Here is a 57,671-nt window from a genome sequence, read left to right on the forward strand (position 1 = left end):
TATACTTTTATATGGGGTATGGCCGGTGAGAACCTCGACTATAGCGATATGGATCATTGTAAGATCACGGAACTACGTTAATGAACTGATAATAGCTGCTATCATGATGCTGAGAAAAATTATCGCAGGAAGCTTGCTGGGCTTGTCTTTCCTGCATGCCGGTTTGCCGGTGCATGCTGCGGAACCCGTTACCGGCCGGCATGCTACGGTTTTCACTGATGCTCATACCGCCGCCGCGGTAAGGGCGCAAATGGAAAAAGTGGCTTCCTGGCAATGGCGCCATATTACTGCCAATGGCTGGAACCACGCGCCCACCGACTGGACCAATGGAGCCATGTACGCAGGTATGATGTCGCTGGCGCAGGTAACATCCAATCCTTTTTTTGTGAACCGCCTGGTACAGGTGGGTAAAGACAATAACTGGAACACAGGACCGGATCGTTTTTTTGCAGATGAATACTGTGTAGGACAGCTCTATTCACAACTAAACAGTGTGTATAAAGATCCGGTAATGACCGATAATTTCCGTAAGCTGGCAGATAGCATTGTGGCAGCGCCGCATACAGAATCACTCGAATGGAAAGATGGTGTTCATCACCGTGAATGGGCATGGTGTGATGCGTTGTTTATGGGACCTCCGGCGCTGGCTTATTTAAGCACTGCCACTGGTGATTCCCGTTACCTGGAAACCGCAGACAAGCTATGGTGGAAAACAACAGACTACCTGTATAATAAGCAGGATAGCCTTTATTACCGCGACGGCAGTTATATCGGCAAAAAAGAAAAGAATGGGACCAACGTATACTGGAGTCGTGGTAACGGCTGGGTAATGGGCGGCCTGGTACGGATGCTGGATAATATGCCGGCCGGTTACGCCGGAAAGGCACGTTTCCAGGACCTGTATAAACAAATGGCTTACCGCATAGCCGCCCTGCAAACTGCAGACGGTACCTGGCATACCAGCTTACTGGACCCGGACAGCTATCCGGCAAAGGAAACAAGCGGCACCGGTTTCTACGTATATGCGTTGATGTGGGGGGTGAACAACGGGCTTTTACCGGAGAAGAAATTTTTACCGGTGATACAGAAAGGATGGGAAGCGCTTACCGGTTGCGTGCAACCAAATGGTAAACTGGGCTTTGTTCAGGAAATAGGCGCTGCACCCGGAAAAGCTACTGCTAACGACACTGAAGTATATGGCGTAGGTGCGTTCCTGTTAGCCGGTTCGGAACTGATTAAATATGACCTCCGGAAAAATACTGCTGCTCACCTGATCATCTCCAATAACACCGGCATCAACAGGATAGAAGAAGTTACAGAAGTTCCTTATTCCGCTTTCAGCGCGAAATTATCCAAACAAACGTTGAAAGGTTTTAAACTAGTAGATGTACTGAGCGGACAGGAAATTCCTTATCAGTTGATTTATGAAGGTGGCAAATCAGCAAAGAAGATATTATTACAGGTAACGCTGCCCGCTGCTGCAAGTTTGTATGCCGCAGTAGTAGAAGGCGCCCCGGCGCCGGTAAAGGCGAAAGCATACGGTCGTTATGTACCTGAGCGCAAAGATGATTACGCCTGGGAAAATGACCGTATGGCGTACCGCATGTATGGCAAGGCGCTTGAACTGGTGCCGAAAGAAATGGCCTATGGTATTGATGTGTGGGCGAAGCGTACAACCGATATGGTGATCGACACCTGGTATAAACTGGATAACTATCACCACGACAATGGACAGGGACTGGACTATTATAGTGTGGGCTTAACACTTGGCGCGGGTGACACAGCGCCATCCGGACAGGATACTATCTATTTCCCGAAAAACTACCGGCAGTCGAAAACCCTCGATAATGGTCCGTTGCGCACCACTTTCTCCCTGACCTACGACACCTGGCAGGCGGGCAACACAGCCGTTACTGTTACAAAAACTATTTCCCTGGATGCGGGTTCCCAACTCAATAAAATGCAGGTACAGTACAGCTTCAAAGGAAATGACATCCCCGTGGTAACCGGTATCGTAAAACGCAAAGAGCCGGGTACCGTATTGCTGGACGAAAAAACCGGCGTAATGGGCTACTGGGAGCCCGCTCATGGCGACGATGGTACGCTGGGTATAGGCTGCGTTTTTGCCCGGGAAGTACCGGGAATGAAAACAGATCGTGTACATTTGCTGAGCCCCGGAACAGCAGGGAGTCAGCAGCCATATGAATACTATTTCGGGGCGGCCTGGAACAAAGGCGGCAGGATCACTTCTGCTGAAGAGTGGTTCAGCTACCTGGAAACATTCGCTCAAAAGATTAAACAACCCTTACAGGTAACGATTCAATAACTTTTCCGGCAGGCCACCAGTGGCCTGCCGGAAAACTCCAACTTATTCATCATGGATTTATTTCAGTTAAAAGGAAAAACTGCGCTGGTTACCGGCTGCAAACGCGGCATAGGAAAGGCGATGGCGGTGGCACTGGCTTCGGCAGGCGCGGATATTATCGGGGTGTCAGCCTCCCTGGAGGGGAGTGGCAGCGAAGTGGAAAAAGAAGTAAAGGCATTGGGCCGTAATTTTAAGGCTTATCAATCCGACTTTTCTAACCGGACCAGCCTCTATGCATTTATTAAGCAACTGGAACAGGACGTTCCGGTAATAGATATCCTGGTGAATAACGCAGGCACTATTCTTCGTAAGCCCGCCGCAGAACACCCGGACGAGTACTGGGACGAAGTGATTAACATCAACCTGAACGCCCAATTTATCCTGACCCGTGAAATCGGGAAAGGAATGATTGCCCGTGGAAGCGGAAAAGTTATCTTTACGGCATCTTTGCTCACCTTCCAGGGCGGTATCAATGTGCCGGGATATGCAGCCAGTAAAGGAGCCGTTGGATCGCTGGTAAAAGCATTTGCCAATGAATGGGCTTCTAAAGGAGTGAATGTGAATGCAATTGCCCCGGGATATATTGCTACGGATAATACCGCGGCCCTCAGGGCGGATCAGCAACGCAGTAGCGCCATACTGGACCGTATTCCGGCCGGCAGATGGGGTGAACCGGAAGATTTTGCCGGACCAACGATATTCCTTGCCTCAAAAGCGGCTGATTACATACATGGTACAATCCTTACAGTGGATGGTGGCTGGATGGGAAGATAACAGAACACTTACAGCTAATAGTCTCTATACATGAGCAAACGTACCGAAAAAACAATTGTGGATATTGCAGAAGAACTGAAACTCTCTGTATCTACTGTTTCACGCGCCCTGAATGATAATCCTAACATCAGCGCACGTACGAAAGATAAGGTGAAGAAGATGGCCCGTAAACTGGGTTATCGTCCTAATGCCTTAGCCGCCGGTTTGCGCAACAACAAAAGCAAAACTATCGGGCTTATTGTTCCGCGTATCTCCATGTTCTTTCCTGCTGCTATCAGTACCATCATCCAAAACAAACTGCAGGAACACGGATATAACCTGATCATCTGCCAATCCAATGATTCCTACGAACAGGAAATAGCACTGGTAAATACGCTGTACTCCGCACGGGTAGATGGATTGGTGGTATCCACTACGTTATACACCACCGACTTTTCTCATTTCGATATATTCAAGGATAACAACATTCCACTGATATTTTTTGACAGGGTACCCAAAGATTACAATGTAAAAGTGATTAAGGGAGATGATTATGTAGGAGGTTATACCGCCACTGCCCACCTGATAGAAAAAGGATGTAAAGATATTGTTCATATTTCCGGACCGCTGAGCTGTAACCTGTATGTAGAAAGAGTATCAGGGTATAAGAACGCCTTGCAGGAGTTTAAGCTGCCGTTTAAAAAAACACGCGTATTTTATCACGAACTCACGCGCGATAACGCCTGGCAAACCTGCGAAAAAATATTCTCGCAGCCACCATTTCCGGATGGCGTATTTGCATCTAACGATACTACTGCTATTACTATTATGGAGTATTGTCGTAAGATCAATGTAAGAGTGCCGGAAGATCTGAAAATAGTAGGGTATTCCAATGATCCCCGAACAGAAATCGTTACTCCGCCTGTTACCAGCGTAGACCAGTATCCGGCCATGATGGGAGAACGGGTGGTAGCCGCCCTCATGGAACTGATCAATACCACCCCTTCCAGCGTACCTCGTTATTCACAGGAAATAATACCTATTCAACTGATAGCCCGCGAGTCCTCTGCTGGTACCGCCAGGAGCAGCGGAAAAAAGAAATGATCATACTATAATCACGTTATTATGAAAAAGAACCTGTTCTTTACGATACTGTTATTGCCTGCATTTTTAATGCAATCGTATGCGCAAGCGGGTAAAGCAGATAAAGCCTTACTGGCAAAGGCAGATGCCACATTGCAATTTGCCGCCAGGCAGTATAAGCTGATGATGAAGCATGTCCCCGACAGCTTGTTACCCCGTACCACCAACACGAAAGACGGCAGCCTGATGACGTCTAACTCCACCTGGTGGACCTCCGGTTTTTATCCCGGCGCCAACTGGTATCTTTTTGAATACACCCAAGATCCGGCCTTTAAAAACGAAGCCCTGAAAAGAATGGCGCTTGTACAAAAAGAACAGTACAATACCCACACCCATGACCTGGGCTTCATGATGTATTGCTCTTTTGGCAATGCCCTGCGCATCACAAAAGATACAGCTTACAAAGCTATCCTGCTTACCAGTGCAAAATCATTATCCACCCGGTTTAATCCAACCGTAGGTTGTATCAAATCATGGGATCATGGCGCCTGGAAGTTCCCGGTGATCATTGATAACATGATGAACCTTGAACTACTGAACTGGGCCACCCGTGAAAGCGGCAACAAACAATTCGCGGAAATTGCACGCATCCACGCCAATACCACTATGAAAAATCATTTCCGCCCGGATTACAGCTCTTATCACGTAGTGGATTATGATCCTGCTACCGGTGCAGTAAATGAACGTAAAACACACCAGGGACTGGCAGATAGCTCTGCCTGGGCACGCGGGCAGGCATGGGGCCTCTATGGTTATACCCTTATGTACCGCGATACAAAGGATAAATCTTACCTGGAGCAGGCGTGTCATATTGCAGACTTTATCCTGAACAACCCGCATATGCCGGCCGACCTGGTACCTTACTGGGACTATGATGCACCGGATATTCCCAACGCACTGCGTGATGTATCTGCTGCATCAGTAGCTGCATCTGCACTGCTGGAACTAAGCCGCTACACAGGCAAAGCAGACGGCAAACGGTACTGGAACGCCGCAGAAAAAATGCTGACAAGCCTTTGCAGCCCGGTATACCTGGCAAAGGAAGGAGAGAACAATGATTTTATATTGATGCATAGCGTAGGCCACCTGCCTAATAAATCGGAAGTGGATGTACCGCTTACCTACGCCGATTATTATTTTGTAGAAGCATTACTGCGGTATAAACAATGGGCGAAATAACGCCGTAAATTTATTTGCATGGACAGACGTTTTTTTATCAAGGCTATTCCTATGGCAGGAGTAGCCAGCACCATAGGCACAGAAAAGGGATTGCTGAAAGCAATGACCGCTGAAAAGCCTGCGCCCGGCGACAGGGAGTATAATGTGGATCTGATGATTCGTATATGCGGCCCCGTTATAGAGCAGCTGAGCAAAGGAAAACTGAAAGCCACCATGCCTACCGAAGTGGCGCCCAGCTATGGAAAGCCGGTGGATAAAGTAACCTATCTCGAAGCATTTGGCAGAACCCTCGCCGGTATTGCACCCTGGCTGGAACTGGGGGAAGATAATACAATGGAAGGCAGCAAACGTATTGACATGCTGGAGATGACCCGTAAAGCCATAGCAATGGCGGTAGATCCTGCCTCTCCGGACTATATGAACTTTACCGGTAAGTTTGATGCGCAACCATTGGTAGATGGCGCTTTCCTTGCACATGGTTTACTACGCGCTCCCAAACACGTTTGGGGCAAGCTTACTCCCAAAACACAGCAACAGGTTATAGATGGCTTGATCAGCTTACGCAGCATTAAAGCATTTACCAATAACTGGGTATTGTTCTCCGCCATCATTGAAGCCATGCTGCTTAAATTCGGCGCCAACTGGGACCGTAAACCAATAGACCTGGCCGTACAAAAAATGATGGAGTGGTACAAGGGCGATAGTATGTATGGTGATGGTGCGCATTTTCATTACGACTATTACAACTCCTTTGTCATTCATCCCATGCTGGTAGACGTACTGAAGGTGATGGCAGAAAAAGAAGAAAGCAGTAAAGCCAGTTATGAACTCGCACTAAAACGGATGCAACGCTATGCTGCTATTCTTGAAAGACAGGTATCTCCTGAAGGAACTTTCCCGGTAGTGGGCCGCTCGATGCCCTACCGCAATGCGGCTTTCCAGGCATTGGCGCAAATTGCATTAGAAGAGAAATTACCGGAAGATATATCCCCTGCACAGGTAAGATGCGCACTAACGGCGGTGAATAAACGAATATTTGAAACGCCCGGCACCTTTGATAAAAAGGGCTGGCTGCAGATTGGTTTCTGCGGGCATCAGCCGGAAATCGCAGATGTTTATACCTCCACGGGCAGCCTGTATTTATGCAGTACCGGCTTCCTGGCATTGGGGTTACCTGCTTCAAATCCGTTCTGGTCGGCGCCTGCGCAACCGTGGACATCAAAGAAAGCATATGCCGGGGTTCCTGTAAAGAAGGATCACGCTATTGATTATTAATGAACAACGGAACCGGTTTCTTTCCATCAGGAGTTAGCCACTTCTCATATACGAGCCGTACCGGTTCATAATCTTTCGACGCGAGGAACTGTTGCATACGATGGTTATTGGCCAGCGTATACCTTACTATTCTGCGTATGCCCATCTCTACGTATATCCGTTCCAGTTCTTCATTCATCATCCTGTAAATACCCTGTCGGCGGAATTCGTTTGCCACATAGCCATCAGATACATACAGGGTGTTGCCGGTATAATCTTCAATCCGGCTTTCATCCGGTTCCTCCAGGTAGGCAAAGATGAAGCCTGCAGGTTGTGCATCAGCATATGCCAGCAAACAGGTACCACCACAGGTTTCCTGCGTTTCCATTACGTGTTGCATGTAGCTGGAAGCAATGCTTTCCCAGCGGGCTGTTTTCAGAAAAAATGTTTTTTCCGAGAGATGCAGCTGCTCCATCATGCTGTTGATAAGATCATAGTGATCTCTTATCTGTATGGATCGGATGGTGATCATTTTCGTATATACGGTAACGTTATCCAGGTTTAACCGGGCTGCCTGTCCAGCTGGTGCCCGGTTGTAATTTTTCTCCTTTCATTAACAATGAGAGGGGTGCAATGTTTACATCATCGCCTATCTCGCTGTCGTACAGGATGATAGATCTTGCGCCAATGCTGCTTCTGCGGCCTATTTTAATGGATCCTATCTTCATTACCCTGTCTTCAAACAGGTGTGTCTGGGGACCACTGTCTTCATTCAGCACGCTGTCGGTGCCTATTTCCACCATGTCAAACTCCGTGATATCAGCGGTATTCAGTAATACGCGGCGGCCTGTTTTTACGCCCAGCAGGCGGAGTATTACCGGCAGCCAGGGCGTTCCTTTCAGGTATTCCAGCAGGAACGGAATAGAAAGCGCTTCGTAAGTAGAAGTAATCGCTTCACTGCGCCATACATTGGACGTCCACATGGGACTTTGCAAAGCCTTGTATTTGCCTACAAGGATCCATTTGAGCAACACCGTGAAGAGGAATGCGGGCAGCCCCAGGAAAAAGAGATAATAAAAAGGGAACTGCAGCAGGATCATCCACCAGGTTTCATCTGTTACGAGGTCGTGGGCATAGGCGATGAACAGGATACTGCAGCAGATCACCACTGTTTCGGGGATCAGGATGCGTATAAACTCCACCGTAGCCCTGGCCAGTTTGCGTTGTGGTGATGGGTGGGTGGTTAGTTCCGGTGGAAAGAAATGACTTTCCTGGCGGCGTGGCAGCGCAATGGCCGGCGAACCAAACCAGTCGCGGGCTGTACTTGCTGCCAGTTGTTCTTTGGAAGGCGGTGTGGATAACACGCCTATCAGCATATTCTCCGGTAATTCATATCCCTGCGGTATCAGGGCGCTGTTGCCTACAAAGCTGGTATGATGGATAATTGTTTTTTCCAGTATCAGTTGTTGCCCGCGTACATCGGACTCGCCGAGTGTTACCGCATCCGCAATAAAGGCGCCGTCGCCGATTTCCAGCAAAGGATGGGTAACGCTGCTGGCGGTAGATACTTCTGTATTGCGGCCTATCTTAGCACCCAGTGCGCGGAATAACGAAGAAATATATACCGTGGCAAAAATAGGATGGATCACAATCAGGGATAACGACATCAGCTGATCAGCGAACCATTTACGGGCATAAAATGCGCTGTAAATAGGGTAGGTGCCCGGCTTGATGTCCCATTGCAGTAAACGGGTGAGCAGTACTGTCTGCCCGGTAAATAAAATAATATAACTCAATGCCAGTGCCGGTGTGATCACCATATAATTAAAGTTATAATCCGGCGCTGCATTATCCATCTGGTTGAGGGTAATGATCGTAGGCAATAACGGCAATAACACTGTGAATGGAAATACCAGCAGGAACAGGGAAAAGATAGCGCTGTATTTTCTGCGGGTAGCTTTTGATACGGGCAGTGGTTGCGGCAGATCACTGATACTTTTGGTTACTTTTAATACTGCCGGACTACCCTGCCATACTTCGCCCGGTTTCACGGTACTGTTGGCGGGCAAAAAGCTGAGATCCTGTAATTCGCTCCAGGCTTCCATTACGGTATCACCTCCAATAACAGCACTACTGCCTATGTACGCATGATCGCCAAGATGTACGGTACGCAGTTTCAGCAGGCCATCTTCCACAAAAGCATTATCAATCACTGCCTGTGAACTGATACTTACATCACTGCCAATGGTAACAAGATCTTCTGCGCCAATGGTTACCGCGCCGAGTTGCGCATCCGGCGCTATTTTCACGCCCAGCATCCGGAGATAAGCGGGGTATAGCGGTGTGCCATTGAGGAACTGTGAAGGCATGAGGCGCTGGATTGTTTTTACCAGCCACCAACGGAAGTAATAAGTACCCCATAAAGGATAATCGCCTGCTTTCATTTTTCCTATCACCAGCCATTTGGTACTGATAATAAGAATAGAAAAGAGAGGCGGCAGCAGGCAAAACATGATGAGCGCGGTGAGGATAGCATATCCCAGGTGGCTGGTATCCTGTTCTACATAATAATATCCCAGGTAGGGAAGGAATATCTGCATGGCAAATAATCCGAAAATCACGAGTACAGCAATGGTTTGTGCTATCCAGCAACTGAGGTGGCGCCACCACGGCACTTTATTAAAAACACGATGCGGCTTTTGAGCCGACTGTGGCTGCGCAGCCCATACATTTACCAGTTCCTGCAGGGGGCGGTGTATATAAATATCTTTGAGAGATGCGTTCGGCACATTGGCTTCCCGGCGCAGTCGTGATACAAAAGCTGCTGCCAGCAATGAGTGTCCTCCGAGGTCTGTAAAAAAGTCCTGCTGAAGATCGATTGTCCTGTCCGGAAATACCTTTGCCAGGATAGCGCTGATCCTGTCGGCAATAGGTGCATCCGGATCAATGGCTTCATGGGTGGTTACCTGTGTAAAGGCGGCAGGCAGGGGCAACGCTTTGCGGTTTATTTTACCGCTGGGCAGGCGGGGCATATCTTCCAGCGCTACGATGGTACCGGGTACCATATAGGGTGGCAATGTTTTGGCGAGTGTTGCGCGGAGGGAGGATTCCTCAAAAGGGGAATCATCTTCGGGTACAATATAACCCACCAGCTGGTCCTGGTCGTTGCTGTCTTTTTTTACAGCTACAGCCGCTGCGGCGATACCGGCAATGGCATGGAGCTGGTTTTCAATTTCTCCCAGTTCAATCCTGTATCCACGTAGTTTGATCTGATCATCCAGGCGGCCCTGGAAGTCGATGCTGCCATCCGGTAAAATGATGGCGGCGTCGCCGGTGCGGTACAGGCGGTTGCCGGGCAACTCCGTCATGGAGGATGGTTTGTCCACAAATTTTTCCCGGGTCAGTTCGGGGCGGTCAATGTATCCGGCGCCTACTCCGGGTCCTGAAATAACAAGTTCCCCGCGTTCGCCTACCGGCAGTATATCCAGTTTTTCATCTACCACGGCCATGTTGTAATTAGGCAGTGGCTGGCCGATGGTGATATAGTCTCCGGGCCTTAGTACGGCGAAAGTAGCGCTGACGGTTGTTTCCGTAGGGCCGTAACTGTTATAGAAATAACGGGGAGGCGCTGCCCACCTGGATAATACCTGTGGTGTACATGCTTCGCCGCCGGCATTGATGAGGCGTAGTGTGGGGATGTTATCATCCATAATGGCGAGCAGGCTGGGAACGGCATGCAGTACGGTAATTTTCTCCCGGCGCAATACATCGCCCAGTTCATCAATGGCCTTCGCGGTAGTAGCGTCGGCCACCCAGAGAGTGGCGCCGGCGAAGTAACTAAGCCAGGTTTCTTCACACCACATGTCAAAGGATACGGAGAAGCCCTGGTACACCTTATCGGCGGCGCGGATATTCAAAACGGTTTGTTCTGCCCTGATAAGGTGGCAGATCTGCCGGTGACTGATCGGAATGCCTTTGGGTTTGCCGGTACTGCCGGAAGTGTATAATACATAGGCAAAGTTTTCGGGTTGTGGTCCTGCGTGAAGCGTGAATACTTCAGTGCTGTCGGGCACCGGTGGTATGGATAATACAGGGGCTTCCAGTTGCAGGGCAACTTCACTGAAGCAGGCGGCAGCCTTTACTTCTGTAAGCACGCCCTCCACTCTTTCTGCGGGCATTTCCCGGTCGAGCGGAACATAAGCTGCACCGGCTTTTATGATGCCCAGTATTGCAGCGTGCAGCTCCAGGCTGCGTGGCCACCAGATGCCTACTACATGGCCGGGGCCTATTCCTTTGGATTGCAGGAATGCGGCGATGGCATCGCTCCAGTGATCCAGCTGTTGATAAGTAAGTGTTTGTTGCTGGAATATTAATGCAGTGTGATGGGCATGTTCCTGCACCGTTTGTGAAAAGATATCTGCCAGCGTTTCATGATGAAGCAGCTCTGGCTGTTGGGGCCCTTTAACTATACTGTAAACATTCATAAGTTCGCGTTCCCGTAGGTACTTTGGTGTTTGGTACAGCAAAGTTAGGGGTAAGAATCGGAGGGCCGCCTTATAATACGCTTAAAAATACACAGACTACTATCCAGGCGCCATCCCGGTATGGGTTGGTGTAAACAGCCTTTCCCAGGCTTCCGCGGGAGTGATTGCAAAAATGCGTCGGATGCCGGTTTCCCAGCCCTGCGGGGTAGTCAGTCCTACAGGTTTCTTTCCGGAGGCCATCTTTTTTTTATGGAAAGGTCAGAAAACACGTAGATATTGGCATATGTAAAGGGTTGATACTAAATGTGGAGATAATTTTTAGTGCGGTCTGCAAACAAACAGGAAATTTATATATGAAAATGTAAAATTATTTTTTATTTTTAAGGTAACCTATTAAGCACTACTGAGCATCTGCGGGAGGATGTGTTTATAGCAAGCAACCAAAATCTGAAAAACAGGAGTATCACAAACGATAAACTAACTTGATTAACATCTAAACCAGACGCTGATCTTTCGTGAGAGAACTAATGCTCATGCCCTGCAGGCATGTTGATGACGTTTATACAATGGTGATATTTTGACTTTTCTGATAAACTTTTTTTTTCCTCGTCTAACCGGCAGGCACTATTTAGTGCTGGTCCTTTTTTTCATAAGCAAAAACGGGGCTGTCCTACACAAGCGGGCAGCCCTTTGTTTTTTGTCTTTGCAGCATGTTTGATAAGATAACAGGATGATTATATTTCCCCTCCGGCGGCATTCCCTTTCTTTGCGGCTTCCCAGCCGATGATGGCGCTTTTACGCGTGCTGCCCCAGTGGTATTGCCCCGTGTCGCCGGTAGCTTTAATTACGCGGTGACAAGGGATCAGGAATGCCACAGGATTCTGCGCTACTGCTGAACCTACCGCACGGGAGGCATTTGGGTTTTGAAGGGTACTTGCCAGCTGGGAGTAGGTGGTTAAGTTACCCATCGGAATTTTCAGGAGCGCTTCCCATACTTTCAGTTGAAAGTCCGTTCCCCGCAAATGCAGTTTTATTTCCGACAGCCGGCTCCAGTCCTGCGTAAAAATATACAGGGTGTTTTGCTGTATGAGATCCACCATCTGGGTAAACTGCGCATGGGGGAATTGTGCAGTCAGCTCCTGCAGGGCAAGTTGCTGATCGTCTGCAAAAGCCATGTGGCAAATACCTTTGGAAGTGGATGCCACTATGATATCGCCAAACGGACTCTCAGCAAAACTGTAATTGATGCGTAATGCCTTTCCGCCGTTTTTATATTCTCCCGGTGTCATACTTTCGATATTGATAAACAGGTCGTGCAGGCGGCCGGTACCCGAAAGACCTGCTTCAAAGGCGGCATCAAACACGGTCACCTTTTCTTCTCTCAGCATCGTTTTGGCGTAATCCAGTGTAAGGTATTGCAGGAACTTTTTAGGAGTTACCCCTGCCCACTCTGCAAATACACGTTGAAAATGAAATGGGCTCATATGTACCGCCGCAGCAATTTCCTGTAAGTCGGGCTGTGTTTTGAAATGCGCTTTAATATAGTCTATTGCCGTGGCAATGGTGTTATAATGATTCATAGCCTCCATGTTTTTAAACAAAGGTAGCCTCGTGAATATCGGTAAAAAACCCGGTTATTGCGGATTAAATCCCGCTGCCTGATATCCCTGTTATTAGTATGTTTTATAAAAACAGATGCAAGGGGAATAAAAAAATTCGGGTGAGAATTAAATATATAAGCCGCTGATAGCTAAATGTTAGCCTGTTGAAAAATCGTTTTTGGAGAAATGAATATTAAGTAATATTTATCACTGCGATGAAAAGTTAAATTTCTTTTTTATTTTTAAGCAACCAGTAATATTTACTGGTGAACCTTATTGTGTGCATTTGCACTGTAACAGCAACCAAGAATCTGAATCTAAACCTTTATTATTATAACTAAAACCTTAAAACCCAGTACTGTATTGTCTTTTAGCTAATGTAATAACCTGGTCATTTTAACGCATTTCAATTCGGTTTCATAAGCCGGAGCAGGATGTCTATTGCCAAAATCTTGATACCACCATTGTAATTTTTTATCAACAATTAAATCTAAACTGACATGAGGAAACTTCTACTCGTGCTGGCAGGTATGCTATTGATAGCCACCTCGCTGCTGGCACAGCATCCCCGCACTGTGAAAGGAAGGATAACAGACGATACCGGTAATGGATTACCTGGTGTTTCTGTGAGCTTACCCGGCGGCAGAACAGGCACTGTTACTGATGCAAAGGGCGAGTTCTCGCTTTCTGTACCTGAAAATGTTAAGTCGCTGAAAGTATCTTTTGTAGGATACGAAACAAAAACGCTGCCTATCACAGGCAATTCTACAGGCAGTGTAATCCTGTTGCCCGATTCAAAATCTATTTCTGAAGTAGTGGTAGTAGGTTATGGTACGCAACGTAAAAAAGATGTAACCGGCAGCATCGCCTCTGTGAAAGGCGGCGCCATCGCGGAATTGCCGGTACAAAGCTTTGAGGCTGGTTTAGGTGGCCGCGCAGCAGGTGTGCAGATCACAGTACCCAACGGAATCGTGAACAACCCGCCGGTATTCCGTATCCGCGGCTCCAATTCTATTTCCATGAGCGCTTATCCGTTGATCGTTATTGATGGCGTACCCGCATTTTCAGGAGATGTGGGCGCAGGTATTTCCAGCTCTCCGCTGAACCCATTATCAAGTATCAACCCTGCCGATATCGCGTCTATAGATATCGCCAAAGATGCTGCTGCTACTGCTATTTACGGTAGCCGTGCTGCCAATGGCGTAGTGTTTGTAACAACCAAAAAAGGTAAGGCCGGCCGCCCCAAAGTAACCTACGATGGCTGGGTGGGTACAACCAAACCTACACGCCTGCCTACTGTATTGAATACAGAACAGTTTCTTGAAATGAAAAATGAAGCGTTGAAAAACGCCGGTAATGCGGATCGATATGTAGCTAACCTCGATGCCAATGGTAAAGTGATTGATACCAAATGGATGGATGTGGTGTACCGCGACAAAACAATATCGCAGAATCATAACGTAAATGTTTCCGGTGGTTCGGAAAGTACCAGCTATTACTTTTCTGCAGGGTATACCAAACAACAGGGTATCCTGAAAAAAAATGACTTCGCCCGTAAAAGTCTCCTGTTCAGTATTGATCAGCAATTGGGAAAAGCATTTTCCATCGGTGCGCGCATGTCTTACTCCAATGAGCAAAGCCTCATCTCCGGATCTTCCGGCTCGCTGGAAGGGGAAGCCTTTAACTCCGGCGGTCTTGCCCGTCTCGCTTTCCTCACTTCTCCATTAGTATCTCCCTTTAACAATGATGGAAGTTATAATACCAGTGGTTCCGGTATGAGCGGTGGAAAAAATACACTGCCTATCGGTATCTACAATCCGCAGGTACTGCTGGATATGGATCATTCCAATACAGAAGCCAGTCACATTCAGGGCAACATTTATCTGCAGTTGAAACCTGCTGAGTGGATCACCTTAAAAACCCAGTATGGTGCAGATTACATCCTGATGAACAACGATATTTATCTCAATTATCTGTCGGGCGATGGCGTGTCTTCTACCGGTGATGTTACCAGTATTTATACACAAAACAAACGTTGGGTATGGACCAATACGGTACAACTGGACCGTTCTTTCGGTAAGCACAACCTGAGCCTGCTGGCAGGTTTTGAACAACAGCGCGATGCACGCGAGCGCTATGGTTTGCGCCGCCAGAAGCAGATGGACAACTATTTCAATAATAGTGAAGGAGGCTGGCTCACGGATCTGTCGCGTTATTTGCTGCGCAAAGAAAATTACCTGTTATCTGCCTTCTCCCGTTTAAATTATAATTACAATGAAAAATATTATTTAAGCGCCAATGTAAGACAGGACCAATATTCCGCTTTTGGTCCCAACTTTAAGAAAGGTACCTTCTATGGTTTTTCTGCAGGATGGGAAATTACGAAAGAAGCATTCTGGACAAACGCCGGTCTTAATAATGTATTCAGCAGCTTCAAGATCAGGGCCAGTCATGGCAAAGTGGGTAACTTCGCAGGTCTGGGCGACTACGACGCATTATCGTTGTACAAGCCTGCTCCCTACGGCGGTAGTTCTTCTATCTATTTTAACCAGGCGGGTAACCCCGATCTGAACTGGGAAACCAGTAAGAAAACAGATGTAGGATTTACCTATGGCATCCTGAATAACAGGATCAGTGGTGAGTTTTCTTATTACTATAATGATATTAACGGCCTAATCCTGTTTGTACCGCAAATGCCATCTGCCGGTATTCCTATTACCAGCACTACGGCTACTATTGCTACCATCCCAACCAACGTGGGCAGCATGTATAACAAAGGAATAGAGTTCAGTGTAAACGCGGTAGCTGTTGATAAGCGTGATTTCTCCTGGAACATCGGTTTCAACATTGCACATAACAAAAATGAAGTGACATCACTTGCCGGCGATATCACCGCGATTCCTTTTGTTACCAGCAGCCTGGAACAAACCAGCATCAACAAAGTGGGCTATCCTACCAGCATGTTGTACGTAGTACGTACTGATGGTGTGGATCCGGCAACAGGCAGAAGGATCTTTATCAATGCCAACGGCGACAAGGTATATTTTAATAATGCAGATGCTGTTAAGTATAAATATGAAGATGGCAAAACTGCTCCTACCGTGGGTGTGAAAGATGCGGTGGCGTATAAAAACACCAATCCGAAAGTACTCGGCGGACTGGAAAATACATTCCGCTACAAAGCCTTTGAGCTGAATGTACTGCTTACCTATCAAACAGGATTTTACGTTTATTACGGTAGTAATGCAGGGTTAAGAGATCAGCGTTACTGGAACAACAGTACAGATGTGTTAAGCAGATGGCAGAACCCCGGCGATCAGACTGATATGCCACGTGTTGTATACGGGGATAACATTTCCAACGGTTCTTCTTTTGCAATTGCCGCAAATGTTTTTAAAGGCGACTTTGTAAAATTAAGTACCGCCGCGCTCACTTACCGTCTTCCTGATAATATTGCAAACGCCATCCGGCTGCAGGGCGCCAAAGTGTATGTAAGAGGACAAAACCTTGCGCTGATTACAAAGTATCCTGGTCCGGACCCGGAAGTTTCTTCTAATGGTAATAATGCTTCCGGTCAGGGTGTTGACCGTAACACGCTTGGTAATGGAAGAACACTGACAGTGGGTCTTAATGTTAACTTTTAAATTGAAAGAAGATGAAAAAGTATGTTTTAAATATATTGGTTGTTACTGTGATAGGATTGGGTGCTTGTCAGAAAGAATTACTGGACCCGGTTCCCTCTACGGATATTCCTGATTTCAAGGCTTTTGAAACCAAAGAGCGGATTGCCAGCCAGGCGAATGGCTTGTATTCTGTAATGAAACATGGCAAGTTCCTCGGAGGAAAATATGCCATTGCCAATGAAGTAAGGGGCGAAGACTTTGTGAATGAAAAGTCAAACAACGTAACATTGAATGCCAGCTGGAGAATGGTGCCCACCGGTGAAGCGCAGGAAGTGAAGGAGATCTGGTCGCAGGGTTACATCACGATTAATAACGTGAATGTTTTTCTTACAGGTATGAATGCTGTTGGCAACCAGGTGGTAGGTGATTCCATTGCGAAGCAGTATGCCGGCGAAGCGAAATTTGTACGGGGTGTGAGTTACTTTTCATTACTGCAGTTATATGCGCGCCCGCATTGGGATGGGGCCGGCAGTAAACCGGGTTTAATTATTCACACCGAAGGACATGCTAAAATTGGTAGTTATGCCCGTGCGCGTAGTACCGTGAATGAAACATATGCGCAGATTATCCGCGACCTGGATTCTGCGGAAACGTTATTAACAAAACCAGCCGCAGGCGCCCTGACCTCTATTACGCGCGCTAACGCCTATAGCGCTATTGCTTACAAAACCCGTGTATACCTGTATATGGAGCAATATGATAAAGTGATAACAGAAGCGGCAAAACTGGTGTCTGCCAGTGCACCGTTTGTATCACCCGCCGGGCATGCATTGGAAGCGGATGTACAAAAGATATTTGCGCCGCCGTATTCTACAAGGGAATCTATATTCTCCTTGCCATTTACCGGTTCTACAGACGATTTTCCGGGCACACAAACACAGCTTGGATATTATTTTACGCCTGCTGCAAAACCATTCACCGGTAATGGTGAGTACTCCATGCATCCTAATGGCGTGATCGCTGATTCTTCCTGGAAGTCTGCCACCGATACACGCAGGAAGTTTATTGTACAATCTCTCGGGAAAAACTACTGGACCAAATTCCCTACTCCAAGTCCCTTCACAGATTATATTCCTGTGATCAGGTATGCAGAAGTATTACTGAACCTGGCAGAAGCGCGGGCGCGGCAAACCAATTCAGTAGATCCAACTGCAGTAGCGCTGTTGTCTGCGGTAAGACACCGTTCCGATGCTACCATCACTTATACCGTGGCTGATTTTGCCAATGTAACAGCCTTGCTGACGGCTATTGCCCAGGAGAAACATATTGAATTGCTGGGAGAAGGTTTCAGAAGTATGGAGATTACCCGTCTTGGTATTCCGTTCCCTGCCAAAAGCAGTACGGTGCCTGTTATTGCGCCAACGGTACCGCAGTATATCTGGCCGATTTCTTCCGATGAACTGATCTATAATAAGCTTTGTGTTGACAATAACTAAGTCCTCATAATTATAAAAGCCCCCGCATCCGTCTGGGTGCGGGGTTCACGAAGGTTGTCTTTCTCTGAATTACGCTGATTAACTTTAGGTGATTTTGGAAGATTAGTGCACTGACAGATTTTAATTCAGCATCAGTATTTTCTCCTGAAAATTGGTTTATTTTTGCTCTTTTAATAGGATTTCCGGAAAATTCAGTGAAATTAAGATGCTTTAACCAGCATTATTCTTTGAATAATTTAAAAAAAGATGTAATAGAGAAGTAATATTTAATAATAATAATTTATTGAATGTCACTCACTCATTTTCAACAGTATATTAGCGTGCTGTTTCACTTGTATGGCAGTAATGTGCATAAACGCCCTGTGTTTTTTCGCCTGTAAAGCCCTGTGATAAAGGATCTTAGCTTCAAGTCCACGTCACCTCCACGTCACCTCCACGTTATCAGCACGTATTAAGTATGTATTAAGTATCAGCTAAGCATGTGCAAAGCATGTGCAAAGCATTCCCAATCAATCCTCCAAAATCTTCCAAAGCTAATCAGTAAAATCAGTGTAATCCAGAGAAAGACAACCTTTGTTAAGAACCTCCGCACTAAAAGATTTACAACTTATTATTCTTTTTTGTAGATTCCTTCCCTGAAGGAAGCATTTACAGACTTATTTAAACCCAAGATCAATGAAAATCAGGAAGAGCTTTGTAGTGGTGGCGGCATTTATGGCTGTCGGCACCCTATGTTCACTCGCATTGCCCCAGGAGCCGGAGAAGGCTACCAATCTGAAAGTATTGCCAAAAGATATCAGTCATGATGACCTGATCAAGGTAATGCGCGGTTTTAATGCTGCGTTGGGCGTAAAATGCAATTTCTGTCATGAGCCGCGGAAAGATGATGCAAAGAAGCTGGATTTTGCCAGCGACGCTAATCCGCATAAAGGCACTGCCAGGGATATGATGAAGATGACCAAACGCATCAACAAGAAATTCTTTAAAGGCAGTGAAGTAATGGCGGTTTCCTGTTATACCTGTCATCACGGGGATGAAGAGCCAAAAACCAAACCTGATGCTGCACCGGAGGCAGCAAAGTAAGTTTTTAGAAGCCGCTGTGAAGCGGCTTCTTCTATTTAGCCCTGATAACGGCAATTTCAAACCTTTTCAACGCTTAAAATACCGCTTTCATATGGCTTTTTTTTAATTTATCAGCATCTTGACCAGAAAATCAGTATCTTTGCTTCCGTCTGTTGAGTTAAAAGCATAAAGCACAGAAATATCTATTCTCTCCAGTCCGGAAATCTTTTCTTTACTGCTCTCCTCAATTGTGATAACGCTAAAGATGAAGAAGCGTTATTTTATATTTATTACATCAGATATATCAACATGTTATTTGAGCAATTAGGGCTTATTGAGCCCATTTTAAAAGCAGTTAAAACCGAAGGGTATACTACACCTACTCCTATACAATTACAATCTATTCCTATTGTATTGGAAGGTAAAGACCTCCTCGGCTGCGCGCAAACAGGCACCGGTAAGACGGCTGCGTTTGCTATCCCCATCTTACAGTTATTACATAACAGTACGCCGGAAAAACAAGGCTTTAAACATATCCGTACACTGATTCTCACGCCCACCAGGGAACTGGCGGTGCAGATCGATGAAAGTTTTGCCGCCTATGGCAAACACACCGGTTTGAAACACGATGTGATTTTTGGTGGTGTTCCGCAACACAGGCAAACTATTGCCCTGCGCAACGGAACAGATATATTGATTGCCACCCCGGGTCGTTTACTCGACCTGATGAATCAGGGTTACATTTACCTGAACCACCTCGAAATATTTGTGCTGGATGAAGCCGACCGCATGCTGGACATGGGCTTTATCAACGATATCAAAAAGGTGATCAGGGAACTGCCACAGCAGCGCCAAACGCTTTTCTTTTCGGCTACCATGCCGCCCAGCATCGCGCAACTGGCTAACTCTTTACTTTACAAACCGGAAAAAGTTACCATTACACCGGTATCTTCTACCGCGGAAAGGATTGAACAATCCGTTTACTTTGTAAAGAAGAAAGATAAACAGTCATTGCTGGAAACCATCCTGAAAGACCAACGTATTGAACGTACCATCGTGTTTACCCAAACCAAGCATGGCGCCGACAGGATCGCAAAAAACCTGAAGAAGCGTAACATCGATGCAGATGCCCTGCATGGGGATAAGTCACAGGCTTCCCGCCAGAATACCCTGAACAACTTTAAAAATGGCCGCCTGCGTGTGCTGGTAGCTACAGATATTGCTGCAAGAGGTATCGATGTGGATTCACTGGAACACGTCATCAACTACGATCTGCCAAATGTTTCTGAAACATACGTACATCGTATAGGCAGAACCGGTAGAGCGGGTGCGGCAGGTTATGCCCTCTCTTTCTGTGATACAGAAGAAAGACCATTCCTCCACAGCATCAATAAACTGATCCGGCAAACCATTCCTTCCGTGTCCCATCCGTTTGAAGAAGCGGCACTGATGGAAGCCAACAGCGCCAACCCGGATATGCCGAAGGCACTTCCAAGAAGACCCAAACCACACAACAGGAGAGGGAAACTGGATAAACGCGACAGAACTTTTTAGTGTTAGAAATTAGTTATAGTGATTGGGATGTTGTACTGCAACATCCCTTTTTATTTTACAAACACCTGCCGCTACCTGTAGGGGGTAACGGTATTTAACGGGGCGCCCGGCCGGAGGCAATCCCCTTTCGGGTAGCTTGCCCGTGAAGCTATTATTCATATTGCCTGCAATCGTATCAGAACATTATCTATCTTTACGATACCTAAAGAAAAACTTTAACCTGGTTTTATCCGTAAATACCAGGAATTAGCTCATTTTAACCGAACCCTTAACCAATCCTGATGGATCAGCAGCACTATATGGAGCAGCAACTGCGCAATATGGGACTCAGCGAAGAAGAAATTGCCTTGTACAAGCAGCAGTTACAGCAACCTGCCACTTCGGCAAACGATTGGCCAGCCCTGTTTAAGGATGTGAAACAGTTTAACCAGTTATTTTCAGGGGATGATGCAGATGTAACGGACGGGGATGAACATCCGCCGGCCTTATCTCTGAATCCGCGCAGCCGGCTGGATATCCTGCAACAATGGGCAGTAGCCTGCGGCGCTGATATTGCTTTTGTAAACCGCCGGTACCTGAATGATGTTACTACCGGCGCTGATGGGCAGGTATGCCGCGAACAGTTGTCGGAATGGTGGGATATCAACAATACCGGAGAATTGCAGGAAACGCTGGCCTGGCTGCAGGAGAGCGGTCACCGGATAGAATATGATATTATCTGGCAGGCGATCAATGCTGTTTCTATGAAAGAAAGCAAAGTCTTTCTGAAGGAACATATTGCCACTAATGAGCTGGAAGAAGCGGTAGTGATGGAACGCTTACGCAATACCCGTGAAGCCCTGGAGCTGTTCAGGCAACGGAAACTCATAAACGAAAACCTGCAGCCGGATATGCTGATCTGGGACTTTGGCCGTATTATTAACCTGAGCCGCTCTGGCTACGATGCCGGTTATATCAGCTATGAGCAGGCGCAGGAATATATACAGGCTTGTGTTCCGCTGATTAAAAGAACTTACACTTCCTGGAAGCACCTCTCCGTTTCCTACCAGTTTGCCCGTTGTGTATGGAACGGGGTGGAAATGGGGAGTTTTGAGATCCTGCGCAATAATATGGAGCACCTGCTGGTAGCACCGGAAAGTCCGTGGGTGCGGGTACCTTTTAACAGCCGGTTGTTTTAGTGTTGCATGATCCTGTTCTGCTCACTGTCTTTCAGATGTACCAGGATATGCTTTGGCAGCAGCGGGCTGTCAAAGGCCAGGTCTATGGATGTTCTGTCGAAGTCCTTTACTTTTGCCACCCGGTGAAATATTTCATACAGCGCTATAGGTTCTTCATTAAAGCTCACGCAGGTGCTTACAAAGTTTAACTCATTGATGGCATACCCGGATCTCTTTATATTATCTTCCATATCTTTCAGCCGGCCGATGAAATGACGTTGACGGATAAACGTAGTACTGTTCATGATGATAAAAATGTAGTTGGCATAAGAGGTTATCTTACCGTAATACATATGATTATCCCTTCCGGTACGCTCCACAAGGTATTCATCACCCGATTTATATATCTCCAGGGAAGATCTCCAGATGCGTTCCGCCGCTTTCCTGCCCGACTTAAAAGGAAGGTTACGGTTATAGCAGTACCAGTATCCCACCAGGTGATCCAGTAACTTATGATTGACTGCCGACAGGGGAATACCGATCTTCAATTCATGAAAGGGGTATACCTCTGACGAGTTATTGATGAAATCAATGTAGCTGCTGAAGCCAAGTGCTACTGCCATTACATTCAGTTTGGAAAAATTCGGGCTGCTCAATGCTGCAATGGCAGTATTGTTTTTAGCTGCTTTCAGTTTCCGGATCACGAGGTGTTCATAGAAATAATTGTCGCCGAACAGGGAAGGAGGTGCGGCTAATTTCCTGAAGCGCTGTTGTTTGCCGATGACTGCGTTGAACTCATCTACAACGTGGCTCCATTCTGTTTTTGAAACATCTTCCCAGCTTACCTTTTTCAGGTATTGATAAGCAATGTAATTCATCAGCCGCTCCAGGTTAAGCAATTCTTCCTTACTCATAATAATACGATTATAATACGGAAATAGGTCTGTCTAAGATACGCACAAGACTTTAGTATTCTGAAATAATTTCATCTTGGTAATAACAAATAAAAAATGAAATTATGATGATGAAAAACAACCAGTTCGTAGCCTTATCACCGGGTACCTTGCTCTGGGAGCAGATCAGCAACTTCCGTTTGGATGAGCCGGATATAAAGTTCCCGTTTTCCAAGAAGCTGGCCCGGGAACACCGCTGGAGCGAAAACTTTACGCGGCAGGCCATACAGGAGTATAAACGTTTTATTTATCTCTGCTGTATTTCTCCAACGGGCGCTTCCCCTTCTGAAATTGTAGATAAGGTTTGGCACCAGCATTTACTTTACACCCAAAATTACTGGGAAGTTTTTTGTGAGAAAACGCTGGGTAAAAAGATCCACCATTATCCTTCCGGCGGCGGACGGGCAGAACAACAGAAGCACGCGGCCTGGCAGGAGGATACGCTGCAGTTATACCGGCAATGTTTTGGAGAAGATCCGCCTGAAACTATCTGGTTAAATAAATCCCCCTCCCTTTCCTTCTCCCTGATAAAGCGCTTTACCTTGTTTCCCCGGCGCTGGTTAACACCCCTTTTCTTCTTATCCTTCTTCTTTACCGGTTGTACGGGCGACAGTGCGCCTTTCTTTGGATATACAATGGTGGCGCTGTTTCTGGGGCTTCTTATTGCAAAAAGCAATAAGAAAAAGACGAAAGTTGACAGGGAAGATGATTCCGGCGGGAGTAATTGTAGTAGCGGCAGCAGCTGTGGAAGTAGCTGTGGCAGCAGTTGCGGAGGTGGATGTGGCGGATGCGGATCCTGATCTTAAAAAAATGATACGATGAAAAATAAAACAACTCCACGGCCCCTCTTTCTTTCTCTCCTTGCCATCGGCGCCTTCTTTTTGCCCTTCTTGTATGTTCACTACATTTCATCGCAGTGGAACCCTTTTGCCATTAACGGGAAGAAATTCCTCGTGTTCTATGGCGGGTGTATTATCATTGGTTATCTCGCTGTATTATTCCGGCAATATGCCGGTTTTTTTCCTTTTATGAGGGGACTGGTGATCGTGTTACTGGCCGCCGGCGTAATCCGGATGTGCCAGGGGCTTTATCATGGGAAGCCGGTGGGCTACCTGATCCTGTTATTGATGAGTTTGTTGGTATTGTGGCAATGGGTGCAGTATTTCTATAATAAAAAGAGATAGACGGCTGCCTATCTCTTTTAGAGCTGTAAGGGGGAAATTCATAGTGTTTCCATAGAATAGAATAGTATTAGCAGGTAGATGTTCATACCCTCAGCTATAATCTTTTTTTGGAGTTCACACAGGACAAAATTCGCTAGTTTTTCTGACCAGATTGGTGTAATATTATTAATAAGTTGAATGTCAATCTTTTAAGTGACAATGGTAACAACAATGGATGAAAGTATCTTTTGTGCAGGTTAATGCACGCTTCATCCTTGTTTTTGTAGAATTTGTAACGGCAAAGAGCTTAAACCAGCGAATATATTCAGGCTTGCATCTCAAAAGTCAGCATTAAATAGCAAGCGATTAAACTTATTAGATGAATTGACTCATAAACGCGATGAAAATGCGGTTGTATCCAACATTGCATACTTTGGGTGCTGGCAGAAGGCATTCATAATGTGTAAGTTATGGACTGAAAAGGGTATTTGTATGATATTGAAAATTTATATGATAAAAGAAAATTCAGATTGGTAAAGTATTTTTATCTTACTTGCTTCCTGCTTAGTGTAAATTTTTTATATTCAGGGATACGATGCTAGCTTTTTTCAGAAGAAAAACCAATGGAGAGCCGCCTGATATCAGCCGGAAACTCATGGAATGGTTTTCATTTTTTTTATCTGATAAGTATTATGGAACGAGAGTCAGGATATGGGCGCATGTGCTCATGTGGGGATGCATGGCAATGTTCTATGCTTTATTATTGAGTGGTACTTTTGCTGTTTCCGCCAGCGCCAGTCTTGTATTTGTTATCCGGAATGTGCTGGGCGCCATGTTCTTTTTTTATTTCGTTTTTTATTTTACAATACCGAAGGTTTTACTAAAGGGATACTTTTTTCTTACGATTGTATGTTTAATAATACCTTTCCTGTTCTGGTCTGTTATTAATTACCTATGCTCGTTGTATGTAGTTATATTTCTGGAGATTACGGATGTTCCGGTGAGGGAATTCCTGGAACGGGTGGTTGATAGCGGATGGGGAGATACTTTTTCACCTAATCATTTGCTGAAGATCTTCTTTCCTGTATTGATGACGGTAGCGCCGCCTATGTCATTGAAACTGATCCTGGACATTATCCGCGCTTCCACCCGTACATTAAGGCTGGAGCGGGATAACCTGAACCTGGAGGTTGATTTTCTCCGCTCCCAGCTGAACCCGCATTTCCTGTTTAATACACTGAATAATATCTATTCATTGTCTATCAGAAATGACGCACTGGCCTCGGACCTGATCATGCACCTCTCGGAAATGATGCGGTATACACTCTATGATTCAAATACAGAAATGGTGCCACTGGACCTGGAAGCGGAGTTTCTGAAAAATTATGTAGAACTGGAAAGTGTGCGTTATGGAAAAAATGCCAGTATCCATTTCGATTGTGATACAGAGAAAATGGAGGGCTACCAGATAGCGCCATTGCTGATGTTTCCTTTTGTAGAAAATGCTTTTAAATATTCACATAGTACTACAGCCAATAAATGCTGGATCCACGCATCAATGGATGTATCGGATAACCGGTTGAAATTTGAAATTTCGAATAGCAAAGGAGAGCTGCCGGAAGGCAAAAAGATAACCGGGGGGATCGGATTAAGCAACACCCGTAAAAGGCTTATTCTATTATATCCTGATCAACACATTTTATTTATTGAAAATAATCCCGAATATTACAAAGTTGTCTTGACACTAACGCTGAACTGAAAAAATATGGATCAAGTAATTACCTGCCTTGTAGTAGACGATGAGCCGTTTGCGAGGGATCTGATGGAAAATTACATTGGAAGGGTGCCGTATCTGCAACCTGTAGCCTTTTGCGAAAATGCCTTTGATGCAATTAATGAATTGCAACGGCAGCCGGTGGACCTGCTGTTTTCCGATATCCAGATGCCCAATATTAACGGCATTGAAATGATCCGTTCTTTGAGCAATCCGCCTGTTGTTATTTTTACCACTGCCTCAAGAGACCATGCCATTGCAGGTTTTGAGCTGGATGCAGTGGATTACCTGGTGAAGCCTATTTCGTTCGACAGGTTCCTCAAAGCCGTAAACAAAGCGCGGGCGCATATCAGTCAGCGTTGGCAGCCCGCAGCCGCGGAAACAATCAAACCCAAAATTCAGCATACCAACCACCTGTTTGTAAAAGATAATAACAAGCTGACAAAAATCCTCTTCGACGACATTTATTACGTGGAAGGGATGAAAGACTATATCAAAATTGTATGCAGGGAAAAAAATATCATTACCTATATGCGCATGAAAGCAATAGAAGATATTTTGCCGCCTGATCAGTTTATGCGTATCCATAAATCGTATATTGTAAGATTACAGGCCATTAAATCTATCATGGGGAATACCGTGGAAGTCGTTAACGGCCAGTCTGTGATTATTTCCAAAGCCTCCCGGCAAGACCTCAAGCGTCTGCTTGGCATTGCTAACTATAATGATGAGGACGAAGAATAGTATCGTGATCAATAACAGGGCTGTTGGTCGAAAAAAAAGGCAATTATGTCTAATAAAATACGATATTTAAGATCATTGGGCGAGATTCGACTGTTGATTTGTCTATCAGGTCACTTTAAATGCATATTTTATGTCGGAAACTAAATTGTCTGTGAATCGCCATCCTGTGTTAATTTTAGAAAAAGAAATTGTTTCAAAAGCTGATATAGGTACAATAGAAAACATAAGGGCATCCAGTTATGATGGAGCAGCAACAATACCTTCGAGTATTCCCACTACTCCTACTACTTTGACAGGTTTATTACGCTAGGTCTTTAACAAATTTGATTATTATTCCTAATTGATTAACCCCTTTGGTCAGAAATGCAATACAGATGTGCCATAGTAGATGACGAGCCTCTGGCATTAGATATACTGGAAAGCTATATCCAAAGAACATCCTATCTGAAACTTGTAAAAAAAGCATCAGAGCTGAACACCGTGGAAAGCCTGATCGCTGAAAGAAAAGTGGACGTCGTTTTTTTGGATGTTAACCTAAGAGGCAATACGAGAGATATTATAGCGAAGTTCCTTAAAAAAGACTGCGTTTTTATTCTTGTTACTGCTTATTCCAGTCGCGAGGTCCAGCATCTTTGCCAGGAAGAACGGCAGGGTTACCTGGGTAAACCTGCCAGTTACAAGAAATTTGTAGATGAAATGGAACGGGTTATTCCAGGTGTCAAAATAGCTGTCACCTGAGATCCTGAAAAAACATTTTATCTTTATTCAAGCATACGGAGCCGGAAAGCGTAGCTTTCCTACTAAAGTAAGTATGCCAGCTGTCTATGCACCTGCTGAGCACCTGCGATTTCTTTTTACTAAGAATGCCACTATTGTCATATGAGGAAGTGTTACAATTACATTGTAATACCCGCAGTGATCAGCTCTCCTTTGTATCAGCCCTCCGGGAAATATATACCCATCCGTTATTGCAGGAGGCCGTTTTCCTGGCCAGTCCCGCGCTTCATGCAGAAATGATGAAGTGGCTGCCATCTACCGATACTTCTCTGAAACTACCGCTGGCGCTTTACCGCTACCTCCTGAGAATGAGTACCCGCTGCACGCCCTACGGCTTATTTGCCGGCTGCAGTACCGGCTACATTCATACCCGCGCTACCCGCTTACCAGCCCCTGCTATACATCAGCACCAACCGGTAGCCCGGCTGGATATGGGGTATTTGTCTGAACTGATAAGCGAACTGACACAATGGCCCGAAATAAGCGGGCAACTGCTTTATTTTCCCAATAGCAGTTTATATCATTCCGGCAACGCCTCCCGCTACTTTGAATACCAGCTGCGCGATAAGAAACGGCATTACTTCCTCAGCGCCTTCCCGCAAAATGAATATATGGAAGCCCTGCTCGCAACCGCCGGCAAAGGCGCCAGCATCGCCCGGCTCATCAGCATACTCACTAACCTGGACATACCGGCGGATGAAGCCCGCACTTTTATTGAAACACTGATCCGGAGCCAGATCCTCGTAGTAGGATTATCCCCTGAAATTACCGGCAGTAATAACCTGGATGCACTGATCCGTGCATTGCTGGCATTACATCCCGCACCGGCCTGTGTTCCTGCTTTGCAACAGGTGCAGCAGCTTTTGCAGCAACCGGCCAAAGGAGTAAACCGCTACCAGGAAGTTAAAGAGATCCTGGCATCACATTTCCCGGCCATTAACGCCAAAGAGCCGGTACAGGTGGATCTCTTTTTTGAATCCGGCCCCCGCCTGTCTGAATCCGTTGCCAATACCCTGGTACAGCGACTGGAGCGCCTGCTGGTATTCAGCACCTCCGGCGATGGCGGCGACCTTCAGCGTTTTAAAGAACAGTTCCTTCAAAAATATGATCAGCGCGAAATACCACTGATGATGGCATTGGATAGCGAATCGGGGATAGGCTATGGCGTAGTGTCCGGTGGAGATGCAAGCTATACGCCCCTGATAGATGACCTTGTGATGCCGGCCGGCAAAAAGAACGACACCATTCACTGGAACGCCCAAACGAAGTTTGTACTGAAGCATTTTCTCGCTTCAAGAGCAGCGGACTCGACGGTCATTTCCCTGGCAGATGCCGACCTGGACGAGCTGGCCGCCGGTACAGATAAACCGGAAATACCCCCGGCGCTATGTCTCATGGGCTCGCTGATGGCCAGCTCGGCTGCCGCGATGGATAGCGGCGACTTTGAGTTTTTGCTGAAAGCATGCCACGGCCCCAATGCTCTTGCCCTGCTGGGCCGGTTTGCCGCCGGGAACAGGGAACTGGAAAATCGCTTACGCGATTTTACCCGCCGGGAGCAGTTACTGGAGAAAGATAAAATACTGGCAGAAATTATTCATTTGCCGGAAGGTCGCACGGGAAATGTATTACTACGACCATCCCTATACGATTATGAAATACCGTTCCTGGGAAAAAGCAGCCTGCCGGAAGAATTTCACTTGCCCGTGAGCGATCTGCTGGTGAGTGTGCGTAACAATAGGGTAGTACTGCGTTCGCAGCGATGGGGAAAAGAAGTGATGCCCCGGCTGACCAGCGCCCATAACTTCAGCCGTGGTTTATCGACCTATAAATTTCTGTGTGATCTGCAACAGCAGCACGCACTGTCTGTAGAATGGAACTGGGGGATTTTACAGGAAGAACCGTTTCTGCCCAGGGTTGTATACCACGAGGTGATCCTGGCACGGGCCAGGTGGTACCTGACCAGCGCCGCTTTTGCATTACTCATGGAAGCCCATTCTGCGGATGAGGCGTTGCTGCTGTTAAAAGAGCAATGTCGGCTGCCCGGGCATGTAGTATTATCGGAAGGGGATAATGACCTGTTAATAGATTTCTCCAGTGCTTTTGGCCGCATGCTATTGATGGATAAACTGAAGAGAGGAAATGTAGTATTACAGGAGTATTTGTTTAATGAAACCACCCGCTTATCGGCAAACGAACAGGGCGCTTTCTGCAATGAAATTATTATACCGCTGCGTAATACAGCGTGGCAGCCCTTTCCTGCATTGCCTGCCATGCAGGTTACAGCCGGTTTGCCACGCAGCTTTGCTCCCGGCAGCGAATGGATGTATATAAAAATATATTGTGGGCCCAAATGGATGGATAAGCTGTTGCTGAAGGTATTGCTGCCCTTCACCGTGAGGTTGCAGTCGTCGCAGGTAACAGACCGCTGGTTCTTCACCCGGTACCAGGACCCGGATCATCATATCCGCATCCGCTTTCACCTGCCTCAATACCAGGAACACAGCGCCGCCGTGATACAGGAGGTGGCCGCATTACTGCTTCCTTATCTTAACAGTGATATTGTACAAAAGATACAGCAGGATACTTATGTGCGGGAACTGGAGCGGTATGGGCCGGCGTTGATGGAACAGAGCGAGGCTTTCTTTTATCACGACAGTGAGGCCGTGTTAAGGCTGCTGCTCACCATAGGTGGTGCAGAAAGCCAGGAGCGCTGGCTGCTGGCGTTAAAAGGAGCAGATGAATTATTAAACGGTTTCGGCTATACGCCGTTGATGAAACTGAAATTGTTGCAGCAACTGCAACAGCAATACTTTGCAGAACATCATGGAGATGCCTCCCTGCTGCGGCAATTGAACAATAAATACCGGGAGCACAGCAGGCTGGTTACAGACGTACTGTCTGATAACGTGAACGATTATACGTTACCTGATGGCGCGCGGGAAATACTTGCTGCACGAACGGCCAGCTGGAAAGATCTCATCCAGGAACTCCGGACGAAACAACCGGCAGCCCTAACGGAATTGCCCCCGCATTACCTGCATATGTTCCTGAACCGGATGTTTACAGCCAATGCCCGTTTGCATGAGCTGGTGATTTATCATTACCTGACGAAGTATTACACTTCCCTGGTAGCCCGGAGCTGATGCCATTCATCCATAAATTACCAATTCCATAAAAAGCCTTATTATTTTTACACGGTAAGTTTAAATATCCCCTCATCAATCATTGTAAATAAAGAAAATATGAAAACAAGAGTAGTTCTCCTGGGATGTTTGTCCATGATGACGCTGTTATCTGTTCAATGCCTGGCCAATAACGGCGACAGCAGCGCTGTTCGCCGTACAGTGGCGGACCCCGGCAATGCAGGGTTGAAACTGCCCGCAGGATTCAAGGCGCAGGCAATAGCAGAAAACCTGGGCGCAGCCCGCCACATAGCGGTCACTCCGCTGGGGGATGTCTATGTAAAAATCCAGACTTCAAAACCGGGAAAAGCAATTGCGGTTATACATGGCAATGACGTAAAAACTTTTGGCACTTACCGTGGTACCGGTATGGTGATCAAAGGGAAATATCTGTATGCCTCCTCTGATGAGGACGTATATCGTTATGCGCTGAACGATAAATTTGAAGTGATCAACCCCGAACAGCCGGAAAAGATTGTAACGGGATTGATTAACCGCCACCAACACGAGGCCAAAGCCGTAACGCTGGACAACGACGGGAATATTTACGTGAACATCGGCGCCTACTCCAATTCCTGCCAGGTGCAGGACCGCGCAAAAGGTTCCAAAGGCATGGAAGGCTGTCCTATCCGCGATTCGGCAGCAGGCATCTGGCAATTCCGCGCAGATAAGCAAAACCAGACCTATGGCGATGGTACCCGCTATGCCACCGGCCTGCGTAATGTGGTAGGGCTCGACTGGAATACAACAGATAACCAGTTATTTGTAATGCAACACGGAAGAGACGGACTGTTTGACATGTTCCCGGAATATTACAACCTGCAGCAGGGCAATGAATTACCTGCTGAGTGTATGTATGCTTTAAAGAAAGGGGATGATGCCGGCTGGCCTTATATTTATTATGATGGGCAACAGCAAAAGAAAATATTGTCGCCCGAATATGGTGGCGACGGAAAGAAAACCGGTGGTGAAAACGCCATTGATCCGGTAGTGGCATTTCCGGCGCACATGGCGCCAAACGGTTTATTGTTCTATACCGGCAGCCAGTTTCCGGCGAAATATAAGAATGGCGCTTTTGTGGCTTTTCATGGTTCCTGGAACCGTCAGAAAGGACAAAAGGGTTATTTCGTAGCATTTGTACCTTTTAAGGATGGTAAACCATCCGGTAAATGGGAGGTTTTTGCAGACGATTTTGCCGGTGTACCGGACATCCAGTCGCCAGGCCAGGCAAAGCACCGCCCCTGCGGACTGGCACAGGGTCCTGATGGTTCCCTGTATGTAACAGATGATGTAAAAGGAACCGTTTATAAGATTACCTACAGTGGTAAATAATGATATTGTATGAAGAGGATTATTTTAACAGGCGCTGCATTCAGTGCAGCACTTTCTTTTTTATCTGCGCAGACAAAAAAGCCAGGCGCCAATCCTGCGATGGCCCGCGGTAAAAAGGTATATGAGCAATATTGTCTTACCTGCCACCAGGTAGATGGCAGTGGCGTACCACATTTAAATCCGCCGCTGATTAAAACCACTTTTGTGCTGGGAGATAAACCCACATTGGTACAGGTGATATTAAAAGGCATGCAGTCGTCTGTTCCGATAGATGACGAGTATTATTCCAATAATATGCCGCCGCATAATTTTCTGAAAGACCAGGAAATAGCGGATGTACTGACTTATGTGAGAAATAATTTCGGTAACAAGGCCAGCGCGGTTACTGCAGCGGAAGTAAAGGCCATCAGGGCAAAAAATTAATCCGTAATGAAAAAAAGAGAGGCCGGATCAAACGTTGATCCGGCCTCTCTTCATTTTGGTACATGTTACCCGTTTATCGTATTTTTAAAATATGAAGGTCCTCTGGAACTATTTGAAACCGCACAAGTGGCTGGTCATTTTATCTTTATTACTGGCTGGCGTCAGCCAGGTGCTGGTAATGATTGATCCGTTGATTTTCGGTAAAATCATCGATGACTACGCCGGTAAGGTAAATAGTATGCCCGAAAAGCAACTGGTGAACGGCGTGTTGTTCTGGCTGGGCGTTGCAGTGGTAATTGCTTTGCTGGCACGGCTGGCAAAATCTTTCCAGGAATATTTTCTTCGCCTGGTAGTACAGAAATTCGGGATGCAGGTATTCAATGATGGACTCAAACAAACCCTCCGGCTGTCGTTTGAAGAATACGAGGAACAGCGGAGCGGAGAAACACTTGCCGTATTACAAAAGGTAAGAACAGATACAGAACGTTTCATCACGGCTTTTATAAACATCCTCTTTACATCCCTGGTGGGTATGGGATTCCTGATCTGGTACGCTATTACCAAACATTGGGCGCTGATACCCGTATTTGTGATAGGGATTATTTTCCTGGGTGGGCTCACCGGTTTGCTCAGCAAGAAAATGAAAACCGTGCAGCGGGCCATTAACCGCGAAACGTTGCAGCTTTCCGGCGCCATTACAGAATCATTGCGGAATATTGAACTGGTAAAAAGCCTGGGCTTAACCTTCCCGGAAATAAGGCGGTTGAAAACCTTTACCAAAGAGATTTTCGACCTGGAAATGGAAAAAACGCGGCAGGTAAGAACCTTATCTTTTTTACAGGGCACTACACTTAATATATTAAAACAGAGCATCCTGTTTATCCTGCTGTGGCTGATATTCCGGAATATACTCACCACCGGTGAGCTGATCACCATGCAGTTTATTACCACGGCTATTTTTGTTCCGTTGCAGGATCTGGGGAATATTATAATCCAGTACCGGGAAGCAGAAGCCTCGTTGCAGCTGTTTCATAAACTCATGCAACGCCCGGTGGAAGAGCGTCCGGAAGAACCGGTGGAAATCGGCGACCTGCAACAGATGCGTTTTGATGATGTGGTGTTCAGGCATAAAACCGCTGCCACCAACGCGATCGACCACATTTCATTTGCCGTGGAAACCGGCGATACCATTGCGTTTGTAGGACCATCCGGTTCCGGCAAATCTACCCTGGTGAAATTGCTGGTGGGGTTGTATAAACCCGTAGAAGGAGAAATATATTTTAATGATGTGCCTTCCGGCGATATCCGGTATAATGCGCTGAGAAGACAGATTGGCTTTGTAACGCAGGACACACAATTGTTTGCAGGTACTATTAAGGAAAACCTGTTGTTTGTAAAATCCGACGCCACTGATGAGGAAGTGATCGAAGCATTGGAGAAAGCTTCCTGTACCGCCCTGCTGGCCCGTTCCGGCAAAGGCATTTATGCCCGGCTGGGAGAGGGCGGCGTAAAATTATCGGGCGGGGAAAAGCAGCGCATCTCTATTGCCCGTGCATTGATCCGCCATCCCCGTTTGCTGATCTTTGATGAAGCTACTTCCGCACTGGATTCTATTACAGAAGAAGCCATTACCGATACCGTAAGAAGTATTTCCGCCCGCCGGGAACAGATCACCGTGCTTATTGCACACCGTTTATCAACCATTATGCATGCCGACCGGATCATTGTACTGGAAAAGGGAAAGATCGCTGAAACCGGCACCCATGAGGAGCTGGTGGAGCATAAGGGATTGTATTATGCTATGTGGCGCCAGCAGATAGGAGAACGGAGAACAGCCGGATTATCTGTGGAAAAGAAGGCGCCGGAAGAGGACGATGAACCGGAATGGGACGCTTTATAATGCTGACTTAAATTCCCGGAATTACAAGATTGTCTGTTAAATCCTATTTAAACTTATATTTTTGTGCTCCAAATTTGATCGTTCCGTGGGCAAAAAATACTACATAATCGACTTTGACAGCACTTTCACGCAGGTGGAAGCATTGGATGAACTGGCGCGCATATCCCTGCAGGACCATCCGGAAAGAGAACAGATTTATAAAAAAATTGAAGATCTGACCAATCTCGCTATGGAAGGAAAGCTTTCTTTCAGGGAAAGTCTTGCTGCCAGGGTACAGTTACTGGATGCCAATAAACACCACCTGAAGCTGTTGGTAAAGCATCTGAAAAAGCTGGTATCCACTTCTTTCTCCCGGAATAAAAACTTTTTTAAACATCATGCAGAAGATGTATTGATCGTTTCGGGGGGATTCAAAGAGTTTATCACACCCGTAGTCCTGCCTTTTCATATCAAAAAAGAAAATATTTATGCCAACACCTTTTTGTTTAATGACGAAGGGAAGATAGTGGGCTATGATGCGGCAAACCCTCTTTCCAATGAAGGTGGTAAAGTAAAATTGCTGCATGAACTGCAGCTCCAGGGCGAAATACATGGTATTGGCGATGGCTATTCGGACTTTCAGCTGAAGGAGTCCGGGATGATCAAGAAGTTTTACGCCTTTACAGAAAACATAGAGCGTAAATCAGTTACAGAGAAAGCAGACCACATCACACCGAGCCTCGATGAGTTCCTGTATGTGAATAACCTGCCTTCCGCAATCTCCTATCCGAAGAACCGCATCCTTTGCCTGGTAGCAGGCGACGTGCCGGAAGCAGCGGTAAAGTACCTGAAGAAAGATGGCTTCACCATTAAACACGCCGGAACAGACGATAAACAGTTATCGGCAGCCGGAATACTGTTGATGGGAGAAGGAGAGAAGATCAGCGCGGAACAACTGAAAAAGGCGACTAAACTGAAAGTGATCGGTTACCTGGGGAATAGTAAAAAACATATCCCGCAGGAACTTTGCACAGAAATGGGAATCGTGATTTTTGATAATATCCGCAAGGCAGAATCCGTGGCAAAAAGAATTGCCAGGTTTATCAATAACGGCGATTCCTTTAAAAGCAGCAACTTCCCTAACATCCAATTGCCGGAAGTAAATAATGCGCACCGCTTTATCCATGTTCACCGCAACGTTCCGGGCGTGATGGCAAAAGTAAACCAGGTGCTGGCGGATCACCGTATTAATATTGTTTCACAGTTCCTGATGACGAATGCCGCTATCGGTTACGTGATCACAGATACCAGCAGCGAATACGATAAAAAGATATTGAAAGAACTGAAGAAGATTAAAGACACCATCAGCTTCCGGGTGTTGTATTGAGGAAGTGGAGTTACTATATGAAAGAGGCTGTATCAAATGACTATTGATACAGCCTCCTTTTGTTTTAACCCTGTTAAAGGGTAATAGTTTTTTATTTAACAGCAGCCTGCTCAGCCAGTTTTTCGCAGTTCCCGTCATATTCCAGTGAAAGCTTCGTCAACTGTGCAGCCCATACAATAAACTTCGCCATTATTTCTGCTGCTACTGTGCCGGTGGCCATCGTAAAAGCTCTTGTAATGATTGCAGTCAGGGCAAACCAACCTGCCGAGACTACAACGAATTTTAAAATGGGCCATAAAATCTTTTCACGATGCATTTCTGTTATAATATCCAGCCCGGAAGTAACGGTGATCGTAGTGCCGACTACAGCGGTGATTTTTGCCAACACCTTTGCATTACTGATAACGAGATTGAAAATTTTACCGGGAATCTGGTTGTAGGGCGAGAAAACCGGGAGCGGAAGAAATATGCCTAAAAATTTAACAGAGATGCTGTAGACAAAAATTATCCACCAGATAGTGCAGTCAGTTACTTCTCCTATTGGACGGTCATAAATAAGTGCGTCGCCACGAAGGTCGTGGTATATGATCTTTGTTCTCCCATTTTCATCTGTTCTTGTATAAACTTTCCGGAGATTTTCATTCTCTGAGAACATTTCTTCTGCCTGTGCATATGCTTTATCAGTCTCCCCTGGGCAACATTCGCTACACCACCGGGAAAATATTCAGCTGTTTGCAGGTTCCCATTTACGTAGAGGCTCATCATTTTTGAATCGCCGTTATAGGAAACGGCAAAATGATAGAAACGTCCTTCCGTGATCTGTTCCTTGGAGTAGATGGCTTGTCCATCTGAATTCCGTTTTGCAACGAGGCGGCTGTTGACTTTATCGTACTGAATATAGTATTGCCAATGCAAGTCTTTTTCAAAGGCTACTATTACGGCCATATCCGCTGTGGAGGTGGGGTTAAACCAGCCCTCAATGGTATATGGGTGATAGCCACCAAAATTATACTCCGGATAGGCGCCGCAATCAATAAAACCATTTTCTGTTACCCCTACCGAAGGGATACTGTAAACATAGTTGGGTGGCGGCGTACTGTAGGAGAGCTCAATGCCATTGCCGGAACGGTCTTCAGTTGGCATTTCCGTGAAGTCTGTCCATAAAACGAGATCAGTTCTTGTTGCCGCGGGGGGAACAATAGCAAATGCATCTTCCGCGATTTCAAAAATGTCCCGGGCCGATTTCCAGATGACTACGCGTGCTATATGCCCATAGAATAAATTTTGGTACCCGGATGGGGACTGGTATTTTCCGGCGCCAATATGAGTCTGAATCGGTATGGCCTGGTAAGGAATTCCCTGTATGGGGCTTCTACCTACTTCTATTCCATCCTGGCACAGCGTGATCAATTGCCTGTCACTGTCAAAAGTAGCTGCCACCTGATGCCATTCCAGTAGGGGTAGCTTTTTTGTGGATGTTACCTGAAACGGCTTTCCGGTATTATTCATCGTCTCGAAATACAAAAAACCGTTGGAAATGCCGAAGTTGAAATAAGCGCCGGCAGTCAATGATGCACTGCAAAGAATGGTCCCTGTTGATGCCGTTGAAAAGATCGTTGCTTCAAGCGTAAACGACCTCATGTTGTTAAGGTGGTCGGATGGGAAATAAGCATACGAGGTTCCATTGAATTGAAGCGTGCTATATCCCCAGCGCATTGTTAATCCAAGATTCATAAGTGTATTTTTTGGTCCTACTCTGTTATGGTTTTTCGGTTTCACCCCCTGCTTATTGTCAAGTCAGGCAGACCTGTTTTTTTCGGTGCTGGCAGTTGCACATTCTTCTCCACAAAAGTCCATTGATCTGCCGGCCTGAATAAGAGTGTAAATAAGTGTTTCTGAAAACAGGTATAAATATCTGTTTGGAAACATATAGCGGGTATTTATATCTGCATGGTGCGCTGTACATTAAGACGTTTTTTCCGTATTGCGTAAACCTTTTTCCCGAATCCGTAACCCCGCCCGGTATATCGCAACTAATTTTGCGGCAGAATTTCTAAACAGAATTAACTGACCTATATGTTTTTATTTATCAACCGGATCACGGTGTACTTATGCTTTCTATGTGCTGTTTGTTTTTCCGTAAATGCGCTGGCTGTTACTGAGCCTTTATCTGCTATCAGGGGGCTGGTAGTTACGTCAGATGGCGCCCCTGCGGCTTATGTGGCTGTTCAGATTAAAGAAAAGAACCGTGGTACACTCACTAATGAGAAAGGCGAGTTTGTATTCAAGAAACTAATGCCCGGAAAATATACCTTGCAGGTAATGCTGATCGGGTATAAAACGATGTCGCAGGAAATAACGGTGGAGCAGGATCAGATTGTGCAGATAAAACTACAACTCGAAGCTTCCGATAAACAATTGAAAGAAGTAATTGTGAGTGGTGCAAGAAACCGGTATAAGAACGACAGTCTTTCCGGATCGCTGCGATTGAGAACGCCTATCCTCGAGGTGCCGCAGAATATCCAGGTAATATCTGCGAACGTAATTGCCGACCAGCAGGCATTTGACCTGGTGGATGGCATCACCCGTAATGTAAGCGGGGCCACACGTGTGGGGCATTGGGATAACCAGTATGCAAATATCAGGATGCGTGGTTCCAAGATCCCTGCTTTCCGCAATGGCATGAACATAGAAGCCAGCTGGGGACCTACCGCAGAAGATGCCGCTATGATTGACCGTGTTGAATTTGTGAAAGGGCCGGCAGGCTTTATGCTGGCAGGTGGTGAGCCGGGTGGCTTTTATAACGTGGTTACCAAAAAACCTACCGGTATTACCAAAGGAGCTGCCAGCATCAGCATGGGTAGTTTCAGCACTTACCGCGCGGCCCTCGACTTTGATGGTAAACTGAGTAAAGATGGTAAACTGCTGTATCGTTTGAATGTGGCCGGTCAACAGAAGGATTACTATACCAAATACAACTTTAACAACCGTTACCTGTTTGCGCCGGTATTAAAATACCTGGTAGATGACCGTACTTCCGTTACACTGGAATATACCTACCAGGGATCAACTTACCTGGCGAACGGGAATTATGTTTTCTCCAAAACTAAATTGCTGGATGAAGGGATCTCCAATGATTTCTTTTATGGCGATCCCTCCCTCACGCCTGGCAAATTGAAGGATCACAGCGTATACCTGTATTTCGATCATAAGATGAATGATAAATGGGAAGCACATGCACAGGTGGCTTATTTCAACTTCAGCATGGTGGCAAACAGTATCTGGGCTTCCAATATAGATAGCGCGGGAAATATGGGCAGAACTTTCAGTGTGGCGGATGAAGCCGGGGAAAACCGTTTTGCGCAGGCTTCCATTTCCGGCGAAGAGTATACAGGTACGGTACGTCACAGGATACTTGCAGGTGTGGATATGGGTAATAAGAAGTTCTGGGGAGATTTCAGATCATTGGCCACTATCGATATGGTGGGCGATAAGAAATTCAATGTATATAACCCCGTATACAGTATTCCTATCGGTACCTTGCCCGCTATAGACCGCAGCCAGAGTGTAAAAACAAGAGCGGGTGGCAGTAACTATGTAAGCTCTGTAAACTATACCTCCGCCTACATACAGGATGAACTGGGATTTTTTAACAACAGGGTACGTTTGTCGCTCGCCGGACGCTTTACTTATGCAGAAACTGTTGGCAAAACCAAAGCGCTGGCCATTAAGGATAATGTATTTACTCCACGGGTGGGCCTGAGTTACTCTATAGATAAATCTACTACTATCTATGGCTTGTTTGATCAGTCGTTTGTACCTGTGCCGGGTGCTGATTCCAACCAGCAGGCGTTTAAACCTATTAAAGGGGTAGATGTGGAAGCCGGTGTGAAGAAAGAATGGTTTGAAGGAAGATGGGTGACTTCTGCAACGGTGTACCGCATCGCCAGGCAAAACTCGCTCGTAAGCCTGAATATGAAAGACAGCCGCGGCGCTGATGTACAGGAGCAGCTGGGAGAAACACTCACCAAAGGCGTGGAAATAGATATCAATGGAGAGATACTACCAGGATTGAATGCTACATTGAACTACGCTTATACAGATTCAAAGATCTCCAAAGAATCGCCAACAGCTACTACAAAAACAGTAGGTAATATAACGCCTAACACAGCTACGCACATTACCAACGCCTGGCTGAACTACCGCATTGGTAAGGGCGTGTTGAACGGATTTGGCGTAACAGGCGGTATTCAGTGGATGGCCGACCGCTACGTAGGAAGCGCCACAAAAGTATTCAGCATTCCTAACTACTTCCGTACAGATGCTGGTTTGAATTATGTTAAAGGAAAGTATAGTGTTGCTGTACTGGTGAATAACCTGCTGGATAATCAACAACTGCTTACTGCTGCTTCCATTCCTGCTACTTCCACCGGGTTTTACAATTATATAGTAGAGGCGCGCCGTAATTTCAGGATGACGATCGGTTACCGCTTTTAATATCTTACAAAAATAAAAAAACAAAAGGTGTACTATCAACGGTACACCCTTTGTTTTTATTCATTTACCAATACAATTTTACCTATGTGTTCACTGCTGCTCATCAGCCGGTGCGCCTCTGCGGCTTCTTTAAACGGAAAGGTGGCGTATACCACCGGCAGGAATTTTTTAGCTGCTATCAGCGGCCATACGTGTTGGCGGATATCGGCCGCCAATGCTTTTTTATAGCTATACTCCCTGCTCCGGAGTGTACTACCGGTAATGGTTATACGTTTTTGCATCACCGTGGAAATATTTAATTCCGCCAGGTTGCCTTCCATTGAGTTGATATACACCAGCCGCCCTTCGGGATTAAGGATGGTAAGATTTTTACCGAGATATTTTCCACCCACCATATCCAGTATCACATCTATTCCTGTTGTGGCGAGTTCTTTCTCAAAATCCTGTTTTTTGTAATTGATATATTGCGTGGCGCCCAGCCCGATACAGGCTTCCCCTTTTTCCTCCGTACCTACCGTTACCCATACTTTACTGTTTAATGCGTGTGCCAGTTGTATGGCGGTAATGCCAATACCGCTGGAACCTCCGTGAATCAACAGGGTTTCGCCCGGCGTTAATTTCCCGCGTTGAAAAACATTGCTCCACACGGTGAAAACAGTTTCGGGCAAACTGGCCGCTTCGGCAAAGCTGAGCCCTCCGGGAACAGGCAGGCATTGCCCTTCTTTTACAGCCACATATTCCGCATATCCGCCTCCCGCCAGTAAGGCGCATACTTTATCGCCGGGCGACCACATGGTAACGCCTTTGCCAATACTAATCACCGTGCCGGCGACCTCCAGCCCGGGAATATCTGCCGGCACGCCCGGAGGCGCCGGGTACCTGCCTTCGCGCTGCGACAGGTCCGCCCGGTTAAGACCGGCTGCGTGTACTTTAATCAGCACTTCTTCCTGTCCGGGCGCCGGCGCCGGATATTCCTGTAGCTGCAATACTTCCGGACCACCTGGTTGGGTAATAACGACGGCTTTCATAGCGAAGATTTTATCAAAAATCGGCGTTTCTTCCGGAATATGTTTACTTTATCCGGAGTTTGAATGCAGATATGAAGAAATTATGCTACTCTTTTTTCCTGCCGGCTATGGTCGCAAATGACCCTGTATAATGTCGCGTTAGTACCTCGGGGAAACGGCAGGATTATATTAATTTTCAGAAAGAATTCAGCGATATGAAAACAGTAAACGACATTGATCAGTACATCGCCGGTTTTCCGGAGGAAACCCGGGCGTTGCTGCAGCAAATAAGGGCGGCTATCAGGAAAATTGTACCTGAAGCAGGAGAGAAAATCGGTTATGGTATTCCAACTTTTACTTTGAACGGCAACCTGGTTCATTTTGCAGGATATAAACATCACATCGGCTTTTACCCTGGCGCCTCCGGTATTAAAGCATTTGAAAAAGAGCTTTCCGTTTATAAGCATTCCAAAGGCGCCGTTCAGTTTCCATTGGACCATCCTCTCCCCATTTCCTTAATCAATAAAATAGTAAAGTTCCGGGTGAAAGAAAGCCTGGCAAAAAATGCCGCCAGGCATACTGCCGCTCCCGGAGATCTTTTTGCATCTCTCTCCGCACCAGCGCGCCGTGCATTAGAGAGTAAAGGTATCACAACCATACAGCGGCTTTCCAAATTCAGCGAAGCAGCTATACTGGCACTTCATGGAATGGGAAAAAGCTCACTACCAAAGTTGCGCAATGCGCTGAAAGAAAAGGGGCTGTCGTTTAAGTCAGCGTAAAGAGACGCTTTTTATGCAGGCTGCAGGAAGCTGCTCAGTTCTTCCACGGTTTGCCTCGCCGTTCTGCCAACGCCGATAAGTGTGGCAGAAGCAAAGCCTGTCCATGATCCATAGCCGGTTAACCAGAGGCCGGTAATACCTGTTGCTTTTGTTCCGTTTGTTTTAATCCTGCCATCCGTTTGTATTATTCCCAGGGGAGCCAGATGCTCCAGCGCGGGCCGGAATCCTGTACAAAAAATAACGGCATCTACGGCTTCCTGCTGTCCTGTATTCCACGCTATTCCATCGGGGTAGAAATGATCAAATGCGGGGAGGAAATGTTGATATACACCTCTTTCCCTGGCTTCTTTTACAGGAGGCACCATTACAATATGCCCCAGTGAAGGAGGCTGGTAATCCCTGCCTTGTTGTTTGGCCTGGTATAGTTGAGTGGCCGCATCAAAGAGATATTTGCCATCAATATCATCCGGTAAAAATTCGGGTGGCTGCCGCGTGATCCAAAGAGTAGATGCTACTCTGGAAACCTCCGCCAGGATTTGCGCGCCGGAGTTGCCTTCTCCTGCAATGGCCACGCGTTTCCCTGAAAAATCTTCCGGTTCCCGGTACTGTGAAGAGTGAAGTATAGTACCCTTAAAAGAGGCGGTTCCGGGAATATCCGGAATAAAGGGATTGGTATAGCTGCCGGTAGCGCTTACAACAGCTTTTGCGTAATAATGGCCGGCGGTGGTGGTTAAAACAAAAGTCCCTTCCTTTTTGACTACTGATGTAACCTTTACGGGTCTTACCACCGGGAACTTATACCGCGACTCATATTCCTGCAAATAGGTGATGGTTTCCGCGCGGCTGGGATAGTGGTGCTGACCTCCCGGCATAAAAACACCCGGAAGGGAGCTCCATTGCGCCGGAGAGAACAAGGAAAGAGATTTCCAGGTGTATTGCCAGCTGCCACCCGGAAGAGGAGCCGCATCCAGCATGATATATTTCAGTGTGGTCCGGCGGAGATAATATGCCACGGATAAAGCGCTTTGTCCGCCGCCAATAATGATTACATCGTATATGGTTTGCTTTTCATCTGTCATAATAAACTGCTTTCGTCGACTTTATATTTCCCGGCAATAGTGGCATCTAAATTAACCTTTTTGGTATAGCATTATGGCCTCTTATTTAAGCCTTCTGATGGGAAATAAATATCAGGCATCGATTAAAAAAGAAAACCCGCTCACGGAGCGGATTTTCTTTCAGACCAGGTGGCCCTGCAACTAATGCTTAACAAACTTATAGGTGTGATTTATCTCTGCTGATCTGACTTTTAAGTAATAGGTGCCCGGTACCAGTTCAGCAATGTTAATAGACATACCTAATACCGTTTTCATACGCTGACCATCGTTATCATACACCTCGAGATGGGCGTTATTATTTAGCCCGCTGATATAGAGCCTGGCGCCAACCGGGTTCGGATACAGCGAAATGCGCTGTTTGGCGCCCTTCAGCTGGTTGGGGATTTCCGCCCCCGCCAGGACATTAATGCGCACATTGTTCAGACCCGGCGACGGTTCGCCGAACAATTCGATCTCTGACAATTGGAGCATTGTTCCGGTGTTATTTGACAGATTCAATCTATAAAATGCATACCCCGTATTATTGTTAATGCTGAAAACTCTTGTTTGATTACGATAGGGGAAGTCTTCATTGGAACGGCTATCAATAGTACTCCAGCTGCTTCCATCTGCCGACCCCTGTAATGTCCAGTTCACAGGATCCCGCTCCGGGGCATCATTTGCTGAGGTGATCGTATAGCTTTTCACTACATAGCCGGATGGCGCCTGGTATTGTATCCAGGCGGAAGGGTTAAATGTCAGGTACTTGGTGTTACGATTGTTATCAGTTAGGTTTGTATATTCTTCACCTGCCGGAGAACCGGTTTGATATTGAGCGCTTAATATTCCGCCCAGATCTGTAATATCTGTTCCCAGGCTATCAACGGTATCAACGGATGGAAGCCCGTTTTTTTCACGCAGCAATTGAAAGAGATGATCCGGACGAACCACAATATGATTTGAGTCAAGTGAGTTCATTACGTTCTTAAAATTTGTTGGCTTTACATCCTGCCAGGGTTGCGCCTGTATAATCATGAATCTCGGTGATGCTCCATCCCATCCGGCGGAAGCAGCGGCAATGGCATCCTTCATGGCTTGTTCCCCGGTGCAATAATTGCAGGAGAGCGGCATTCCCGGCAAAGTTTGATTATAGATGCTAAGGGGGCCGCCCGTATTTTGTGCTGTTAACCCAAGTAATGATGGCGCATAGGTGGCAAAGCTCTCACCCACATTTTGGTTGATGCCACCTGTAATCGTATTCCAGATGGTAACGACGCGGAACCCCGCCCGTTTGTTGTAATCCTCTGTTTTAGCAACAAATTGGTTTAATGTATTTTGATTGGGGAAATTATTAGGATAGGCGTAACCGTATCCCGAGGGCCCTGAAATCAGGTTGTCGTTGTCAGTGGAAGTTTGATGATAGAAGTTTAGCGCTCCCGGCATGGCATCCAGCATCGCCGGAGACAAGGTCCATCCAATAGGAACCGAGCCCCGGTCAGGATTGTTCCAGAGCTTGCGCATCAGGTGCTCAACATATTGTAAGTTATCCCCGTCGCTTAATATAAATGCCACATAAATTTTATTCTTCAGGACTGGCTTTGGAGGGATAGGCTTAACAGTAACGGTTCTGGGCATACCGCTATGAACCGTTAAATTGGTGGCATAGTCACTGGCAACAGTAGCTATCCCATAGCTGGATGCCCTGGTTATACCTGAACCTTCTTCCGGCCACCAACCCATGAAGGTGGCTCCCGCGGGCATGGAGGATAAAAAGCTGTTTAGCAGTTCACTTTCACCCGTTACCCGCGGATCCAGCCATATTACTGCGGCGCCCAGGGCAGTGGCGTATTCCCGCAGGGAACCCTGATGCACTTCCGGGCTTAATCCTATTAATACCCGGTGATCCAGCGTTGGCCAATAGGTGTTATATAAGGTTTGGTATACCTGCAGATTACTGGTGAACTGGCCACGTAAATCGAGCAATACCGGAAGGTTATAAGGGGCGCCTGTTAAACGTGATAATAACGATGGCGAGGCAATGAGCGCTTTTTTATTTTTTGCAAGCATGGTTGCCAGGTTAACCGTGGCTGACTGCGCCGGATCATAAACAATCAGGCCGGATACCTCGCTGCGGTATTGGGTGATAAGCTCCCACCTGTCGGTATGTTCGGTCCAGGTTAAACCTAAAGACTGCATCCAGGTATACGGTCCTTCTGCAAAGGCATCGCCTTCATAGGAAAAGAGACGTGGTTGTGTGCTGTTAACGATCCCTTTCAGGGACGCAAATAAATAAGTTTCGGCAGTGGCATTATCCTGCTGTACGCCCACCCAGTCGACTTTTATATACGCTCCTCCTCTCCAGAATACACGCAGTTCAATAGCGTGACTGTCGGCCGGCATAGTGAAAGGCAATTTAAAGCTTGTATAATCGGACGCTATCGGGAATTGCTGGCGGGTAATTGCCTTAAACGCAAGGGTTGCACCGGTGGTGGCATCCCTGACATCGATATCCACTATAGAGTCATTGTTGGCGGTATTATTATCTGTTTTCATTCTAAACTCCGCGATATTGGCTCCCGCCGTAACGCTGTTATCATAAGGTCCGTAAATCATATGCTGATTTGCCGCATCGATTCCTACCTGGCAAAGCCAGCCATCGGTTTCCAGCCGTCCTGTATGATGGCTGAGGGCGGGACCTTCACCTTCCCAGTGCCAGGACCGTTGAGAAGTTCCGTTATTGTAAAATAAATCCAGGCTGCTTGCTGTTGCGGGAAACGTTGGCAGCAGCTGACCCGGAGGCCATGCTATCTGAGCCGTAGAAGGCTTCATCAACAACAGCAATAGTGGAATGAGCAATGCTGCCCGGGTTAAAGAAGACTTGATTTTGTGGGTCATCGTAGATAGAATTTGGGTCATAGAATAAGAATCTGCCTATTAAGGGTTTAAAATGTTTACGGGTTCTCATGGAATAAAATGCCAGTGCAGTACCAACATAAAATAGGCAATTAAATCAGAATTTTTTAATTTTTATTATTGACGGTTACGGCAATAAACGGTTGTACAGAAATGAGGGGGAAGAGCGTATGGAAGGATGGTTAGTCCTTAAATCTGGTTTAAAAAGTTACTTAACGATTGCTCCGTTTGCAGGCCAATCTTTTTTCTTATCCTATACCGGCTTACTTCCACACCGCGAACCGTAATGTTCAGCAATTGCGCCATTTCCTTTGTTGTCAGGTTAAGCTTGATATAAGTACATACTTTTAAATCAGAATTGGTAAGCTGTGGATATTGTTTTTTCAGTTTATTCAGAAAACCATCATTTAACTCGTCAAAGTGAGCGGCAAATACTTCCCAGTTAGCATTGTTTTTTTCGGTGTCCTTAATCAGGTCAGTGATACTTTTAATATCGTTGTTATTATTTGTATCATTGTTAAGACGTGAAACTTTTTCTTTTATTTTTGTTAAGGTATCATCCTTTTCCATCAGGTGCATACTTGCATTCGCTAATTCTTTTTTCTGAATAAAAACTTCCTGTTCTAATTTTTCATTCTGAAGCTTGATTATTTCTTTTTCATTTTTTTCCAATTCCAGGTGGTGGATATATTTCAGTCTTTTTTGCTCTTCTTCAAATTTTTTCTGTTGCGAGCGCAGTTTATTCTTTTGATGTTTGTTCATCATAAATAACAGACCAGCGAAAATGGAGATGTAGCAGAGTATTGCCCAGATAGTTTTATACCACGGGGCATTGATGATAAAACTGTAAGAAACGACCGGGGATTCGTTATTCTGGTTGTCCCGGGCTTTTATTTTAAAAGTATATTCTCCGTTTGCCAGGTTCGTATAGTCTTTTTCTGTTTTTGCATCCCAGGGAGACCAGTCACTGTCGTAGCCTTCCAGTTGATAGCTATACTCAATATTCTTCTGGAATTCATATGACGGCGAGCTGTATTCAAAATGAAATGCGTTGTACGCTGATGGTAATTGCAATATTTTTTTGTCTGCGCCGTCTGTTGCGCCATAGCCGCCAAAGATGGTGCTGTCTGTTTTACCCATAGCCTTTACCAGTCCTAAAAAAACGGTCAGCCCGGGCTTTACGGAAGAATATTTTTGATAGTCAAGATGAACCAATCCTCTTTCTGAGCCAATAAAAACGTTTTCCTTATTATAGGGATAGATGTTTTCAAATTTCGGAAGGAGCTGTCCGGTCAGCTCAGGAAAATAAGTGACATTAGGGGGGCTGACAGCATTAGCTGTAGAAAAATGCACCACCCCCGTTCCGGTTTCGTTGCAGAACCAGATGTTGCCTTCTTTGTCTTCCGTCAGATAACGTACTTTCATTCTCCCAAAAACACCTGAAAGAAACGGGGACGGAGAAAATTTGTTTGTTTGAGGATTAAACTCGTAGAGTCCGCGGGCCGTGGCAAAGATGACTTGATTTTTTATTTTGAAAACAAAATTATTTAAGGTAGAAGGCAGACCATCATTAAGGGTGTATAGACGGGAGGTATATTTTTTCTTGTCTTGTGAAAGACTAAAGCGATAGACACCGCGATAGGGATGGGAGGCCCACACATCCCCGTTATGGTCCAATGCCATAAAACGAAAGGAATCATGCATGCCGTCCATCTTTCCTTCGTCTTTGAAATCATTGCCTTCATACCGGAGACGCTTCAGGCCATAATAGGTGCCTACTATGATATCCTGTGCCGGATAAACCGAAGACATTGGGAGGAAATACCAGCTACCTGCGCCTCCCGAAAGCAGCCGGGCTTCGTTTCCCTGTATTTTATAGCTTCCATTGTCATTGCCAAGCAACAAATGTCCATTCACTTCGTTAAGGTTCCAGGCCTCCCGGTTTTCTGTATTTTTTACCAGGGAAAAATCATTTTTTGTAACATGGTTCCCATTATTGGTCAAAGGGGCGCTATACAATCCGTTGGAGGTAGCAACAAACAGCCTGTTATTTAATATCCGGGTTGAATAACCCGGCAGGTTGTTTGTTTTACCGATCTGGAGGTACCTGATGGCGGAGTTGTAATTAATATAACTAATCCCGCTATTCAACCCGGCCCACAAGTTTTTATTGGCGTCCATAAAAACGCTCAACGCATTGTTGTTCTGAAGCCCCTGGTCGTCGGAGAAGCTTTCCCACACATCCTTTTTTATATTAACCACCAGGCAGCCGGTAGAGGAGGTAGCTATAATAAATTCATCCTCACTTATTTTAGCGGCAGAATTGATGTAGAGATTATTTTGCCTGTTATTGTTTTGTAAAGTTATCAGGTTGTTGTGTAACAGGAAGATGCCATTTGTTCTGGTAACAATGAAAATACTGTCTTTACCCATTTGGAACATACCGGCAATGAGCACTCCGGCCAGTTTTTTACCATCCGCTACCGGGGTCCATTGATTGTCGTTTAGTTGTAGTAACCCTGTAACACGATCTGAGGCATAAATGCTTTCACCGGCACGTTCTATGAAAAGCCATTGTGAATTGGCCATATAGGTATGAACGGATTTGTCGTCATACTCAAAGATGCGGTCGTCGGCCTGGAAGAAAACCCGGTTGCCCACGATGGCGATATGCCATATATCTGCAAATTTTTTATATTGTTCCGGGATCTTGGCATTTAAGGAGGTATATGTTAGCATACCATTGACTCCGGGAGAAAAATACCCTATTTCATCCTGGCCGCCAACGTAAATTTTTCCGTTATCACTAACAGCAAGTGACCACATTACCGTGTTATTTGGCAGCGGATAAAGTTTCCAATGGCTGCCATCAAACCTCAGTAAGCCTTCATTATTGGCAAAATACATCACCCCCTGTTTATCCTGCCCTATGCCCCAGTTCTGGCTCCCCCCATTGTAATTAGATTTGGTATAGTTGATAACAGCAGGAATGCCAATGCCATTTTGGGCATATGCAACTGTGCACAGCCCAAAGAAAAACAGGATATTAAGCAGCATCTTATTCATATTTCAAGCCCCCGCATAGCTGATGTAGTAGTATTGTAGTAGTTGGTTTTACCGTAAAAATAGAGAATTACGCGATAAGATGTAGTAGTGTAGTAGGGTTTTCCTAACATTTTCTGCCAGTCTAGCCTACATTTGATTTTCCACGATTCACATTCGAGAACGAGTTAAAAATTAAATTTTACGTATGAAAAAAAGGTTCTTAGGAATTTTTATCCTCCTTGTGCTTTCCACTATTTTCCACTTAACCACCAAAGCCCAGAACAAAATCATAAAGGGTACCGTCACTGATGACAAAAATGCGCCTGTCATCATGGCTTCGGTAGGAGTGAAAGGCACAGCTACAGGTACCACAACAAACGAAACCGGCGCATTTACGCTCTCCGTACCTCCCGGCTCGGATTCTATTATGGTGTCGGCAATAGGGTACGCCAGTAAGGTAGTAGCTATTACCGGTAATGTTTTAAATGTTCAACTGCGGGAGTCCCTGACCGGGTTGGATGAAGTAGTGGTGATAGGCTACGGCACGCAAAAGAAAGGGGACCTTACGGCCCCGATATCGATTGTAAATACCGATGATATGCTTAAGCGGACTACAGCTACGCCAATGGAGGCTTTGCAGGGAAGCGTTCCCGGTGTACAGGTAGTAACCAGCGGGGCGCCGGGTAGCTCTCCCAATGTCCGGATAAGAGGGGTTGGATCATTTAATAATGAAAATCCACTTTATGTAGTGGACGGAATGTTTGTAAATGATATCAGTTTCCTTAACCCTAATGACATTGCCGACATGTCCATCCTTAAGGACGCGTCTGCTGCAGCTATTTATGGTGTACGCGCGGCCAACGGAGTGGTATTAATAACCACTAAAAAAGGGAAATTAAACATGAAGACCCGTGTAACTTATAATGCCTATGTAGGGGTTCAGAAGCCAACAAATGTTCTCAAAATGGCCAATGGACAGCAATATACCGACTTTTCCCTCAAGAGAGGTTCCACCGCCGACAGTGGTACGGTATTGTTATCTTCTCAAAAATTTGGAGGCAGCGGACTTAATCCAACCACCAGCACGGATTGGTACGATGTTATTTTAAGAAAAAGCGCCCTGATAACAAATCATGGCATCGATATCCAAGGAGGCAGTGACAAAATAACCTATTCAGTAGGTTTAAACTATACTTATCAAAATGGCATTTTGAATGCGCTGAATAACTTTAAGAGATATAACGGACGGCTTCAATTGGAAGCCAGAGCCTTTCCCTGGCTTAAAGTAGGATTTTCGGCCATTTTTAATAATTCTATCACTTTTACTCCCAACAGCGGCGCTTTCCTGGATGCTTATACTGCTTCCCCTTTATTCCCGGTATACGACAGCACCAATGTGAATGCTTTCCCGGTAAAATTCACAGCGGCTTCCGTGATTGGAAGATCTGATGATAAAAACCCACTGGCATCTGCCTATTATAATTATAACCGGTCAAAAGCATTTCAAATATTACCAACCCTGTATGCAGAAGCAGGTTTTTGGGATAATAAACTCACTTTCCGGTCTCAGTTGAGCCAGATATATGGATCATTACTGGGAACCCAGTACAGCCCTTTAAGGAACCTGGGCCCTGGCGCCGATGCCACCGTGTCTCACCTGACTTCTATCCAGGAACGGACTACCAATTATATCCTGGACAACCTGCTTACCTACAAGGATGGTAAAGGCCGCCATCACTGGAGCCTGTTGCTGGGACAGTCGACCAGGGAAGAAAGATGGCGCCAAACCCGGACAGAAGCGGATAATGTACCCGATGTAGAAGAATCGTGGTATACCAGCCAGGGAACGCCGAATGCGGCTTATTATAAAGAGGATGGTACCCGCAACGCCGGTATCTCATTCTTTACACGCGGCACCTATGATTTTGATAATAAGTACTTACTGACAGCAACTTTTCGTGCCGATGGAAGTTCAAAATACCAGACAAAATGGGGCTATTTCCCTTCTGTAGGTCTTGGATGGGTAATCAGCAAAGAAGCATTTATGCGGAATCAGAAAGTATTTGACTTTTTGAAACTCAGGGGTAGCTGGGGACAACTTGGTAACGACGGCGTAAATGCCAATGCAGGATATGCCATCGTGAAAACCGGCAACAGCACTTCCGCTGTTTTTGGTAGTACTGCAGCAGCCAATGGCCAATATCTGCCCGGCTATACAGTAAACAGGTTTTATACAGATATCACCTGGGAAGTTGTAACAGAATGGGATGGCGGTGTTGATTTTGAAATGCTGAAAGGAAAATTAAACGGATCTGTTGATTATTACAACAGGAAAACAACTAAAGCGGCGCTCTATCGCCCATTCCCTTTTACCTATACTACTATTTATGGCAACTGGGCTGATATGGTGAACAGTGGCTGGGATGTGGCGTTAAACTGGAGTGATAAAATTGGTAACGTAGGATACCAGATAGGCGCCAATATGTCGACTTTAAAAAATAAAGTTACAAGTTTAGGTACCCTTCCAAGTTCCACAAGTGGATTTCCGGAGTGGACAGCGGAGTTTCCTAACCGCATAGTTGTTGGCCAACCCATCAATTATTTTTATGGTTACGAATTTATCGGTGTTTATCAAACCAAGCAGGAGGTTGACAGTGATCCGGTTGCTGCCCATTATAACCAATCGGCTACCTCTCAGATTGTTCCCGGTTTCCCTAAGTATAAGGACCAGAATGGAGATGGCATCCTGGATGATAAAGATCGCATCAATATGGGAAGCTATTTGCCAAAAGTTACTTATGGTTTCAATTTTGGACTTACTTATAAGAGCTTTGATTTTAGCGTGGCATTCCAGGGCGTATCAGGCAATAAAATTATGAACCTCAACCGGGGAAGGCTTTACAAAGCTTCCTCCTCTCTTAACCTGGATGAGAAATTCGCGAGCAATCTCTGGACCGGTCCTGGTTCAACGAATGCTTACCCATCGGCGTATGCTTTAGGTCAGGGATGGTTTAAAGTGAGTAATTCCTTTTTTGTAGAGAGCGGCGCTTATTTACGTGTACAGAATATTCAACTTGGGTATAATTTTAATGTAGGCAAGCAGTCGCCCATTGCCATGAGGGTATTTGGTACTGCCGACAGACCGTTTATTTTTACCAAGTATAATGGCTTTACTCCTGAAGTAGGCACAAATACTTCCTTTGGTTATTCGGTTTCTGGTTATGATGCAAATGTTTATCCGGTTTCCTCCACTTACAGTTTAGGTGTCAGGGCTACTTTCTAGGATGGACAAATTCTTCAGGTCATAATAACAGTTATAGGAAAACAAAAAAAAGAATCATGAAAAACTACATATCAATTCTGCTCGTAATGCTTTTTTTATCTTCTGGTTGCTCTAAGTTTTTAGACCGGCCATTAGAAAATCAGGCGCCGGCAACTACCATTAATTATACGGATTTGTCGTTAATGTATCAGCCGGTGTCGGGCGTTTACAGAACTGCTGCCAGCGGAACCTTTGCAAAATGGATAAGCGTGACGATCCGCTCTGAGCGCAGTGATGATATAGCGCCGGGAAATGATGATGCGGGGCAGGTAGCCATACATAATTTCCAGAGTGATGTAACGGTTAAAAGTTACTGGGGTATTAACGACATGTGGATCAGCATGTATGCAGTTGTACTTGGGGCGAACAGCGCACTGGCCGAATTGGAAAAGTTTGGAAAAAATATTCCTGCCAATGATGCGGCAAAAACAAAACAGTTGGCGCAATACCAGGCGGAAGTTCGCTTCTATAGGGCGCTTGCGCACTTTTGGATTTCCAGAACCTTTGGAGCCGTGCCCATTCTTGGCATAGAAAGTAATGATCCTACCAATCTTGGCGCCGCTTCAAAAAGTAGTATTGAAGATGTGAAAAAGCATGTTATTTCCGAAATGGATTTCTGCATTGCAAACCTGGAAGATGCCAGACCCAATGCAGCCACGCATACAGGAGCTGTTACCAAATATACGGCGTTGATGTTAAAAGCCAAAGCAGCAATGGACCTGGCTGGTAACAACAGTGGCAGTACTTATTGGGATGTTGTATTGGATTGTACCAACCAGATTATCAATAGCGGCCAGTTCTCTTTGTTCAGCGATTATTACCAGTTGTTTAAGAAGCCTGGTAAACTATGCGATGAATCTATCCTGGAATTGCAGTATTCCGATTTCGGCAAGTCGACCGGCGATATCGTAATATCCGGTGGACCTGGCGAAGAATGGGGCAATTTCTTTCTCTTCCAGGGCCCTGAAAATACGTTCAGCACGGTAATTACAGGTGCCGGTTGGATGGTGCCAACACAAAAGGCGGTCGATTTTTTGAAATCACGTAATGATAGTATCCGTTTAAAAACGGCCATTCAGTATTGCGGAATTGATGGCAACCCTGATACGTTTTCCTTTACACCGGATGGAGACAAGATCTCCGGTAACGCATCCAGGAAGAAATACTTCAATGGAAAGGCTTATTACCCCCGGTCACAAATGACCGATGGCAGGGTAGATTATTATGGGGCAAATAACAACGTCCGGATCATGCGTTATGCAGAAGTGCTGTTGATGAATGCGGAAGCGAAGATCCGTAAGGGACAAAGCGGCGATGCGCAGGTAAACCTGGTCAGGAACCGGGTAAAACTGGCTTCCATTTCCAATGTAACCTTACAGCAATTACTGGATGAGCGCCATGCAGAACTGATATGCGAATGGTGGGGAGAAAGATTCAATGATCTGTTAAGAACAGACCAGGCCGCAACAGTACTCCCCGGCTTTGTAAAGGGACAAAGCGACTACATTCCCATTCCGCAGGCGCAGGAAGATGTGAATCCAAGACTTAAATAATTTACTTTACAGAAGTATCCACTGAATTTGAATCTGATGAAATATATAATAGTATTGCTTATTACAATTGGTTGTTCGGGTATAGCTCAATCTCAATCTTTAAAGCGCCACAAAAAGTGGCAGCTTGCCTGGAGTGATGAATTTAACTACAAGGGCTTGCCTGATAGTACAAAATGGGGATATCAAACCGGACGGTCAGGTTGGGGGAATAATGAGTTGCAGCTATACACCGCTGCAGACACCAGCAATGCCAGAGTGGAAAACGGGTCTTTGTACATCACTGCAAGAAACACCGGTAGCGGAGATAATAAATATACTTCGGCAAGGATGATTACCAAAGAAAAAGGTGATTGGAAATATGGAAAGCTGGAAGTTAAAGCAAAGCTTCCCGGAGGCAGGGGACTCTGGCCTGCAATATGGATGCTGTCGACCGATGATGAATACGGAGGTTGGCCGGCAAGCGGGGAAATAGATGTGATGGAACATGTAGGCTACATGAAGGACAGCATCTTCGGAAGCCTGCATAGCAAATCCTATAACCATGTTATTGGAACACAAAAAACAAAAGGTATCTATATTAAACAGCCCTACGACAAGTTTCATGTGTATGCAGTAGAGTGGACTCCTGAAAATATCACTTTCCTGTTAGACGGGAAAGTATACTACCAGGTGGCTAATGAACATAAAACTGCCGCTGAATGGCCTTTTGATAAAAGATTCTATTTGTTGTTAAATGTTGCTGTTGGCGGTAACTGGGGAGGAAAGGAAGGTGTGGATGACACCGTTTTCCCTGCTGCCATGCAGCTGGACTATGTGCGGATGTATAAATGGGTAGAGTAACAGTTTGTAAACCTCTTGAACGTAAAATATGAAGCGGGTAAAAGTAGCCATATTGGGAGCCGGATTTATTGCCGATATCCACATGGAAAGTTATGAACGGTTTGTTCCGGAAGCAGAGGTGGTAGCTGTTTATACAAGAAGTGCAGAGAAGGCAAAAGCCTTTGCAGCTAAACATCATATCGCGCAGCACTTTTCTTCCATAGATGATTTGATCAGGAATGCTGACTTCGACGTAGTCGATATCTGTCTTCCTAATTTTCTGCACAAAGAAGCCACCTTAAAAGCCGCAGCTGCCGGGAAGCATATTATTATTGAGAAGCCGCTGGCTGTTACTTTGGAAGAAGCCGATGAAATGATTGCTGCCAGTGAAAAAGCAAAAGTAAAATTAATGTATGCGGAGGAACTTTGCTTTGCTCCTAAATATGAGCGTGCCCGGAAGTTGGTAGAAGAAGGAGCTGTTGGAGATGTGTATATGTTAAAGCAATCGGAAAAGCATTCTGGTCCGCATTCTGATTGGTTCTATAATATAGATCAATCCGGAGGTGGCGTTTTAATGGACATGGGGTGCCACGGCATTGCGTGGTTCAGGTGGATGCTGAAAAACAATAAAGCACTGAGTGTTACTGCATCTATGAAAACCGTTTTCCATAAGGAAAGAACTAAGGGAGAAGACAACTCCATCGTAATTATAGAATTTGAAAATGGCGTAACAGGCGTTGTGGAGAACTCCTGGGCAAAGCAGGGAGGCATGGATGACCGTAGCGAAATTCATGGTACGGATGGAGTTGCGTACGCCGATCTGTTTACGGGCAATTCTGTACTGGCCTATAGCAAAAATGGATATGGCTATGCAATGGAAAAAACTGATACTACTGTAGGCTGGAGTTTTTGCGTATTTGAAGAAGCATTTAACCAGGGATATCCCCGGGAGTTAAAACACTTTATAGATTGTGTACAGCATGACCGGGAGCCGTTGGTTACCGGAAAGGATGGAAGGGCTGTTCTGGAAATCATTTATGCAGCCTACGCATCTGCCGGGCGAGGCAGGAAAATCAGTCTTCCGTTTAATCAGAAAGTAGAAAAACCTATTGACCTTTGGCTGAAGCCATAGTTAACCATTAATGCAGAGTTGTGAAATTAACCATACTTAATACCTACCAGGAACTTTCAGTGGCAGTTGCAGAACTGGTAACCGAACTGATGTCCGGGCGCGAAAAGCCATTACTATGCCCTGCTTCCGGCGATACGCCGGCTGGTTTATATAAGGTGCTGGTTGAAAAATACCAGGATAGAAAAAGTAATGTATCCCAGTGGGGCTTTGTAGGGTTGGATGAGTGGGTTGGGCTAAATGGCAGCGATGAAGGAAGTTGCCGTTACTCCATCGACAAGGAGTTGTTGCTGCCGCTGAATATTTCCGGGGATAAAATTTGCTTCTTTGATGGCCGTGCAACAGCTCTTCAGAAAGAGTGTGAGGCTGCCGAACAGTTTATTAAGCGGTACAACGGGATTGATGTAGCCATACTTGGTTTGGGAATGAACGGGCATATTGCCATGAATGAGCCGGGTTGTGCTGTGGATAGCAGGGCACAAATTGTTACACTACACCCGGTAACCATGCAGGTAGGCCAAAAATATTTTAACCAGCCGCAGGTATTGAAAGAAGGGATTACGTTAGGTCTCGGTACGTTACTGGAAAGCAGGCATATTATTTTAATGGTAAGCGGAAAACACAAGGCAGGAATTGTAAAGAAAATGCTGGAAGAGCCGCCTGTGAATGAATTGCCGGGAAGTTTGTTGCTGAATCATCCTTCCGTTACCGTTTTTTTGGATGCAGATGCTGCTGCTCTCTTATCAAATATAAACTAACATGGAACGGAGTCAAATCATAGGTATTGATCTGGGAGGAACAAATCTGCGGGCAGGAATAGTTAGTGAAGGAGTTCTTTCATCTGTTATTTCCCGGCCCTTTTATGCACATGAAAATGTACAGGAACAGATTTTTGATGTAGTTGACAGCATCCTTAATGAGAATGTAGCAGCAATCGGGATAGGAGTTCCAGGTCTTGTGGATCCATTCACTAAAGTTTTATATGATGTTGTTAATATTCCTTCATTGAATGAAATGAACCTCCGGGCGGTTTTAGCACAGCGCTATAAATTACCGGTGAAAATGGAGAATGATGCGAACTGTTTTGCATTGGGAGAATTTTATTTTGGAAGCGGGCGTCAGCATGAATCCGTGGTAGGCTTGACAATAGGAACTGGCCTGGGAACGGGGATCATCCTGAACCGAAAATTAGTTACCGGGAAATATGGTGGCGCCGGGGAATTTGGAATGATAAGATACCTGGATAAAAACATCGAGTATTATGTAAGTGGCCGTTTTTTTGAACAGGTTCATCATGTAAAAGGAGATGTCCTTTATAATAACGCACTGGCGGACGATGCAGCGGCTATTGAAATATACGGCGACTTTGGCAGGCATTTAGGCGAGGCCATCAAATTGATCCTGTATGCATTCGATACGGAGTGTTTTATTATTGGTGGCGCAGTAAAAGCAGCATTCCCGTTTTATTCAAAAAGTATGTGGGAAACGGTTGGCACTTTTGCATATAAACGTGCAATTTCTACTTTGAAAATTGAGGCGTCTTCCCTGCTGAATGGCAATATTTGGGGTGCGGCAGCTTTGCATTTGCACCAATAGCATACAACATAGCGCAACTTAAATAGTAACAAGATAAATATTCATATATGAGTGGTAGTTCAGATACTTCTGTTAAGCAGGAGGAAATAACTTCTTTTGATGCAATTGTTGTAGGAAGTGGTATCAGCGGCGGTTGGGCGGCAAAGGAATTGTGTGAGAAAGGATTAACAACACTGGTATTGGAGCGCGGGAGAAATGTGGAGCATATAAAGGATTATCCAACTGCTAACACGCCTGTTTGGGATTTTAAGTACCGCGGAGCGCTTCCGGAAAAAGTTTTAGACGCCAATCCTTATATAAGCAAAGCCGCGGGATATGATGCCAGTACCGCGCATTTTTTTATAAAAGATGCAGACCATCCCTATATCCAGGAAAAACCTTTTGAATGGATACGGGGCTACCAGGTTGGCGGAAAATCCCTGACATGGGGGCGTGCCTGCGCACGTTGGAGTGAGATGGATTTTACGGCTCCACACCGGTACGGATATGGAATTGAATGGCCCATTGGTTATAACGATGTTGCTCCCTGGTACAGCCACGTGGAAAAATTTATTGGCGTTTGTGGCAATAAAGAAGGTATTGATACCATGCCGGATGGAGAGTTTTTACCTGCTTTTGAATTGAATTGT

Annotated in this window: 41 protein-coding genes (2 of these 41 cut by a window edge); 31 read left to right on the top strand and 10 right to left on the bottom strand. The window is 45.8% G+C overall.

Annotated features, from left to right (window positions below):
* The 6 genes in view from kduI to ACMXI2_RS01960 are tightly spaced (at most 51 nt apart) and all read left to right on the top strand, a layout consistent with a single transcriptional unit that may run on beyond the window.
* Window positions 1–81 carry the 3' portion of a 5-dehydro-4-deoxy-D-glucuronate isomerase gene (kduI, locus tag ACMXI2_RS01935; RefSeq protein ID WP_483780040.1) on the top strand. 762 nt of this gene lie to the left of the window's left edge, so only the last 81 of its 843 coding nucleotides appear in the window; the start codon falls outside the window, past its left edge; it ends in the stop codon at window positions 79–81.
* Between the two features lie 22 nt (window positions 82–103).
* Window positions 104–2,326 (top strand): DUF4861 family protein, encoded by a 2,223-nt coding sequence (locus ACMXI2_RS01940; RefSeq protein ID WP_483780041.1) that lies wholly within the window; start codon window positions 104–106, stop codon window positions 2,324–2,326.
* A 51-nt stretch (window positions 2,327–2,377) separates the two neighbouring features.
* Window positions 2,378–3,139, top strand: coding sequence for an SDR family oxidoreductase (locus tag ACMXI2_RS01945; protein WP_483780042.1), 762 nt, complete (start codon window positions 2,378–2,380; stop codon window positions 3,137–3,139).
* A 30-nt stretch (window positions 3,140–3,169) separates the two neighbouring features.
* On the top strand, window positions 3,170–4,222 hold the full coding sequence (locus tag ACMXI2_RS01950) for a LacI family DNA-binding transcriptional regulator (protein WP_483780043.1): 1,053 nt from the start codon (window positions 3,170–3,172) through the stop codon (window positions 4,220–4,222).
* A gap of 21 nt (window positions 4,223–4,243) precedes the next feature.
* Entirely contained in the window at window positions 4,244–5,440 is a 1,197-nt protein-coding gene (locus tag ACMXI2_RS01955; RefSeq protein ID WP_483780044.1) for a glycoside hydrolase family protein, read from the top strand.
* An 18-nt stretch (window positions 5,441–5,458) separates the two neighbouring features.
* Window positions 5,459–6,715, top strand: a complete 1,257-nt coding sequence (locus ACMXI2_RS01960; protein WP_483780045.1) for a DUF2264 domain-containing protein — start codon at window positions 5,459–5,461, stop codon at window positions 6,713–6,715.
* Here the strand turns inward: ACMXI2_RS01960 and ACMXI2_RS01965 are convergent.
* The 3 genes from ACMXI2_RS01965 to ACMXI2_RS01975 all read right to left on the bottom strand — a co-directional run bounded on the left by ACMXI2_RS01965 (window position 6,702) and on the right by ACMXI2_RS01975 (window position 12,758).
* Entirely contained in the window at window positions 6,702–7,226 is a 525-nt protein-coding gene (locus tag ACMXI2_RS01965; protein ID WP_483780046.1) for an N-acetyltransferase family protein, read from the bottom strand. The two genes, ACMXI2_RS01960 and ACMXI2_RS01965, sit on opposite strands and share 14 nt — an antisense overlap.
* A gap of 19 nt (window positions 7,227–7,245) precedes the next feature.
* The gene (locus ACMXI2_RS01970; protein ID WP_483780047.1) at window positions 7,246–11,178 is read right to left on the bottom strand and encodes a Pls/PosA family non-ribosomal peptide synthetase; all 3,933 of its coding nucleotides are present in this window, start codon (window positions 11,176–11,178) and stop codon (window positions 7,246–7,248) included.
* Between the two features lie 734 nt (window positions 11,179–11,912).
* Complete coding sequence (locus tag ACMXI2_RS01975; RefSeq protein WP_483780048.1) at window positions 11,913–12,758, bottom strand: bifunctional helix-turn-helix domain-containing protein/methylated-DNA--[protein]-cysteine S-methyltransferase; 846 nt, start codon at window positions 12,756–12,758, stop codon at window positions 11,913–11,915.
* A 521-nt stretch (window positions 12,759–13,279) separates the two neighbouring features.
* On the opposite strand from ACMXI2_RS01975, the gene ACMXI2_RS01980 reads away from it, so the two are divergent.
* The 5 genes from ACMXI2_RS01980 (at window position 13,280) to ACMXI2_RS02000 (ending at window position 21,692) form a co-directional block, all read left to right on the top strand.
* Window positions 13,280–16,423 (top strand): SusC/RagA family TonB-linked outer membrane protein, encoded by a 3,144-nt coding sequence (locus ACMXI2_RS01980; RefSeq protein ID WP_483780049.1) that lies wholly within the window; start codon window positions 13,280–13,282, stop codon window positions 16,421–16,423.
* Between the two features lie 11 nt (window positions 16,424–16,434).
* The gene (locus tag ACMXI2_RS01985; RefSeq protein WP_483780050.1) at window positions 16,435–17,898 is read left to right on the top strand and encodes a RagB/SusD family nutrient uptake outer membrane protein; all 1,464 of its coding nucleotides are present in this window, start codon (window positions 16,435–16,437) and stop codon (window positions 17,896–17,898) included.
* Window positions 17,899–18,573: 675 nt separating this feature from the next.
* The gene (locus ACMXI2_RS01990; RefSeq protein ID WP_079469258.1) at window positions 18,574–18,981 is read left to right on the top strand and encodes a c-type cytochrome; all 408 of its coding nucleotides are present in this window, start codon (window positions 18,574–18,576) and stop codon (window positions 18,979–18,981) included.
* 288 nt (window positions 18,982–19,269) lie between these two features.
* Window positions 19,270–20,514: a DEAD/DEAH box helicase gene (locus ACMXI2_RS01995; protein WP_483780051.1), complete on the top strand. Its 1,245-nt coding sequence runs from the start codon at window positions 19,270–19,272 to the stop codon at window positions 20,512–20,514.
* Between the two features lie 281 nt (window positions 20,515–20,795).
* Window positions 20,796–21,692, top strand: a complete 897-nt coding sequence (locus ACMXI2_RS02000) for a DUF1266 domain-containing protein (protein WP_483780052.1) — start codon at window positions 20,796–20,798, stop codon at window positions 21,690–21,692.
* On the opposite strand, the gene ACMXI2_RS02005 is transcribed toward ACMXI2_RS02000, so the two are convergent.
* Window positions 21,689–22,585, bottom strand: coding sequence for a hypothetical protein (locus ACMXI2_RS02005; RefSeq protein WP_483780053.1), 897 nt, complete (start codon window positions 22,583–22,585; stop codon window positions 21,689–21,691). The genes ACMXI2_RS02000 and ACMXI2_RS02005 overlap by 4 nt on opposite strands.
* A gap of 104 nt (window positions 22,586–22,689) precedes the next feature.
* Between ACMXI2_RS02005 and ACMXI2_RS02010 the strand changes: the two genes are divergently transcribed.
* From ACMXI2_RS02010 to ACMXI2_RS02060, 11 genes are all read left to right on the top strand, one after another.
* Entirely contained in the window at window positions 22,690–23,424 is a 735-nt protein-coding gene (locus ACMXI2_RS02010) for a glycine-rich domain-containing protein (RefSeq protein WP_483780054.1), read from the top strand.
* A gap of 18 nt (window positions 23,425–23,442) precedes the next feature.
* Window positions 23,443–23,808, top strand: coding sequence for a hypothetical protein (locus ACMXI2_RS02015; RefSeq protein WP_483780055.1), 366 nt, complete (start codon window positions 23,443–23,445; stop codon window positions 23,806–23,808).
* Window positions 23,809–24,382: 574 nt separating this feature from the next.
* A complete protein-coding gene (locus tag ACMXI2_RS02020; protein ID WP_483780056.1) occupies window positions 24,383–25,546 on the top strand; it encodes a sensor histidine kinase in 1,164 nt (387 codons plus the stop codon).
* Between the two features lie 6 nt (window positions 25,547–25,552).
* Window positions 25,553–26,305 (top strand): LytR/AlgR family response regulator transcription factor, encoded by a 753-nt coding sequence (locus ACMXI2_RS02025; RefSeq protein WP_483780057.1) that lies wholly within the window; start codon window positions 25,553–25,555, stop codon window positions 26,303–26,305.
* Window positions 26,306–26,435: 130 nt separating this feature from the next.
* Entirely contained in the window at window positions 26,436–26,615 is a 180-nt protein-coding gene (locus tag ACMXI2_RS02030; RefSeq protein WP_483780058.1) for a hypothetical protein, read from the top strand.
* Between the two features lie 53 nt (window positions 26,616–26,668).
* Window positions 26,669–27,043 (top strand): response regulator, encoded by a 375-nt coding sequence (locus ACMXI2_RS02035; protein ID WP_483780059.1) that lies wholly within the window; start codon window positions 26,669–26,671, stop codon window positions 27,041–27,043.
* 86 nt (window positions 27,044–27,129) lie between these two features.
* Complete coding sequence (locus ACMXI2_RS02040) at window positions 27,130–30,225, top strand: lantibiotic dehydratase (protein WP_483780060.1); 3,096 nt, start codon at window positions 27,130–27,132, stop codon at window positions 30,223–30,225.
* A 99-nt stretch (window positions 30,226–30,324) separates the two neighbouring features.
* Complete coding sequence (locus tag ACMXI2_RS02045) at window positions 30,325–31,596, top strand: PQQ-dependent sugar dehydrogenase (RefSeq protein ID WP_483780061.1); 1,272 nt, start codon at window positions 30,325–30,327, stop codon at window positions 31,594–31,596.
* 9 nt (window positions 31,597–31,605) lie between these two features.
* Complete coding sequence (locus ACMXI2_RS02050; RefSeq protein WP_483780062.1) at window positions 31,606–32,019, top strand: c-type cytochrome; 414 nt, start codon at window positions 31,606–31,608, stop codon at window positions 32,017–32,019.
* A gap of 91 nt (window positions 32,020–32,110) precedes the next feature.
* Window positions 32,111–33,919: an ABC transporter ATP-binding protein gene (locus ACMXI2_RS02055; RefSeq protein ID WP_483780063.1), complete on the top strand. Its 1,809-nt coding sequence runs from the start codon at window positions 32,111–32,113 to the stop codon at window positions 33,917–33,919.
* Between the two features lie 61 nt (window positions 33,920–33,980).
* Window positions 33,981–35,285 (top strand): HAD-IB family phosphatase, encoded by a 1,305-nt coding sequence (locus tag ACMXI2_RS02060; RefSeq protein WP_483780064.1) that lies wholly within the window; start codon window positions 33,981–33,983, stop codon window positions 35,283–35,285.
* Between the two features lie 91 nt (window positions 35,286–35,376).
* On the opposite strand, the gene ACMXI2_RS02065 is transcribed toward ACMXI2_RS02060, so the two are convergent.
* Window positions 35,377–35,670: a hypothetical protein gene (locus tag ACMXI2_RS02065; RefSeq protein ID WP_483780065.1), complete on the bottom strand. Its 294-nt coding sequence runs from the start codon at window positions 35,668–35,670 to the stop codon at window positions 35,377–35,379.
* 152 nt (window positions 35,671–35,822) lie between these two features.
* Window positions 35,823–37,019: a LamG domain-containing protein gene (locus ACMXI2_RS02070; RefSeq protein WP_483780066.1), complete on the bottom strand. Its 1,197-nt coding sequence runs from the start codon at window positions 37,017–37,019 to the stop codon at window positions 35,823–35,825.
* A 342-nt stretch (window positions 37,020–37,361) separates the two neighbouring features.
* On the opposite strand from ACMXI2_RS02070, the gene ACMXI2_RS02075 reads away from it, so the two are divergent.
* A complete protein-coding gene (locus ACMXI2_RS02075; RefSeq protein ID WP_483780067.1) occupies window positions 37,362–39,782 on the top strand; it encodes a TonB-dependent siderophore receptor in 2,421 nt (806 codons plus the stop codon).
* Window positions 39,783–39,838: 56 nt separating this feature from the next.
* Here ACMXI2_RS02075 and ACMXI2_RS02080 read toward each other — a convergent pair whose 3' ends face one another.
* Window positions 39,839–40,810, bottom strand: a complete 972-nt coding sequence (locus ACMXI2_RS02080; RefSeq protein WP_483780068.1) for an NAD(P)H-quinone oxidoreductase — start codon at window positions 40,808–40,810, stop codon at window positions 39,839–39,841.
* A 194-nt stretch (window positions 40,811–41,004) separates the two neighbouring features.
* On the opposite strand from ACMXI2_RS02080, the gene ACMXI2_RS02085 reads away from it, so the two are divergent.
* A complete protein-coding gene (locus tag ACMXI2_RS02085; protein WP_483780069.1) occupies window positions 41,005–41,568 on the top strand; it encodes a DUF1801 domain-containing protein in 564 nt (187 codons plus the stop codon).
* A gap of 11 nt (window positions 41,569–41,579) precedes the next feature.
* On the opposite strand, the gene ACMXI2_RS02090 is transcribed toward ACMXI2_RS02085, so the two are convergent.
* From ACMXI2_RS02090 to ACMXI2_RS02100, 3 genes are all read right to left on the bottom strand, one after another.
* The gene (locus tag ACMXI2_RS02090; RefSeq protein WP_483780070.1) at window positions 41,580–42,647 is read right to left on the bottom strand and encodes an ArsO family NAD(P)H-dependent flavin-containing monooxygenase; all 1,068 of its coding nucleotides are present in this window, start codon (window positions 42,645–42,647) and stop codon (window positions 41,580–41,582) included.
* Window positions 42,648–42,827: 180 nt separating this feature from the next.
* The gene (locus ACMXI2_RS02095; protein ID WP_483780071.1) at window positions 42,828–45,560 is read right to left on the bottom strand and encodes a T9SS type A sorting domain-containing protein; all 2,733 of its coding nucleotides are present in this window, start codon (window positions 45,558–45,560) and stop codon (window positions 42,828–42,830) included.
* Window positions 45,561–45,767: 207 nt separating this feature from the next.
* The gene (locus ACMXI2_RS02100; protein ID WP_483780072.1) at window positions 45,768–48,644 is read right to left on the bottom strand and encodes a ligand-binding sensor domain-containing protein; all 2,877 of its coding nucleotides are present in this window, start codon (window positions 48,642–48,644) and stop codon (window positions 45,768–45,770) included.
* Window positions 48,645–48,828: 184 nt separating this feature from the next.
* Here ACMXI2_RS02100 and ACMXI2_RS02105 point away from each other — a divergent pair, with 184 nt between their 5' ends.
* The 7 genes in view from ACMXI2_RS02105 to ACMXI2_RS02135 are tightly spaced (at most 56 nt apart) and all read left to right on the top strand, a layout consistent with a single transcriptional unit that may run on beyond the window.
* Complete coding sequence (locus ACMXI2_RS02105) at window positions 48,829–51,906, top strand: SusC/RagA family TonB-linked outer membrane protein (RefSeq protein ID WP_483780073.1); 3,078 nt, start codon at window positions 48,829–48,831, stop codon at window positions 51,904–51,906.
* Window positions 51,907–51,962: 56 nt separating this feature from the next.
* Window positions 51,963–53,498: a RagB/SusD family nutrient uptake outer membrane protein gene (locus ACMXI2_RS02110; protein ID WP_483780074.1), complete on the top strand. Its 1,536-nt coding sequence runs from the start codon at window positions 51,963–51,965 to the stop codon at window positions 53,496–53,498.
* A 36-nt stretch (window positions 53,499–53,534) separates the two neighbouring features.
* Window positions 53,535–54,338 carry a glycoside hydrolase family 16 protein gene (locus tag ACMXI2_RS02115; RefSeq protein ID WP_483780075.1) on the top strand — a complete coding sequence of 268 codons (804 nt, stop codon included), beginning with the start codon at window positions 53,535–53,537 and terminating at the stop codon, window positions 54,336–54,338.
* 28 nt (window positions 54,339–54,366) lie between these two features.
* Window positions 54,367–55,449, top strand: a complete 1,083-nt coding sequence (locus tag ACMXI2_RS02120; protein WP_483780076.1) for a Gfo/Idh/MocA family protein — start codon at window positions 54,367–54,369, stop codon at window positions 55,447–55,449.
* A 20-nt stretch (window positions 55,450–55,469) separates the two neighbouring features.
* Entirely contained in the window at window positions 55,470–56,204 is a 735-nt protein-coding gene (locus tag ACMXI2_RS02125) for a glucosamine-6-phosphate deaminase (protein WP_483780077.1), read from the top strand.
* 1 nt (window position 56,205) lies between these two features.
* Entirely contained in the window at window positions 56,206–57,042 is an 837-nt protein-coding gene (locus ACMXI2_RS02130; protein ID WP_483780078.1) for an ROK family protein, read from the top strand.
* A 47-nt stretch (window positions 57,043–57,089) separates the two neighbouring features.
* Window positions 57,090–57,671: the start of a GMC oxidoreductase gene (locus ACMXI2_RS02135; RefSeq protein WP_483780079.1), read on the top strand. 1,137 nt of this gene lie beyond the right edge of the window; 582 of the gene's 1,719 nt are visible here — the first part of the coding sequence; the start codon lies at window positions 57,090–57,092; its stop codon lies beyond the right edge, outside the window.

It is taken from the genome of Chitinophaga sp. G7 BAM 1005 (assembly GCF_057126945.1).

What these genes read in the sequence shown, in the direction of transcription:
- ACMXI2_RS01940 (WP_483780041.1), top strand. Translation starts at nt 104, where the DNA reads ATGATGCTGAGAAAAATTATCGCAGGAAGCTTGCTGGGCTTGTCTTTC.
- ACMXI2_RS01945 (WP_483780042.1), top strand. Translation starts at nt 2,378, where the DNA reads ATGGATTTATTTCAGTTAAAAGGAAAAACTGCGCTGGTTACCGGCTGC.
- ACMXI2_RS01950 (WP_483780043.1), top strand. Translation starts at nt 3,170, where the DNA reads ATGAGCAAACGTACCGAAAAAACAATTGTGGATATTGCAGAAGAACTG.
- ACMXI2_RS01955 (WP_483780044.1), top strand. Translation starts at nt 4,244, where the DNA reads ATGAAAAAGAACCTGTTCTTTACGATACTGTTATTGCCTGCATTTTTA.
- ACMXI2_RS01960 (WP_483780045.1), top strand. Translation starts at nt 5,459, where the DNA reads ATGGACAGACGTTTTTTTATCAAGGCTATTCCTATGGCAGGAGTAGCC.
- ACMXI2_RS01965 (WP_483780046.1), bottom strand. Translation starts at nt 7,226, where the DNA reads ATGATCACCATCCGATCCATACAGATAAGAGATCACTATGATCTTATC.
- ACMXI2_RS01970 (WP_483780047.1), bottom strand. Translation starts at nt 11,178, where the DNA reads ATGAATGTTTACAGTATAGTTAAAGGGCCCCAACAGCCAGAGCTGCTT.
- ACMXI2_RS01975 (WP_483780048.1), bottom strand. Translation starts at nt 12,758, where the DNA reads ATGAATCATTATAACACCATTGCCACGGCAATAGACTATATTAAAGCG.
- ACMXI2_RS01980 (WP_483780049.1), top strand. Translation starts at nt 13,280, where the DNA reads ATGAGGAAACTTCTACTCGTGCTGGCAGGTATGCTATTGATAGCCACC.
- ACMXI2_RS01985 (WP_483780050.1), top strand. Translation starts at nt 16,435, where the DNA reads ATGAAAAAGTATGTTTTAAATATATTGGTTGTTACTGTGATAGGATTG.
- ACMXI2_RS01990 (WP_079469258.1), top strand. Translation starts at nt 18,574, where the DNA reads ATGAAAATCAGGAAGAGCTTTGTAGTGGTGGCGGCATTTATGGCTGTC.
- ACMXI2_RS01995 (WP_483780051.1), top strand. Translation starts at nt 19,270, where the DNA reads ATGTTATTTGAGCAATTAGGGCTTATTGAGCCCATTTTAAAAGCAGTT.
- ACMXI2_RS02000 (WP_483780052.1), top strand. Translation starts at nt 20,796, where the DNA reads ATGGATCAGCAGCACTATATGGAGCAGCAACTGCGCAATATGGGACTC.
- ACMXI2_RS02005 (WP_483780053.1), bottom strand. Translation starts at nt 22,585, where the DNA reads ATGAGTAAGGAAGAATTGCTTAACCTGGAGCGGCTGATGAATTACATT.
- ACMXI2_RS02010 (WP_483780054.1), top strand. Translation starts at nt 22,690, where the DNA reads ATGATGATGAAAAACAACCAGTTCGTAGCCTTATCACCGGGTACCTTG.
- ACMXI2_RS02015 (WP_483780055.1), top strand. Translation starts at nt 23,443, where the DNA reads ATGAAAAATAAAACAACTCCACGGCCCCTCTTTCTTTCTCTCCTTGCC.
- ACMXI2_RS02020 (WP_483780056.1), top strand. Translation starts at nt 24,383, where the DNA reads ATGCTAGCTTTTTTCAGAAGAAAAACCAATGGAGAGCCGCCTGATATC.
- ACMXI2_RS02025 (WP_483780057.1), top strand. Translation starts at nt 25,553, where the DNA reads ATGGATCAAGTAATTACCTGCCTTGTAGTAGACGATGAGCCGTTTGCG.
- ACMXI2_RS02030 (WP_483780058.1), top strand. Translation starts at nt 26,436, where the DNA reads ATGTCGGAAACTAAATTGTCTGTGAATCGCCATCCTGTGTTAATTTTA.
- ACMXI2_RS02035 (WP_483780059.1), top strand. Translation starts at nt 26,669, where the DNA reads ATGCAATACAGATGTGCCATAGTAGATGACGAGCCTCTGGCATTAGAT.
- ACMXI2_RS02040 (WP_483780060.1), top strand. Translation starts at nt 27,130, where the DNA reads ATGCACCTGCTGAGCACCTGCGATTTCTTTTTACTAAGAATGCCACTA.
- ACMXI2_RS02045 (WP_483780061.1), top strand. Translation starts at nt 30,325, where the DNA reads ATGAAAACAAGAGTAGTTCTCCTGGGATGTTTGTCCATGATGACGCTG.
- ACMXI2_RS02050 (WP_483780062.1), top strand. Translation starts at nt 31,606, where the DNA reads ATGAAGAGGATTATTTTAACAGGCGCTGCATTCAGTGCAGCACTTTCT.
- ACMXI2_RS02055 (WP_483780063.1), top strand. Translation starts at nt 32,111, where the DNA reads ATGAAGGTCCTCTGGAACTATTTGAAACCGCACAAGTGGCTGGTCATT.
- ACMXI2_RS02070 (WP_483780066.1), bottom strand. Translation starts at nt 37,019, where the DNA reads ATGAATCTTGGATTAACAATGCGCTGGGGATATAGCACGCTTCAATTC.
- ACMXI2_RS02075 (WP_483780067.1), top strand. Translation starts at nt 37,362, where the DNA reads ATGTTTTTATTTATCAACCGGATCACGGTGTACTTATGCTTTCTATGT.
- ACMXI2_RS02080 (WP_483780068.1), bottom strand. Translation starts at nt 40,810, where the DNA reads ATGAAAGCCGTCGTTATTACCCAACCAGGTGGTCCGGAAGTATTGCAG.
- ACMXI2_RS02085 (WP_483780069.1), top strand. Translation starts at nt 41,005, where the DNA reads ATGAAAACAGTAAACGACATTGATCAGTACATCGCCGGTTTTCCGGAG.
- ACMXI2_RS02090 (WP_483780070.1), bottom strand. Translation starts at nt 42,647, where the DNA reads ATGACAGATGAAAAGCAAACCATATACGATGTAATCATTATTGGCGGC.
- ACMXI2_RS02095 (WP_483780071.1), bottom strand. Translation starts at nt 45,560, where the DNA reads ATGACCCACAAAATCAAGTCTTCTTTAACCCGGGCAGCATTGCTCATT.
- ACMXI2_RS02100 (WP_483780072.1), bottom strand. Translation starts at nt 48,644, where the DNA reads ATGAATAAGATGCTGCTTAATATCCTGTTTTTCTTTGGGCTGTGCACA.
- ACMXI2_RS02105 (WP_483780073.1), top strand. Translation starts at nt 48,829, where the DNA reads ATGAAAAAAAGGTTCTTAGGAATTTTTATCCTCCTTGTGCTTTCCACT.
- ACMXI2_RS02110 (WP_483780074.1), top strand. Translation starts at nt 51,963, where the DNA reads ATGAAAAACTACATATCAATTCTGCTCGTAATGCTTTTTTTATCTTCT.
- ACMXI2_RS02115 (WP_483780075.1), top strand. Translation starts at nt 53,535, where the DNA reads ATGAAATATATAATAGTATTGCTTATTACAATTGGTTGTTCGGGTATA.
- ACMXI2_RS02120 (WP_483780076.1), top strand. Translation starts at nt 54,367, where the DNA reads ATGAAGCGGGTAAAAGTAGCCATATTGGGAGCCGGATTTATTGCCGAT.
- ACMXI2_RS02130 (WP_483780078.1), top strand. Translation starts at nt 56,206, where the DNA reads ATGGAACGGAGTCAAATCATAGGTATTGATCTGGGAGGAACAAATCTG.